The organism is Pantoea sp. AS-PWVM4 (assembly GCF_000468095.1).
In the GTDB taxonomy this organism is placed as follows: Bacteria; Pseudomonadota; Gammaproteobacteria; order Enterobacterales; family Enterobacteriaceae; genus Pantoea; species Pantoea phytobeneficialis.
Window position 1 is genome coordinate 172,143 of sequence record NZ_ASZC01000004.1, and the last position, 57,671, is coordinate 229,813.

Annotated in this window: 54 protein-coding genes (2 of these 54 cut by a window edge); 23 read left to right on the plus strand and 31 right to left on the minus strand. The window is 56.4% G+C overall.

Annotation, left to right across the window (positions count from 1 at the left end):
* The 7 genes from kbaZ to L579_RS05465 form a co-directional block, all read left to right on the plus strand.
* Positions 1 to 129, plus strand: partial view of a tagatose-bisphosphate aldolase subunit KbaZ gene (gene kbaZ, locus L579_RS05435; protein WP_036625354.1) — the final stretch only. 1,152 nt of this gene lie to the left of the window's left edge; only the last 129 of its 1,281 coding nucleotides appear in the window; its start codon lies beyond the left edge, outside the window; it ends in the stop codon at positions 127 to 129.
* Positions 130 to 141: 12 nt separating this feature from the next.
* A complete protein-coding gene (nagA, locus tag L579_RS05440) occupies positions 142 to 1,269 on the plus strand; it encodes an N-acetylglucosamine-6-phosphate deacetylase (RefSeq protein WP_021183274.1) in 1,128 nt (375 codons plus the stop codon).
* Between the two features lie 181 nt (positions 1,270 to 1,450).
* Positions 1,451 to 1,687, plus strand: a complete 237-nt coding sequence (locus tag L579_RS05445) for a hypothetical protein (RefSeq protein WP_021183275.1) — start codon at positions 1,451 to 1,453, stop codon at positions 1,685 to 1,687.
* Between the two features lie 103 nt (positions 1,688 to 1,790).
* Complete coding sequence (locus L579_RS05450) at positions 1,791 to 2,477, plus strand: hypothetical protein (protein ID WP_021183276.1); 687 nt, start codon at positions 1,791 to 1,793, stop codon at positions 2,475 to 2,477.
* A 77-nt stretch (positions 2,478 to 2,554) separates the two neighbouring features.
* Positions 2,555 to 3,715, plus strand: coding sequence for an SIS domain-containing protein (locus tag L579_RS05455; protein WP_021183277.1), 1,161 nt, complete (start codon positions 2,555 to 2,557; stop codon positions 3,713 to 3,715).
* Positions 3,715 to 4,572 carry a tagatose-bisphosphate aldolase subunit KbaY gene (gene kbaY / locus L579_RS05460; protein WP_021183278.1) on the plus strand — a complete coding sequence of 286 codons (858 nt, stop codon included), beginning with the start codon at positions 3,715 to 3,717 and terminating at the stop codon, positions 4,570 to 4,572. The genes L579_RS05455 and kbaY overlap by 1 nt, the downstream gene beginning before the upstream one ends.
* A 204-nt stretch (positions 4,573 to 4,776) precedes the next feature.
* Positions 4,777 to 5,241: an NUDIX hydrolase gene (locus L579_RS05465; RefSeq protein ID WP_036625244.1), complete on the plus strand. Its 465-nt coding sequence runs from the start codon at positions 4,777 to 4,779 to the stop codon at positions 5,239 to 5,241.
* A gap of 90 nt (positions 5,242 to 5,331) precedes the next feature.
* On the opposite strand, the gene L579_RS05470 is transcribed toward L579_RS05465, so the two are convergent.
* The 12 genes from L579_RS05470 to L579_RS05525 form a co-directional block, all read right to left on the minus strand.
* Positions 5,332 to 7,593, minus strand: a complete 2,262-nt coding sequence (locus L579_RS05470) for a TonB-dependent receptor (protein WP_051337940.1) — start codon at positions 7,591 to 7,593, stop codon at positions 5,332 to 5,334.
* A gap of 169 nt (positions 7,594 to 7,762) precedes the next feature.
* Positions 7,763 to 8,461, minus strand: a complete 699-nt coding sequence (gene araD / locus L579_RS05475) for an L-ribulose-5-phosphate 4-epimerase (protein ID WP_021183280.1) — start codon at positions 8,459 to 8,461, stop codon at positions 7,763 to 7,765.
* Positions 8,458 to 9,318, minus strand: a complete 861-nt coding sequence (locus L579_RS05480) for an L-ribulose-5-phosphate 3-epimerase (RefSeq protein WP_021183281.1) — start codon at positions 9,316 to 9,318, stop codon at positions 8,458 to 8,460. Before L579_RS05480 ends, araD begins: the two co-directional genes overlap by 4 nt.
* Positions 9,315 to 9,971 carry a 3-keto-L-gulonate-6-phosphate decarboxylase UlaD gene (ulaD, locus tag L579_RS05485; RefSeq protein ID WP_021183282.1) on the minus strand — a complete coding sequence of 219 codons (657 nt, stop codon included), beginning with the start codon at positions 9,969 to 9,971 and terminating at the stop codon, positions 9,315 to 9,317. The genes L579_RS05480 and ulaD overlap by 4 nt, the downstream gene beginning before the upstream one ends.
* Entirely contained in the window at positions 9,968 to 11,449 is a 1,482-nt protein-coding gene (locus L579_RS05490) for an FGGY-family carbohydrate kinase (protein ID WP_021183283.1), read from the minus strand. Before L579_RS05490 ends, ulaD begins: the two co-directional genes overlap by 4 nt.
* Positions 11,446 to 12,741: an MFS transporter gene (locus L579_RS05495; RefSeq protein WP_021183284.1), complete on the minus strand. Its 1,296-nt coding sequence runs from the start codon at positions 12,739 to 12,741 to the stop codon at positions 11,446 to 11,448. The genes L579_RS05490 and L579_RS05495 overlap by 4 nt, the downstream gene beginning before the upstream one ends.
* Positions 12,738 to 13,214 carry a YhcH/YjgK/YiaL family protein gene (locus tag L579_RS05500; RefSeq protein WP_021183285.1) on the minus strand — a complete coding sequence of 159 codons (477 nt, stop codon included), beginning with the start codon at positions 13,212 to 13,214 and terminating at the stop codon, positions 12,738 to 12,740. Before L579_RS05500 ends, L579_RS05495 begins: the two co-directional genes overlap by 4 nt.
* A gap of 14 nt (positions 13,215 to 13,228) precedes the next feature.
* Positions 13,229 to 14,227, minus strand: a complete 999-nt coding sequence (yiaK, locus tag L579_RS05505; RefSeq protein ID WP_021183286.1) for a 3-dehydro-L-gulonate 2-dehydrogenase — start codon at positions 14,225 to 14,227, stop codon at positions 13,229 to 13,231.
* A 299-nt stretch (positions 14,228 to 14,526) separates the two neighbouring features.
* Positions 14,527 to 15,354 carry an SMP-30/gluconolactonase/LRE family protein gene (locus tag L579_RS05510; RefSeq protein WP_021183287.1) on the minus strand — a complete coding sequence of 276 codons (828 nt, stop codon included), beginning with the start codon at positions 15,352 to 15,354 and terminating at the stop codon, positions 14,527 to 14,529.
* Positions 15,354 to 16,454 (minus strand): ABC transporter substrate-binding protein, encoded by a 1,101-nt coding sequence (locus L579_RS05515; RefSeq protein WP_021183288.1) that lies wholly within the window; start codon positions 16,452 to 16,454, stop codon positions 15,354 to 15,356. The genes L579_RS05510 and L579_RS05515 overlap by 1 nt, the downstream gene beginning before the upstream one ends.
* Positions 16,451 to 17,551, minus strand: a complete 1,101-nt coding sequence (locus L579_RS05520; protein WP_021183289.1) for an ABC transporter permease — start codon at positions 17,549 to 17,551, stop codon at positions 16,451 to 16,453. The genes L579_RS05515 and L579_RS05520 overlap by 4 nt, the downstream gene beginning before the upstream one ends.
* A 22-nt stretch (positions 17,552 to 17,573) precedes the next feature.
* Positions 17,574 to 19,100 (minus strand): sugar ABC transporter ATP-binding protein, encoded by a 1,527-nt coding sequence (locus tag L579_RS05525; RefSeq protein WP_036625362.1) that lies wholly within the window; start codon positions 19,098 to 19,100, stop codon positions 17,574 to 17,576.
* A gap of 325 nt (positions 19,101 to 19,425) precedes the next feature.
* On the opposite strand from L579_RS05525, the gene L579_RS05530 reads away from it, so the two are divergent.
* The 4 genes from L579_RS05530 to L579_RS05545 all read left to right on the plus strand — a co-directional run bounded on the left by L579_RS05530 (position 19,426) and on the right by L579_RS05545 (position 26,699).
* Complete coding sequence (locus L579_RS05530; RefSeq protein ID WP_021183292.1) at positions 19,426 to 20,262, plus strand: IclR family transcriptional regulator; 837 nt, start codon at positions 19,426 to 19,428, stop codon at positions 20,260 to 20,262.
* Between the two features lie 148 nt (positions 20,263 to 20,410).
* Positions 20,411 to 24,979, plus strand: coding sequence for an ATP-dependent helicase (locus L579_RS05535; protein ID WP_021183293.1), 4,569 nt, complete (start codon positions 20,411 to 20,413; stop codon positions 24,977 to 24,979).
* Positions 24,980 to 25,045: 66 nt separating this feature from the next.
* Entirely contained in the window at positions 25,046 to 25,657 is a 612-nt protein-coding gene (locus tag L579_RS05540) for a DUF6088 family protein (RefSeq protein WP_021183294.1), read from the plus strand.
* The gene (locus L579_RS05545) at positions 25,629 to 26,699 is read left to right on the plus strand and encodes a nucleotidyl transferase AbiEii/AbiGii toxin family protein (RefSeq protein ID WP_021183295.1); all 1,071 of its coding nucleotides are present in this window, start codon (positions 25,629 to 25,631) and stop codon (positions 26,697 to 26,699) included. Before L579_RS05540 ends, L579_RS05545 begins: the two co-directional genes overlap by 29 nt.
* A gap of 23 nt (positions 26,700 to 26,722) precedes the next feature.
* Here L579_RS05545 and L579_RS05550 read toward each other — a convergent pair whose 3' ends face one another.
* Positions 26,723 to 27,835, minus strand: coding sequence for a lactonase family protein (locus tag L579_RS05550; protein ID WP_021183296.1), 1,113 nt, complete (start codon positions 27,833 to 27,835; stop codon positions 26,723 to 26,725).
* A gap of 244 nt (positions 27,836 to 28,079) precedes the next feature.
* On the opposite strand from L579_RS05550, the gene L579_RS05555 reads away from it, so the two are divergent.
* The 3 genes from L579_RS05555 to L579_RS05565 are packed head-to-tail and all read left to right on the plus strand — an operon-like array spanning position 28,080 to position 30,055.
* On the plus strand, positions 28,080 to 29,096 hold the full coding sequence (locus L579_RS05555) for a lipoate--protein ligase A (RefSeq protein ID WP_036625368.1): 1,017 nt from the start codon (positions 28,080 to 28,082) through the stop codon (positions 29,094 to 29,096).
* 57 nt (positions 29,097 to 29,153) lie between these two features.
* Entirely contained in the window at positions 29,154 to 29,597 is a 444-nt protein-coding gene (locus tag L579_RS05560; protein WP_021183298.1) for a type II RES/Xre toxin-antitoxin system antitoxin, read from the plus strand.
* A complete protein-coding gene (locus L579_RS05565; RefSeq protein WP_036625260.1) occupies positions 29,594 to 30,055 on the plus strand; it encodes an RES family NAD+ phosphorylase in 462 nt (153 codons plus the stop codon). Before L579_RS05560 ends, L579_RS05565 begins: the two co-directional genes overlap by 4 nt.
* A gap of 9 nt (positions 30,056 to 30,064) precedes the next feature.
* Here the strand turns inward: L579_RS05565 and L579_RS05570 are convergent, their stop codons facing one another.
* Positions 30,065 to 30,958, minus strand: a complete 894-nt coding sequence (locus tag L579_RS05570; protein WP_021183300.1) for a LysR family transcriptional regulator — start codon at positions 30,956 to 30,958, stop codon at positions 30,065 to 30,067.
* A gap of 108 nt (positions 30,959 to 31,066) precedes the next feature.
* On the opposite strand from L579_RS05570, the gene L579_RS05575 reads away from it, so the two are divergent.
* Positions 31,067 to 32,485: an aldehyde dehydrogenase family protein gene (locus tag L579_RS05575; protein ID WP_021183301.1), complete on the plus strand. Its 1,419-nt coding sequence runs from the start codon at positions 31,067 to 31,069 to the stop codon at positions 32,483 to 32,485.
* A gap of 69 nt (positions 32,486 to 32,554) precedes the next feature.
* On the opposite strand, the gene L579_RS05580 is transcribed toward L579_RS05575, so the two are convergent.
* The 6 genes from L579_RS05580 to L579_RS05605 form a co-directional block, all read right to left on the minus strand.
* The gene (locus L579_RS05580; RefSeq protein WP_021183302.1) at positions 32,555 to 33,742 is read right to left on the minus strand and encodes a cytochrome c biogenesis protein DipZ; all 1,188 of its coding nucleotides are present in this window, start codon (positions 33,740 to 33,742) and stop codon (positions 32,555 to 32,557) included.
* 19 nt (positions 33,743 to 33,761) lie between these two features.
* On the minus strand, positions 33,762 to 34,520 hold the full coding sequence (locus L579_RS05585; protein WP_021183303.1) for an alpha/beta fold hydrolase: 759 nt from the start codon (positions 34,518 to 34,520) through the stop codon (positions 33,762 to 33,764).
* A gap of 166 nt (positions 34,521 to 34,686) precedes the next feature.
* Positions 34,687 to 36,129, minus strand: coding sequence for a hypothetical protein (locus tag L579_RS05590; protein WP_021183304.1), 1,443 nt, complete (start codon positions 36,127 to 36,129; stop codon positions 34,687 to 34,689).
* Positions 36,130 to 36,342: 213 nt separating this feature from the next.
* Complete coding sequence (locus tag L579_RS05595; RefSeq protein WP_021183305.1) at positions 36,343 to 37,644, minus strand: ATP-binding protein; 1,302 nt, start codon at positions 37,642 to 37,644, stop codon at positions 36,343 to 36,345.
* On the minus strand, positions 37,641 to 38,381 hold the full coding sequence (locus tag L579_RS05600; RefSeq protein WP_021183306.1) for a response regulator: 741 nt from the start codon (positions 38,379 to 38,381) through the stop codon (positions 37,641 to 37,643). Before L579_RS05600 ends, L579_RS05595 begins: the two co-directional genes overlap by 4 nt.
* Before the next feature lie 78 nt (positions 38,382 to 38,459).
* Positions 38,460 to 39,425 (minus strand): alpha/beta fold hydrolase, encoded by a 966-nt coding sequence (locus L579_RS05605; protein WP_051337943.1) that lies wholly within the window; start codon positions 39,423 to 39,425, stop codon positions 38,460 to 38,462.
* Positions 39,426 to 39,788: 363 nt separating this feature from the next.
* Here L579_RS05605 and hpaD point away from each other — a divergent pair, with 363 nt between their 5' ends.
* The 7 genes from hpaD to hpaI all read left to right on the plus strand — a co-directional run bounded on the left by hpaD (position 39,789) and on the right by hpaI (position 47,058).
* A complete protein-coding gene (gene hpaD / locus L579_RS05610) occupies positions 39,789 to 40,802 on the plus strand; it encodes a 3,4-dihydroxyphenylacetate 2,3-dioxygenase (RefSeq protein WP_021183308.1) in 1,014 nt (337 codons plus the stop codon).
* A 61-nt stretch (positions 40,803 to 40,863) separates the two neighbouring features.
* Positions 40,864 to 42,090, plus strand: a complete 1,227-nt coding sequence (locus L579_RS05615) for an MFS transporter (RefSeq protein ID WP_021183309.1) — start codon at positions 40,864 to 40,866, stop codon at positions 42,088 to 42,090.
* Between the two features lie 25 nt (positions 42,091 to 42,115).
* Complete coding sequence (locus tag L579_RS05620) at positions 42,116 to 43,402, plus strand: FAD-dependent monooxygenase (RefSeq protein WP_021183310.1); 1,287 nt, start codon at positions 42,116 to 42,118, stop codon at positions 43,400 to 43,402.
* Positions 43,403 to 43,437: 35 nt separating this feature from the next.
* Positions 43,438 to 44,484, plus strand: coding sequence for an amidohydrolase family protein (locus L579_RS05625; protein WP_013509026.1), 1,047 nt, complete (start codon positions 43,438 to 43,440; stop codon positions 44,482 to 44,484).
* Positions 44,485 to 44,604: 120 nt separating this feature from the next.
* Positions 44,605 to 45,480 (plus strand): fumarylacetoacetate hydrolase family protein, encoded by an 876-nt coding sequence (locus tag L579_RS05630; RefSeq protein WP_021183311.1) that lies wholly within the window; start codon positions 44,605 to 44,607, stop codon positions 45,478 to 45,480.
* Positions 45,481 to 45,482: 2 nt separating this feature from the next.
* A complete protein-coding gene (gene hpaH / locus L579_RS05635) occupies positions 45,483 to 46,286 on the plus strand; it encodes a 2-oxo-hept-4-ene-1,7-dioate hydratase (protein WP_021183312.1) in 804 nt (267 codons plus the stop codon).
* Between the two features lie 7 nt (positions 46,287 to 46,293).
* Positions 46,294 to 47,058, plus strand: coding sequence for a 4-hydroxy-2-oxoheptanedioate aldolase (gene hpaI, locus L579_RS05640; protein ID WP_021183313.1), 765 nt, complete (start codon positions 46,294 to 46,296; stop codon positions 47,056 to 47,058).
* Between the two features lie 383 nt (positions 47,059 to 47,441).
* On the opposite strand, the gene L579_RS05645 is transcribed toward hpaI, so the two are convergent.
* The 8 genes from L579_RS05645 to L579_RS05680 form a co-directional block, all read right to left on the minus strand.
* Positions 47,442 to 48,263, minus strand: a complete 822-nt coding sequence (locus tag L579_RS05645; protein ID WP_021183314.1) for a DUF2218 domain-containing protein — start codon at positions 48,261 to 48,263, stop codon at positions 47,442 to 47,444.
* 162 nt (positions 48,264 to 48,425) lie between these two features.
* Entirely contained in the window at positions 48,426 to 48,812 is a 387-nt protein-coding gene (locus L579_RS05650) for a RidA family protein (RefSeq protein WP_021183315.1), read from the minus strand.
* Between the two features lie 12 nt (positions 48,813 to 48,824).
* Positions 48,825 to 50,159: a hypothetical protein gene (locus tag L579_RS05655; RefSeq protein ID WP_021183316.1), complete on the minus strand. Its 1,335-nt coding sequence runs from the start codon at positions 50,157 to 50,159 to the stop codon at positions 48,825 to 48,827.
* A gap of 185 nt (positions 50,160 to 50,344) precedes the next feature.
* Positions 50,345 to 51,568 (minus strand): DUF3500 domain-containing protein, encoded by a 1,224-nt coding sequence (locus tag L579_RS05660; RefSeq protein ID WP_021183317.1) that lies wholly within the window; start codon positions 51,566 to 51,568, stop codon positions 50,345 to 50,347.
* Positions 51,565 to 52,416, minus strand: a complete 852-nt coding sequence (locus L579_RS05665) for a fumarylacetoacetate hydrolase family protein (RefSeq protein ID WP_021183318.1) — start codon at positions 52,414 to 52,416, stop codon at positions 51,565 to 51,567. The genes L579_RS05660 and L579_RS05665 overlap by 4 nt, the downstream gene beginning before the upstream one ends.
* Positions 52,413 to 52,799 (minus strand): nuclear transport factor 2 family protein, encoded by a 387-nt coding sequence (locus L579_RS05670; RefSeq protein ID WP_021183319.1) that lies wholly within the window; start codon positions 52,797 to 52,799, stop codon positions 52,413 to 52,415. The genes L579_RS05665 and L579_RS05670 overlap by 4 nt, the downstream gene beginning before the upstream one ends.
* On the minus strand, positions 52,799 to 53,581 hold the full coding sequence (locus L579_RS05675; protein WP_021183320.1) for an SDR family oxidoreductase: 783 nt from the start codon (positions 53,579 to 53,581) through the stop codon (positions 52,799 to 52,801). The genes L579_RS05670 and L579_RS05675 overlap by 1 nt, the downstream gene beginning before the upstream one ends.
* 205 nt (positions 53,582 to 53,786) lie before the next feature.
* Complete coding sequence (locus L579_RS05680) at positions 53,787 to 54,491, minus strand: pirin family protein (RefSeq protein WP_021183321.1); 705 nt, start codon at positions 54,489 to 54,491, stop codon at positions 53,787 to 53,789.
* A 166-nt stretch (positions 54,492 to 54,657) separates the two neighbouring features.
* Between L579_RS05680 and L579_RS05685 the strand changes: the two genes are divergently transcribed.
* Complete coding sequence (locus tag L579_RS05685) at positions 54,658 to 55,233, plus strand: TetR/AcrR family transcriptional regulator (RefSeq protein ID WP_021183322.1); 576 nt, start codon at positions 54,658 to 54,660, stop codon at positions 55,231 to 55,233.
* 1 nt (position 55,234) lies between these two features.
* On the opposite strand, the gene L579_RS05690 is transcribed toward L579_RS05685, so the two are convergent.
* The 3 genes from L579_RS05690 to L579_RS05700 form a co-directional block, all read right to left on the minus strand.
* Complete coding sequence (locus L579_RS05690) at positions 55,235 to 55,816, minus strand: TetR/AcrR family transcriptional regulator (RefSeq protein WP_021183323.1); 582 nt, start codon at positions 55,814 to 55,816, stop codon at positions 55,235 to 55,237.
* 161 nt (positions 55,817 to 55,977) lie between these two features.
* Positions 55,978 to 57,405, minus strand: a complete 1,428-nt coding sequence (locus L579_RS05695) for an efflux transporter outer membrane subunit (protein ID WP_021183324.1) — start codon at positions 57,403 to 57,405, stop codon at positions 55,978 to 55,980.
* Position 57,406: 1 nt separating this feature from the next.
* A protein-coding gene (locus tag L579_RS05700; RefSeq protein ID WP_021183325.1) for an efflux RND transporter permease subunit crosses the window boundary here: on the minus strand, positions 57,407 to 57,671 show its final stretch. Its footprint extends 2,897 nt past the window's final position; the window shows 265 of its 3,162 coding nt (coding positions 2,898–3,162); its start codon lies off the right edge, out of view; its stop codon occupies positions 57,407 to 57,409.

Below are 57,671 nucleotides of genomic sequence, written 5' to 3' on the forward strand. Positions count from 1 at the left end.
AGCCAATATCTGCCGTTACAGTATGGCAAGGTGCGCCAGGGCCAGTTGGCGGCAACGCCCCATGCCCTGCTGATCGACCATATCCAGGACGTGTTGCAGCAGTATCACCAGGCCTGTCAGCCGGCATAAGGAGATCCACTGATGGAACAGATCATTCGCGCGCGGCGGTTGCTGTGTGAAGGTGGCTGGCGCGACGATCAGCAACTCCATATCGTTGATGGCATCATCACCGCCATTCAGCCGATCGCCGTGGGCGATAGCCGACGCGATGTCGAGCTGTTAAGTCCGGCGTATATCGATACCCACGTTCACGGCGGCGCGGGCGTCGATGTGATGGATGACGATCCGGCGGCGCTCACCACCCTGGCACGACACAAAGCGTGTGAAGGTGTGGGGGCATGGCTGGCGACGACGGTCACCGCCCCGCTGGCGGAAATTGACGCGGCGTTACGACGGATTGCCGGTTACCGGCATGATCCCCGGGGTGCACAGTTACTTGGCAGCTACCTCGAGGGGCCGTGGTTCACGCCCGAAAACCGTGGCGCGCATCTGCCTGAGTGGTTTCGCGAGCTGGCGGTGGCAGAAATTGATCAGTTAATCGAGGCTGCGCAAGGCACGCTGCGTATGGTGGCGCTGGCCCCGGAAAAACCGGATGCACTGACGGCGATTCGCCACCTGAAAGCGCGGGGTATTCGCGTGATGCTGGGCCACAGTGCCGCCAGTTACGCTCAGACGCAGTCGGCGCTGGATGCCGGTGCCGATGGGCTGGTGCACTGCTTCAACGGTATGAGTGGTTTACACCATCGCGAACCTGGTATGGTCGGAGCCGGGTTGAGTGATTCCCGCGCCTGGCTGGAGTTGATCGCTGATGGTCATCATGTCCATCCGGCGGTAATGCGTGTCACCTGCCAGTGCGCCGCGCCCCGCATCATCCTGATAACCGATGCCATGCGCGCCGCGGGTATGCCCGATGGGTTATACGCCATCTGCGGCCACAACGTGGAGATGCGTGCAGGCGTGGTGCGCAGCGCAGCGGGCGGTCTGGCGGGGAGTACACTGGCGCTGGATGCGGCGGTGCGCAATATGGTGAGCTATGGCGGCGTCAGTAGCGAACAGGCGATTCACATGGCAAGCCTGCATCCGGCACGTCTGCTGGGCCTGTCTCACCAGTTGGGCACCCTCGCGCCTGGAAAACAGGCCAATATTCTGGCGCTGGATAATCAATTGATTCCACAGCAGCTCTGGGTAAAAGGCGTTGCGGTTGCCTGACTGAATACGGCAAGGCGGGATAAATCACGCCGCGACATAACACTTTGTAGCGGCGCGATTTATCGCGAAAATATTTATTGAAGTTTGGGGCGATGATATTGATAGTTAATTTTTACCTGCAATCTGCGGGCACTTGAAATAAAATAGCCTTCCGCTTTGACTGACAGAATTAATGATATCCATGACCATGCATAACATGCTAACCCTCGCCGTTGCTGCTTTTTGTTCACTGTTGCTGACCAATGGTATTGCCGCGTTCCGTACCATCGTCAACGCCACGCACGAAGAGAAGCGTGAAAAAATTCAGGTGGGTCATATGCATATGACCATGCGCCGATATATGACGGGTGAAGGCATCGGCTATATTCTGACGTCGGCAGTCACTATTATGAGTTGGTTATTGTTCATTACCCGTTAATCAATACGAAATTATTATGGTGATATTGTTATCGCCAGGTTAAATATAATAATTTATTATTTTTCCTTTTCCTGCCTGTTAATTATTTTCTCTCCATTGGGCGTTGCGCGATAAATCGCGCCGCTACGGTTGCTGGCTGCATCTCACGGTATTGCGCGATAAATCGCGCCGCTACGGTTGTTGGCTGCATCTCACGGCGTTGCGCGATAAATCGCGCCGCTACGATTGTTGGCTGCATCTCACGGTATTGCGCGATAAATCGCGCTGCTGCGGTTGTTGGCTGCATCTCACGGTATTGCGCGATAAATCGCGCCGCTACGATTGTTGGCTGCATCTCACGGTATTGCGCGATAAATCGCGCCGCTACGGTTGTTGGCTGCATCTCACGGTATTGCGCGATAAATCGCGCTGCTACGGTTGTTGGCTGCATCTCACGGCTTTGCGCGATAAATCGCGCCGCTACGATTGTTGGCTGCATCTCACGGTATTGCGCGATAAATCGCGCTGCTACGGTTGTTGGCTGCATCTCACGGCGTTGCGCGATAAATCGCGCCGCTACGACTGTTGGCTGCATCTCACGGCTTTGCGCGATAAATCGCGCCGCTACGATTGTTGGCTGCATCTCACGGCGTTGCGCGATAAATCGCGCCGCTACTTCCGCATGATCCGTAGCGGCGTGATTTATCACGCGGTTTCTTCACGTCTTCATCCCTGGCACCTTTCGTTTTCTTCCTTTTTCATGTTGTGCTTTCACTTTCTTTCTTGTAGATTGCATTATCAATTGAAATAACAAAAACACCGCAAAAAGAAAGGTAGTGAAACCATCTGGTTGACTTTCTGTCACGGCTTAATCTTAAGGATAGTGTTATGAATGAAACCCTTGCGGCCAACACGTCGGGCACTCAAACCTGGACCGAAGAAGAGATTCGCCAGCAACCGACCAGTTGGATGACCGCCCTGCACCATCTCGACACCCAGCGTGCAGAACTGGATGACTGGCTGAACACCTTCTATGCGCAACCTGGCGGGAAAATTATTCTGACCGGCGCGGGTTCCTCCGCTTTTATCGGCGACATTATCGCGCCTTGCCTGGCACGTCAGCTACAAGCCAACGTGGTGGCCATCCCCACCACCGACCTCGTCACCAACCCGATGGATTACTTTCACGCTGAGCAACCCTTGCTGCTGGTTTCATTTGCCCGTTCCGGCAACAGCCCGGAAAGCGTGGCTGCGGTGCAACTGGCAAATCAGTTTGTGGCGAATTGCCGTCACCTGATTATCACCTGCAACGCGACCGGCGATCTGTATCATTACGCCTGCGAGCATGACAACGCGCGGGTGCGCCTGATGCCCGCAGAGACTCACGATCGTGGTTTTGCCATGACCAGCAGCATCAGCACCATGATGCTGAGTTGTCTGGCGATTTTTGCCCCTCAACTGTTCAACAGCCACAGCTTTGCCAGCGTAGCGGCATGCTGTGAGGCGATCATTGCCAGCCACGGCGATTTCAGCCAGTCGGCGTTTGGCGATCTCAACTGGCGGCGCGTGGTGTATCTCGGTAGCGGCGGCTTGCAGGGAGCAGCGCGCGAGTCTGCCCTCAAAGTGCTGGAGCTCACTGCCGGGCAACTGGCGGCCTTCTACGAATCGCCGGTGGGCTTCCGTCATGGTCCTAAATCATTGGTTGATGATGAAACCCTGGTGGTGGTGTTTGTCTCCAGCCATCCCTATACCCGCCAATACGATCTTGATCTGCTGGCTGAGCTGCATCGGGAAAACATTGCGCTGCGCGTGGTTGCGATTAGCGATACGCCCGCAACGGTCATGGAAGCCGGTCCACATCTCTACCTGCCTGCCTCGCGCACCTTTAACGATATCGAGCTGGCCTTCTGCTTCCTGGTTTACGCACAAATCTTTGCCCTGACCGCATCGCTGAAAGCGGGTATCACCCCGGACACCCCTTCTGCCAGTGGGACGGTGAATCGCGTGGTGCAAGGCGTGGTGATCCATAGCTGGCCGGAGGTACGCTGATGGGCATTATCTCCACCAAATATCTGCTGCTGGATGCTCAGGCCAATGGCTATGCCGTGCCCGCGTTCAATATCCATAACGCGGAAACCATTCAGGCGATCCTTGATGTCTGCAAAGAGATGCAATCGCCGGTGATTCTGGCGGGCACGCCGGGAACCTTTAAACACATCGCCTTCCAGGAGATTTTTGCCCTGTGCCAGGCTTACTCGCGCAGTTATGGCCTGCCACTGGCGTTGCATCTTGACCACCATGAAACGCTGGCGGATATCAGCAACAAAGTCCACGCGGGCGTGCGTAGCGCGATGATTGACGGCAGTCATGTCCCCTTTGCCGATAACGTTAAACTGACGCGCGAAGTGGTCAACTTCTGCCATCGTCATGATTGCAGCGTTGAGGCCGAGTTGGGCCGTCTGGGTGGCGTGGAAGATGATATGGCGGTGAGTGACGAAAGCGCGTTTTTGACCGATCCCGACGAAGCGCTGGAATTTGTCAATCAAACCGGCGTTGATAGCCTGGCGGTAGCGATTGGTACCGCGCATGGCCTCTATACTCATACGCCGAAGATTGACTTTGAACGGCTGGAAAAGATCCATCAGCGCGTCACTATCCCACTGGTGTTACACGGTGCCAGCGATGTGCCGGATGATTATGTGCGCCGCGCCATCGGCCTGGGGGTGTGCAAAGTCAATGTGGCAACCGAGCTGAAAATTGCCTTTGCCGGAGCGGTAAAAAACTGGTTCGGCGAGAATCCGCAAGGTAACGATCCCCGTTATTACCTGCGGGTCGGTATGGACGCGATGAAGGCTGTGGTGCGCGATAAGATCCTGGTATGCGGTTCTGCGGATCGATTGAAATAATAGAAAAGGCTGTTGACCGACACAATCTTACCGCAGGGTTCGTCTTTTGTAGCGACCGGAGTCGCGATCACGATATTTTTCGTCCCTCCGGTCGTGTCACTATTTCACTAACTTCTTTGCTCACCTATCTTTATATCCGAGCCTTGCAACTTAGAACCTCGAAAAATATTCTTTGGATTCACTTTCACTCGCAAGGGGCGAGTAATGAGCTATGTTCAGCTGATGCGCAGTCTGATTGGTCACCGTTTACTTCTACTGGCTGGTTCTAATGTCATTCTTACCGACCCCCGCCAAAGGATTCTCCTACAACTTCGCCTGGATGGTTCATGGGGACTCCCCGGAGGGCTACTTGAGCCAGGGGAGTCTCTTGAAGAAACTGCCGTGCGCGAAGTTAAGGAAGAGACTAATCTTGACGTCCTACAACTGACTTTGCTGGGTGTTTTCTCCGGACCAGAATACACATTCACACTTCGTAACAAGGATGAAATCAATGTAATAACAGCCCTTTTCTGGTCCAGAAATTGGTCAGGGGAAATGATCAATGATCCTGAGGAAGGCCAAGAACTCGCTTTTTTTTCTCCGAAAGAGTTACCAGACAACATGAGTGAAGAATACCGGGGATACATACGTTACTATCTGGAACAATTACAATGCCCTCATCAGAAATGAAACATACTGATGGGCTTGAGCAGGTTATGGTCCAATCTTTATCACGAAGATGAATCGGTTTGGGCCGCCAGTACTGGCGGCCTGCTTTTATCAGAAATCCACGGTCATCGACAGTTTCAGGGTGCGCGGGTCGCCCTGCGTCAGGTAGCCATCGCTGGCAGATGCCCAGTAGTTTTCGTTGGTGACGTTCTCCACCGTAGCGCGCCAGACGATGTTGTTTTTCGGCAGTTGCATATCGTAACGCACGCCAAGATCCAGACGTGTCCAGCCATCCACTTTCAGGGTGTTCGCTTCGTCAGCATATTGCGAACCGGTGCGGATCACGCGCCCGGTCGCGGTCACGCCCTGCAAGCCCGGAATATCCCATTCTCCGCCCAGCACCAACTGATAACGCGGTACACCAATCGCGTCTTTGCCATCATAGGTACCGTCCTGAGTTTTGGTCAGCTCCGGGTCCATCCAGGTGGCGCTACCGTTCAGGCGCACGCCGTACACCGGCTCTCCGAACAGGCTCAGTTCCAGACCACGGTTACGTTCTTCGCCGTAGTTACCGTATTCATATTGATCGGTGCCGCTGCTGTTGCCGAGATAGCGATAGGTCGCTACCGGTTTGCGGATCTCGAACACGGCGATTGAACCGGCGATACGGCCATAATCGGCTTTCACCCCTATTTCGTTTTGTTTGGAGGTTTCGATACCGGTGACCTGACCACCGTTCACCACCGTACCGCTGCCGTAGCTGCTGCTGGCGGTTTCACCGGCCTGCAACGCTTCAATATGGTTGGCGTAGAAGGAGATGTTTTTCCACGGTTTCAACACCAGACCAAATGCTGGAGTGACTTTCATCTGGCTAAAATTGGCCGACTGCACGCCATCGTAATCGTAATTGGTAACGTTGACCGACTGACGGCGCAGCGCGGTGATCAGCTGCACGCGATCATCCAGTATCGACATGGTATCGGCCAGTGACACACCGCTGTTGAAGGTGCGGCTGGTGACACGCGGGTCGTCCATATGGCCGCCGGTATAAGCCACATCGGTTGGCTCATCAACATAGGTTGGATCGTAGATATTGGTGCTGATGCTGGCGGAAGACATCGCATACGAGCTGCGGATGCGGCTCCAGGTGCTGGAGTAACCAAGGTTGATGCTGTGGTTTACAAACCCGGTGTCAAACTTGCCGCGAATTCCGGCCTGGCTTGACAGGCCGTCGGAGAAATACGGCACGCGCATCTGCCCCATAGTGGCATCACCGTTGCTGTCATTCACGGTCGGTGAGGAGTAAGAACCGTATTCATGGGTATGGTTGCCGCCAATGCCGCCGTATAGCGTCCAGTTGTCGCTGAGATCATATTCGCTTTTCAGCATGGCAAACTGGCTGCTGGTGTCGGTAAAGGCCCATTTCTGGCCGTAGTTGGTGGTGGCCGACGGCGCTTTGGGAATGCTGGTCATACCGCTGGTGTACACCACCGAACGCGCACCGTGCACCGTCTGCTTTTCCGCACCGGCATCCAGTGAGGCACGGAAGCGATCACCATGATAATCGAGGCCGATGGTGCCCAGCGTCAGGCGGCGTTTCTGATTATCCACCGCCGTTTCCCCTTCACGATGCACCGCGTTGACGCGAATGCCCCATTGATCGTTGTCGCCAAAGCGACGGGCAATATCCAGCGCCCCGCCCACCTGGGATTTCGAGGTGTAGTCAAGGGAGACGCGGGTCAGTGGCTCGCTCCCGGCCCGTTTCGGTTCCAGGTTGATGGTGCCACCCACGCCGGTGCCGCCCGGCGGCACACCGTTAAGGAACGCGCTCGCGCCTTTCAGAATATCCACGCGATCGGCCAGTTCCACCGGCATAAACTGACGCGGCAATACGCCATACAGGCCACCAAATGAGATATCTTCACTGGCCAGCTCAAAGCCGCGAATTTTATAGATTTCCTGGGTGTTGCCGTAACCGTAACCGGTCGCGACCGAGGCATCGTTGCGCACCACATCGCTCACCGAGCGCGCCTGCTGATCCTGAATGGCTTTATTGGTGTAACCCACGATGCTGAACGGCACGTTCATGGCACTTTGTTCGCCAAGGATGCCAAGGCGTCCACCGTTGGCAACCTGCCCGTCAAGATACGCCGGCACCAGCGCGTCGCCGCCCGGATTGAAGCGGTTAACCGGGGTGGCGGTGACGGTAAGGGTGTTTTCCTGTGGAACTTTTTTCGCCGGAGTCACCTGCGTGGTGGTGTCAGCCGCTGATGCATTGTGCACCGCAAAGTTACAGCAGACACTGATCATCATCGCCAGGCTGCTGGGCGCAGGGAACTTTTTCCCGCGCATAAGAACAGGTTTATTATTCATGAATAAAGTAATCACTGGTGTCAAAAAAGATGAATGATAATGAGAGTGATTAGCTTTATTTTCTGTTTTGGTCTGGTAATTTCTGCGTAATTTTTTTGCCAGCAAATATAACCGAATCGTTCAGTATGCCCCGTCGCGGCGCGATTTATCGCGCCGCGACGTAAACAAGTTACTGCCCATAATAGGCATTCGCGCCGTGCTTTCTGAGAAAATGTTTATCCAGCAGATCCTGCTGCATACTTTTGATCCCCGGCGTTAGCTGGCGCGAAAAAATTCCCATATAGGCAATCTCTTCCAGCACCACGGCGTTATGCACCGCGTTGTCGGCATCTTTGCCCCAGGCAAAGGGACCGTGGGCATTGACCAATACCGCCGGAATCGCCGTCGGACTGATGCCGCGGGTGCGGAAGGTTTCAATAATCACCTGTCCGGTGTTGTATTCGTAGTCATTGACGATCTCCTGCTCGGTCATCAGCCGGGTACAGGGGATGGTGCCATAGAAGTAATCGGCATGGGTGGTGCCCCAGGCGGGTAAATCCTGCCCGGCCTGTGACCAGATGGTGGCATGACGCGAATGGGTATGCACAATGCCGCCAATGTCGGCAAATGCGCGATAGAGCGCCAAATGGGTGGCAGTATCCGATGAGGGTTTTTTGCTGCCCTCCACGATACGCCCGCTTTCCAGCTCCAGCACCACGATATCCTCCACCGTCATGCCGTCGTACTCCACGCCGGAGGGTTTGATCGCCACCAGACCACTGGCGCGATCGATGGCGCTGACATTGCCCCAGGTAAAGGTAACCAGATGATGGCGCGGCAACGCCAGGTTGGCTTCCAGTACCTGTTGTTTCAAGGTTAATACGCTCACAATAATCCCCCTTCCTGCATTTTTTGTTCAATCCAGCGCCGTGCCTGCACAATCTCCGCCACCGGCTCCTCGGCTTTTTCGGTCCACATCTCAATCAGAAACGCCCCGCGATAATTCAGCTGCTTCAGGGTGCGGAACACGCTGACAAAATCGACGCAGCCCTGACCAAAAGGCACATCGCGGAACTGTCCCGGCGAGCTGGCGGTGACCGGTTGGGTGTCTTTCAGATGGATAGCGGCAATGCGATCAATACCGAGCGTCAGTTCGGCGGCAACGTCATTGCCCCAGGCGCTGAGGTTGCCAACGTCGGGATAGACGGAGAACCACGGCGACGCCTGTTGCTGCTCCCACACCTTCCATTTGCTGATAGCGTTGATAAATTCGGTGTCCATAATCTCCACCGCCAGCATCACCTGTGCGGCAGCGGCACGCTCCACCGCGCGGGACAACCCCGCCGCAAAACGCGCCACCGTGCCTTCATCATGCGGTTCGTAGTAGACGTCATAACCCGCCAACTGGATGGTGCGGATGCCAACATCCTTCGCCAGTTGAATCGCCCGATCCATCAGGTCATCGGCGCGCTGACGTGTCTGCGCATCATGGCTACCGAACGGAAAGCGGCGATGGCCGGACAGGCACATCGACGGAATGCTGACGCCGGTTTCAATCATCGCGTTGACCAGTGACAGGCGCTGTTCTTTACTCCAGTCCAGCCTGGACAGACGCTCATCAGTCTCATCGACGGACATCTCGACAAAATCGAAACCACAGGCTTTCGCCAGGGCCAGTCGCTCTGGCCAGGTGAGATGGGCCGGCAGTGCTTTTTCATAAATTCCCAGTGGATGCTGGCGTTTCATGCGGTTCCCCAGATGTTGGCAATGGCCTGATGAAATTGGTTAGCGGTGGCAATGCCGGTGACACTGTCACTCAATGCGCGTCCGGCAATAAACGCCTTGACGTCGATATTGCGGAACTGCGGCAGTTCTTCCGGGGTGATACCGCCGGTGATCGACAGGGCAAACCCCATATCGGATAGCGCCTGCATCGCCGCCAGATCCTGCTGGCTCCACTGTTGACCGCTGGCCTGCGCATCACGCCCGCGATGGTAGATGGCCTGCGTCAGACCCAGGCTGCGCCACTGGCGGGCATCTTCCAGTGTCCAGTGACCAAACAGCTCGATCTGGATATCGCCCTGATAGCTGCGCGCCACGTCCAGTGCGGTGGCAAAGGTCGCCAGCGGCGCAGCGCAGATCACCGTCATCCAGTTGGCTCCGGCGTCAAACGCCATCCTGGCCAGGGTGGCACCGGCATCGGCGACTTTAAAATCGGCCACCAGGGTTTTCTCCGGGTGCTGCTGACGCAGGCGGCGTACCGCTTCAATCCCGGCGCTAAAACACAAAATGGTGCCTGCCTCGATGATGTCGACCTCCTGATGGAGTTGCTGCGCGGTACTCAGCGCGGCATCGAGGTCGGTGTGGTCCAGCGCCAGCTGGAGCAAAGGAAGGCTCATGGGTTAACTCCTTGTGCAGCCGCCAGTGCATTGACCAGTTGCTGATAACGTTGATATTTCTGCTGATAACGGGCGTGCCGGGTGTCATCGGGTTGCCAGGTGACGATGTCGGGATTTAGCGCCTGCTGCGCCTGTTGCAGCGAGGCATAGGCACCGGTGCCGGTGAGCGCGACCAGCGCCGCGCCCAGGCAGCCACTTTCGGCAATTTGCGGCACCTCAACCGGCAAGCCACTGGCATCGGCCAGCATCTGCATCCAGGGGGCAGAACGGGTCGGCCCGCCGCTCAGACGCAACGCGCTGGCCTGCGGAAAACGCTGACGCATCCGGTTCAGATGGGTCAGATGCGAGAACACCACGCCTTCATAGATCGCCTGCACCAGATGCGCGCGGGTATGCCCCGCCTGCATACCAAAGAAACTGCCGTGCAGGTCGGCCCCGGCGTTGCAGCCGTAGAGGAAAGGCAGGAACAACAGCGAACTGCTGGCCGCTGGCAGACCAGCCACCCAGTCGTTCAGTTGCTGATAATCTTCGATGCCCCACTGTTGGCAGAACCACTCAAGGTTGGCGGCGGAAGTCGGGCTGGCATCATGGATAATGAACTGATCGTTGATGGCATAACGACCATAGACAAACGGGTAATCGGCCTCAGCGATGATGCGGTCGGTAATGCCGCTGGTGACGGACCAGGTCCCCATTACCGCGTTCAGGCGGGTCGCGTCATGCAATCCGGCGCACAGGGCCGTCGACACTACATCAAACAACCCACCAACCACCGGCGTGCCTTCCCGCAGTCCACACAAAGCCGCAGCCTGCGCGGTGACATACCCGGCCACCTCGGTCGGGCCGATAATCGGTGGTAAGGCCGGGACGATTTCGCTGATCGCTAAGGTTTCAGCCAACGCCGCCGACCAGCCGCCGCTTTGCATGTCATACAAATTGGATTCGGAGATATTGGTTTCTTCACAGGCCAGCGCACCGGTCAGGCAGAAGCGCAGGTAATCATGAGCCATCAGTACGCTGCCAATTGCCGCGTAACGCTGTGGCTCATGTTGTTTGATCCAGCGCAGCAACGACACCGGATGGCCGGTCCACAACGTCTGCCGCGTTTGCGGATAGAGTTGTTGTGGCATACCGTCACGCTGCCACTGCTGCACCAGCGTCAGCGCGCGACGATCCGAGGAGAGGATGCCATTACCCAGCGGCTGGCCCTGCTTATCCAGCAGGAATAGCCCCTTGCCCTGAGCAGAGATCCCGACACCCGCCACCTGCGCCGCCTGTTGCCCGCTTTGGTGCAGCACTTCACGGATCACCGCCGCCGCCTGTTGCCACAACTGGGTCATGTCGCGTTCCGCCCAACCCGGCTGTGGCACCAGCACCGGCAGGTTTTGTCGTGCCACCGCCAGCTCGCGCCCCTGGGCGTCATATAACCCGGCTTTGATAAAGGTGCCGCCGCAGTCCAGCCCTAACCAACTCTTCATGCGGCCTCCCCTTTGGCGGAGTCGCAGCGCGCCGGTAACGTCAGTGCCAGCAGCGAGGCAATCGCCAGCGAGATCGCCAGGCTGTAAACCCCGGCATCCTTGCTGTACTCCGCAATCAGGACGCCCACCATATACGGACCGCAGAACCCACCGAGATTACCCAGCGCATTGATCAGACCGCGCGCACCACCGGCGACCTCAGCGTTAAACAGGCGTGGCGGAATGCTCCAGAACACGCCAGCCGCCGACTGGATAAACACGCCGCAACCCACCAGGGCGGCATACGACCACCAGATGTGTGCTTTCAGCAGCACCGACAGCGCCATGCACAGGGCAAACCCGGCCAGCGGCAGTGCCACGAAAATTTTGCGACGACCGCTGGCATCGGACAGCGCCGAGAACAGGAACATGCCAAAAATCGCCCCGACATACGGCAGAATCGCCAGCATCCCTACCTTCTCGGCATTACCGTTGGTCAGCCCTTTGAGGATGGTCGGCAGCCACAGGGTGTAGCCATAAATCCCGGTCTGGTAGAAGAAGTTCACCAGGATCAGACGCCACATCACCGGCTCACGCATCACCCGGCTCAGCGAGGCTTTGCGCGTGTTCTGACCTTTAATCATCAGTTGTTCATCGTGCAGGGTCTTGATCAGATACTGCTTCTCGGCGGGTGAAATCCAGCGCGCTTCCTGCGGGCGGTTGCTGATGGTGAACAGCCACAAGGCCATAACGAACACCGACAACACCCCTTCAACAAAGAACAGCATGCGCCAGTCCCAGTTGGTGATGATCCAGCCTGACAGCGGTGCGGTAATGATCCCGGCAATCGGGACGAACATAATGACGATGGCGTTGGCGCGACCACGTTCTTTATCCGGGAACCAGTTGCCGATCATCGTCAGCACCACCGGCAACATGCCACCTTCCGCGACGCCGAGGGCAAAGCGCAGCGCCAGCAACTGATACTGGCTGGTGGCTAACCCGGTGAGGATCGAGATCACCGCCCATGCCAGTAACGACCAGCCAATAAAACGTTTGCCGTTGCCGTACACCGCCAGCTTGCCGCCCGGTACTTGCAGGAACAGATAACCAATAAAGAAAATGCCACCGGCTAACCCAGCCATCGAAGCGCTGATGCCCAGCTCTGCATCCATCCCGCCCGGCATGGCAAACGCGATATTGACGCGATCCATGTAGGAGATGATGCAGGTGATCAAAATCGGCGGGATGATGCGCAGCCAGCGCAGTGCCGGAACGCCTTCACGCGTCAGTGCGGTTGATGTCAGACTCATGCGACCTCCTCCAGCGCGGTTGTCGGGATCTTCACCACCACTTTGCGGATCGCACCCGGCAAATCCGGTGCGCAGTTGGGTCGGTGAATATCCTGCGGGAAGAACACCGCAAAGGTGCCTGGCACCATGCGAATCAGAGTTTCATCCGCTGCGTGCTGGTAAAAAATAATGTCGCGTTCGGGGTTGTACGGCTGGTGCACCGCCAGGCTGGCGGGTTGATTCGCCACGCCAATCACCTCCGCCCCCGACACCAGATATTGCACATCGATATGGTGGCGGTGCGCTTCAGGATAGTTTTCCTCAGCCGGTGCGGTTTGCAGATCCAGTACCTGCACCTGCCAACCGGTGGCGCTGTCAACATGGCGTCCGGCGGCCATCGTTGCCAGATCGTGACCGGCCAGATACGCAATGGCGCGGGCGATAGCGGGCGGATAGTGGCGTGCATCAGTGTTGGCGATATGTCCGGTAATCATGGGGTTATCCTCCGTTACAACGCCTGGATACGCGTCCAGACACGCTCATCCACCGGGATGCCGAGACGCAGGTTTTCCGCCCGCAGCACCGGGAAGCGCTCACCCGGCAGGCGTACCGCCTGTTGACTGTCGGCACGTTTGGCACCGGTAATCGAGGCGCGAATGCGTTGCAGTTTGTGGTCGCGGGTGGCGCCGTCAATCAGGCGATCGACATCAATAGCGATAAATACTTGCGAGATTCCAAATTCGTCACCGTTATCTTCGGTCACCTCGGTCACCGACGCGCCGTTGGAGAGCAGCGTGGCGAGCATATCCAGCACCACCGACAACGCGGAGCCTTTCCAGTAACCCATAGGTAAGATGCGACGGTTGTTTTCGATGGTGGCGGGATCGCGAGTGTAGTTGCCGTCGTTATCAAAACCGCCATCCACCGGCAGGGTTTTGCCCGCCAGGCGATTCACTTCCAACATGCCGTAGGAAAACATCGACATCGACATATCCACCATAGTGATAGGTTCACCCGGTACCGCAACAATCAGCGGGTTGGTGCCGATGGCACAGTTTTTCGCCCCCCACGGCGGCATCACCGCAATCGAGTTGGTCCAGCAGATGCCAACATAGCCCTTCTCTGCCGCTTGCCAGCCGTAGCTGCCGCCGCGCATCCAGTGGTTAGCATTACGCAAGGCAACCAGGCCGATACCGTGATCGGTCGCCAGTTCGATGGCGCGATCCATCATGCTGCGCGCGGTAATGTTGCCGATGGCGCGGTGCGCATCCCACTGCTCGATAGCACCCAGTGACAACACTTTATTGGCCGTGGCCTCCGGCACGATATGTCCGGCATCCAGTTGCTGAATAAAACGGGGAAAACGGTTCACGCCGTGGGAATAGACACCATTCAGGCTGGTTTCGGCAAACATGGCGGCACACGCGGTGGCCTTCTCCTCTGGCACCTTGCGACTCAGCAAGACGCGCAGGAATTCTTCATATAATTGCTGATAGCTGATTCTCATAACGGCTACTGTCTCCCCAGCGCTACGCTTTATATTTCATATGTTGGAATGTCGTTCCAAATAAATCGTATGGCGAAAGCAAAGAGGAGTCAAAGAAATGGATGGAAAATTTATCGTTTAAAATCAATCAAATAAAACTTTGATCGACTTTTGTGATCGGCCGCAAATCGGCCAGATTTCAGACGTGGGGAAGCCGGGACAGACGATCCTGCCCCGACATTTTCACCCATTCGTAGCTGCGCGATTTATCGCGCGATAAATCGCGCAGCTACGGGGATGTCTGGTATTACGCGAGGGTGTTACAAACGCACCCGATACAACGACGTGGTGGCGGTGATATACAGCTCGTCACCCTGCGGGCCGCCCAGCGTACAGTTCGATACCCGCTCCGGTAACGCAATTTTGCCGCGCGTCCGACCGCTGCTGTCGAAGATGATCACGCCGTCGGCACAGCTACAGTAGATATCGCCGTTCGCCGCGACACAGAAGCCGTCTGGAAAACCCGGTGCCACCTCGGCAAAGAATTGCCCCGCCACCAACTCGCGACCATCCACCTTGTAGACGCGCAATTGGCGACGCCCCAGCGTGGGGAAATCCACCACCGACATATCGGCCACGTACAGCAGGCTTTCATCGGGCGAAAACGCCAGGCCGTTGGGACGTTGCAGATCGCTGGCGGCGATACTGAGCTGCCCGCTGGCCGGATCGAAGCAGTAGAGATAACAACCGATCACCTGGCTGTGGGCGTGATACCCCTCCTCATCGTTGACGATCCCGTACGGCGGATCGGTGAACCACAGGGTGCCATCGGAACGTACCACCACATCATTCGGTGAGTTAAAGCGTTTGCCCTCGACCTTATCAATCAACAGCGTCACGCTACCGTCATGCTCGGTACGGCTGATGGCGCGGCGACCATGTTCACAACTCACCACTCGCCCCTCAAGGTCACGCGCGTTACCGTTGGCATAGTTGGCGTTGGCGCGCCACAGGCTCAACTCTCCGTTGCGCTGCCAGCGGAACATCCGGTTGCCTTTGACATCGCTAAACACCACCGCATCCTGCTGCGGCAGCCATACCGGGCCTTCGGCCCAGATGGCGGGTGAACAGAGTTTTTCCGGCTGCATCACTGTACGCCCCAGATGGTTTTGTAGTGTCCCTGATAGTTGTTCGCCGGGTCGTAGTTGTTTTCCGGGCCGCCGTCGTTGGCGATATTGTCTTTGGTGATCAGATGCGCCGGCGTTACATAGCCAGAGGAAGGTTGACCGGCAAAGGCGCGGTTGAACTCATCCAGCAATTGCCAGCCGTGCAGCTTGAGCGGCTCAGCTACCGTGGCGATCTGGCTGTCGCTGTTACGGATACGCTGGAAAGCCGAGATGGAACCGTCACCGGCAGAAATATTGAAAGGCGCATTGCTGCCTCCTTTACCTGCGGTTTTCAGCGACGGAGCCATAAAGTCAAAATAGAGATCGTTGATCGACAGCGCGTACTGAAAATGATCGCCGTATTTCTGCAACAGGCTGAAGGTCATGGAAGGCATACGGTTGGCGGTATCCGCCAGCGGCGTATCGATAAATTCCACCACCTTGCAGCCGCTGCACTTCTCAATCTCCTGCTTCATGGTATTGGCCTTGTCCAGCGCGATTTGGTACAGCGAGTCGGTGAAGATCAACACCTGCGCCTTACCACCGGATTTCACCACGGCATATTGCGCCGCCAGCCGCGCCACATCATTGGAATCGGAGGTGATATTGTCCGTCACGCCATATTTTGCAATCGGTCCCGGCTGCGGTTCAGCATGCCAGGCCATCAGCACGATCTTTTGTTCTTTGGCTTTCTTCAGCGGGATTTTTGCCACGTTCGGGTTCCAGCCACCAATCACGATGCCATCCGGGCGCTGGGCAATTGCCTGATTCAGCGCCGCGAGCTGGTCTTTCACCGAACCGCCACCATCCAGGGTTTCCAGTTTCCATCCCGCGACCTTCGCCGCTTCACTCAGCCCTTGCTGCACCCCCTGCACCCCACCGTTTTTCATATCAGAGGCGATAAAGATGATTTTCTTGTTCGGTTGCAGTTTGGGGCCGGTGGTCGGCCCATCCCAGGTGCTCGAGCTGGCGGTGGCCTTCGCCACGGCAGCGGTCGCCTGATCCAGGTAGCTGTCAGCCTGCGCGGAGGCGGAGGCCACCAGCAAAGCGGCCAAGGTAAGACTCAATGCCTGATTTTTCATAATGAATTCCCTGGTGTGATGGTTTTTTGTTTATGGTCAGGTGCAGAGGTCGGTGCGCTCTGACTGCGCACCACGGCTTTTTGGTTCAGCAGGCGGCGACGCTGGGCGTAACCGGCAAGCGTAATCGACAGCAACAAGGTCGCGCCGTTAAATAACGGTTCGACCCAGAAGTCGCCGCCAAATTGTTGGATCCCGGCAATACCGATGGCGAGGATGGCGATACCCACCACGGTGCCCCAGATGTTCACCCGTCCCGGACGAATGGTGGTGCTACCGAGGAAAGCCCCCACCAGCGCTGGCAACAGATAATCCATCCCGACGCTGGCCTGGCCTACGCCCTGTTCAGCCGCAATCAGCACGCCACTGAAACCGGTTAACACGCTGGAGGCGATAAAGGTCCCGATGATGTATTTATTCACCGCAATGCCGTTGAGGCGCGCGGCAGTGGGGTTACCACCTACCGCATACATGCAACGGCCCAACGGGGTATGTTCGGTGACGAGCCACAGCACCAGCGCAACGATCAACACATAAAACGCGCCGATGGGAATGCCGAACAACTCGGTATGATGCAGCGCGCTAAAGGCATCCGGCAGATCGCCAACAATTTGCCGACCACCGGAGTGCCACAGCGCCACGGCGTACAGCACGGTGCCGGAGCCGAGGGTGGCGACAAAGCTGTCAATATCCGCTAACGCTACCAGGATGCCGTTCAATAACCCGTAGAGCGCCGAGATCACCAGCACCGTCAGCACCGCCATCTGCCATGAGAAGCCGTACTCCACCTGAAGGGTAATGGCGAGGATATGCCACAGCACAATGCCGAAACCGACGTTCAGGTCGATCTTGCCGACAATCATTGGCAAGGTCGCCGCCAGCGCCAGCAGCGCAATCTTGGCTTTACTGGCGAGGATCGCCTGTAAGGTCAGCATGGTGGCAAACGACGGTGACAACGCCGAGAACAACAGGGTTAACACCACACATAACAGCAACAGGCCGTAGCGGGTCATTATCTGCATCGACCAGGGGGCAAAGCCATGTTGCGCAAGGCTGACCCGCTGCTCCAGCGCGGTGGATTTGACGGATGTTTTTGACATAATTTTTCTCCTGCCTTCCTTTTCAGACGGTGGTTAATGGGGCAGCGCTGCTGGCAGAGGCCAGCTCCAGCAAACCGGCAAAGGTAACCTGTTCATTTTTTAATTCGCCGACCACCTGACCACGGTTAAACACCAGCGCGCGGTTGCAGATATGGGCGATCTCTTCGAGGTCATTGGATATCACCAGTACCGCCACGCCCTCGGTCAGCGCTTTATTCAGCAGGTGATAGATTTCTTCGCGCGCGCCCACATCGACGCCTGCGGTGGGGTCTTCCAGAATCAGCAGCGGCGCATTGAGATGCATCCAGCGCGCCATCACCACCTTCTGCTGGTTGCCGCCCGATAAGGCGCTGATGTCGAGATTGACGTCTTTCGGACGCACATCGAATAACTGAACTTTCCACCAGCTGGCACCGATTTCGGCACGCCGTCCGTAGCGTGACAAAAGCCGATGACCACTGGCGCAGGGATTAAGAAACAGGTTTTCACGCACGCTCATCGACATCACCAGGCTCTCGCTGGTGCGGTCCCCCGCCACCAGCGACACGCCAGCCGCCATCGCCTGTTGGGGCGTCTGTGGCTGATAGGCTTGGTCACGGAAGCGCAGCGTCCCGGCGGTGGCCTGACGCAAACCAAACAGCAGGCGGCCAATTTCCTCTTGCCCGGCACCGCGTAAGCCAGCCAGCGCCAGCATTTCGCCCGGTTGCAGGCTGAAGCTGACCGGCCCGACTTCATCAATGCAGAGTTGATCCAACACCAGCACCGGTTTGCTCGCAGCCGGTAGCGGTTGCCGTTGATTCCCTTCCAACGCCTCCCCGACAATCATCTCCACCAGATCGTGCAGTTGATAATCGGCAGTGTTGCCTTCTGCAACGCGTTTGCCATCACGCATCACACAGATGCGGTCGGCAATCTCAATCACTTCATCAAGGCGGTGGGTGACGTAAATCATGCCAACTTTGCGACTTTTCAGTCGGTTGATGACTTCGAACAGGTGACGCACATCGTTGGCGGGTAACGAGGCGGTAGGTTCATCCAGCACCAGCACTTCGGCGTTGACCGCCACTGCGCGCGCAATCGCCAGCAGGGATTTCTCGGTGCGCGACAGTTCAAACACGCGGGCATCAGGGTCCAGCATGATGCCGACATCGTTCAGGGCGGCACGCGAACGCTCGCGCACCGCCCGCCAGTCGATCAAGCCGAGACGACGGGTAAAACCCATCACCAGCGCCATATTTTCCGCCACCGTCATCCATTCAATCAGCCCGAGATCCTGATGAATAAAGGCGATTGGCTGCCGGGTGGCGGTTTTCAGACTGGCGGCCGACGCGATGCTGGCGTCGTGAAAGCGGATATCGCCCTCATCCCGGCTATACACTCCGGCCAGCACTTTGATCAGCGTGGATTTTCCGGCACCGTTTTCTCCCAGCAGGGCAACCACCTCGCCGGGAAAAACCTCAAGACTGACATCATTAACGGCGGGATTACCGCCAAAGCGTTTGGTGATATGGCTCAGAGTAAGAACCGGTGTACCCGGGCTATGCTGCATTACCGCCTCCTGCAAACTCCTGGTGAGCATCAACAGCGGCGACAGCATCAAAACACCGCTAAATTTCAACATACGAAATACGATTCCAAAAAATACTATTCCTGGCGCGCAGGAAAAGCAAAGAAGTAGCGAGGATAAATTTCATTAATAAACAAATAGATATAATTCGTGTTGCGGATTTGTGATGCATCGCTCACTTCGGTAAGGGGTGGATTTTCGCCAAAAGTCACACTAAACCTGGCGAAGGATTCCCAGGCTGAAGTGCATGGGTTAACATCTGGCGACTGCTCTTTTATCGGAGTGGGAAAACTAAGAGGAAGCGTGGATGGTGGTTAAAGTAGCGAAAGCGAAGGAAGAGAAGAGTGACAAGCCACTGGGGACGCAGAGCTTGTTTCGTGGGCTGCAACTGATTGAATTACTGAGCAACTACCCGAACGGTTGCCCATTGGCCCATCTTTCTGAGTTGTCCGGGATGAACAAAAGTACCGTGCATCGCCTGTTGCAGGGTTTGCACAGCAGCGGTTATGTCACGCAGGCACCCTCGCCTGGCAGTTACCGTCTGACCACTAAGTTTATTTCTGTCGGACAGAAGGCCCTCTCCTCCCTCAACATCATCCATGTCGCTGCCCCGCATCTGGAGAAACTGAATCTGGAAGTGGGCGAAACGGTCAACTTCTCCAGCCGCGAAGATGATCATGTGATCCTGATTTATAAACTGGAACCCACCACCGGGATGATGCGCACCCGTGCCTATATCGGCCAGCATATGCCGCTGTATTGTTCGGCGATGGGGAAGATTTTTATGGCCTGGGGCAGCGAAGAATATCCGGCTCATTACTGGCAAAGCCATCAGGACAGCATTCAACAGTTGACCAAAAACACCATCACCACGCTCCCGGAGATGCTGGAAGAACTGAAGTCCATTCGTCAGCAGCAGACGGCAATGGATCGCGAAGAGAATGAACTGGGTGTTTCCTGCATCGCCGCGCCGGTGTTTGATATTCAGCAACGAGTGCCTTATGCGGTGTCGATTTCACTGCCCACCGCCAAGATGCAACAGATTGGGGTGAAAAAACTGATGGGTCCGGTGGTCGCCACCGCCCGTGCGATTTCGGAAGAGCTGGGATACGTGGTGCCGCAAAAGGCGTGTACCTTACCGTAAAAAAATCCGTACCGTAACGGCGCGATTTATCACGCAGGTTTTACCCCACAAAGGTCAAAAGCGCGCGATAAATCGCGCCGCTACGTCAGCATGCGAGCTCGCTTTCGCTACACTGCAAAACGCACCTTAGTGAAATCAGGGAAATCGGATGTCAGACGCAGCTCTCCAACATTTCTTACCCGCTACGCAGGCATGGTTCCGAGCCACTTTTGCTTCCCCCACCCCCGTTCAGGCGGAAGCCTGGCAGGCCATCGCCAGTGGTAAAAATTGCCTGGTGATTGCACCAACCGGGTCGGGTAAAACGCTGGCGGCCTTTCTGCATGCCATCGATGCGCTATTTCGCGAGCGCAGTCAGACAGATGCAGTTGCCCGCAGTCATAAAACCCGCATTCTGTATATCTCGCCGGTGAAGGCGCTGGCCGCCGATGTGCAGCGCAACCTGCAATTGCCGCTGGCGGGGGTGGAGGCACAACGCCGCCAGCAGGATGAAATGGAAATCACCTTGCAGGTGGGGATGCGTTCTGGCGATACACGCAGCGCTGAGCGGGCGCAGTTGCAACGCCGCCCGCCGGATATCCTGATCACCACGCCTGAGTCCCTGTTTCTGATGCTGACCTCCAAAGCGCGCGAAACGCTGCGGGGAATATCCACGGTGATCGTCGATGAAGTCCATGCGGTAGCGGGCAATAAACGCGGCTCGCATCTGGCGCTCAGTCTGGAACGACTCGATGCATTGCTGGCGCAACCGGCGCAGCGGATTGGGTTATCCGCGACCGTACGTCCCCCCGAGGCCGTGGCGCGTTTTCTCGGAGGGGTGGGCGAAACCCTGGTGGTCAATCCGGCGGCGAAGCGTCCACTGCAACTGACCATCACCGTTCCGGTGGCTGATATGACTGACATCCAGCAACGTCCGGACAGCCAGGCTGCGCAGGATGCCACGCTCGCCGCCGGGTCGATCTGGCCGCATATTGAAGCGGGCATTCTTGACGAAGTGCTGCGCCACCGCGCCACGCTGGTGTTCACCAACTCGCGCGGGCTGGCTGAGAAACTCACCGCGCGCCTGAATGAACGCTACGCCCGCCAGTTGGGTGAGCAGCCGACCGCACCGGAAGCCTCCTTTGATTACGGCTCCTTTACCGGCGGCACGGAAAAACGCACGCAGACGCCGGACAACCTGATCGCCCGCTCGCACCACGGTTCGGTGTCAAAGGAGCAGCGCCTGGAGATTGAAACCGCCCTGAAAGCCGGTGAACTTCGTTGCGTAGTGGCGACCTCCAGCCTCGAACTGGGTATCGATATGGGCGATATCGATCTGGTGATTCAGGTGGGTGCGCCACTGTCGGTCGCCAGCGCTCTGCAACGTGTCGGACGCGCCGGACATCAGGTGGGCGGCACGCCCAAAGGAATATTCTGGCCCCGTACCCGGCGTGATTTGCTGGATACTGCCGTCACGGTTGAAGCGATGCTGGCAGGCGACCTGGATGCTATCGCCCCGCCTCACAATCCGCTCGACATCCTGGCCCAGCAGACTGTCGCCGCCGCCGCGATGGAGACGTTGCAGCTTGATGACTGGTTTGCTCTGGTACGGCGCGCCGATCCGTTCCGCTCGTTGCCACGCGCCGCGTTCGAAGCGGTACTGGATATGCTGGCCGGACGTTACCCCTCAGACGAATTCGCCAATCTGCGCCCGCGCATTATCTGGGATCGACATAATCACACCCTGAGTGGCCGCCCCGGTGCGCAGCATCTGGCTGTCACCAGCGGCGGCACCATCCCGGACCGTGGCATGTTTAGCGTGATGCTGCCGGAAGGAGAAGAACAAACTGGCGCGCGGCGAGTCGGGGAACTGGATGAAGAGATGGTGTATGAATCGCGGGTGAACGACATTATTACCCTCGGCGCTACCTCCTGGCGTATCCAGCAAATCACCCACGATCAGGTGTTGGTGGTACCAGCACCGGGGCGTTCGGCGCGTCTGCCATTCTGGCATGGCGAAGGTGTGGGGCGTTCTGCCGCATTAGGTGAAGCCATTGGGCGCTATCTGCGCGAGGTTGATCAGGGTGCCCCCATAGCCGACACCCTGGATGACCATGCCCGTCATAATATTCAGACGCTGATCGCCGAGCAGCGCCAGGCGACCGGCGTGCTCCCCACCGACCGTACGCTGCTGATTGAGCGTTGTCGGGATGAAACCGGCGACTGGCGCGTCATCCTGCATTCACCCTATGGTCAACGCGTCCATGCCCCCTGGGCGCTGGCGGTGGCTGAGCGGATCACCCGGATCATGGGCATCGATCCCGCCGTAGTGGCCAGTGATGACGGTATCGTCGCCCGCTTTCCCGATAGCGACGGTCGCGTACCTGGCGCTGAATTGTTCCTGTTTGAGCCGGATGAACTGCAACGGGTGGTGAGCCAGTCGGTCGGTCAGTCGGCGTTGTTCGCCGCCCGCTTCCGCGAGTGTGCCGCCCGCGCCCTGCTGCTGCCACGCCGCAATCCGGGCAAACGCTCGCCGTTATGGCAGCAGCGACTGCGTGCCGGGCAGTTACTGGAAGTTGCCCGCCAGTTCGATGATTTTCCCATCCTGATCGAAACCGCCCGTGAATGTTTGCAGGATGTTTATGATCTTCCTGCCCTGCACCATCTGATGGCACGTCTGCAACAGGGAGAGATTCAGCTGGCAGACGTCACCACCGAATCCCCTTCGCCTTTTGCGGCACCGCTGTTGTTCGGTTATGTGGCGGAATTTATGTATGCCAGCGATGCTCCCCAGGCGGAGAAACGCGCATCGATGCTGGCACTGGACAGCAAACTGCTGAAGCGACTGCTCGGTGAAGTGGATATGCGTGAGCTGCTCGATGCTGACATGGTGGCGCGGGTGGAACAAGAGTTACAGCGTCTGCCTGCCAGCTATCACGCCACCAGTATCGAAGCGTTGTCAGACCTGCTGCGCGAGGTCGGTCCGTTAACCCACGCAGAACTGGCGCTGCGCTACAGCGGCGATGAGGCGTTAAGTGACGGTTTAGAGGCTTTGCAACAGGCACAGCGCATCTTTTGCGTCAGCATTGCCGGTGAGACACGCTGGGCGCTGGCAGAAGATGCCTCGCGTCTGCGTGATGCGCTGGGATGCCGCGTGCCGGATACACTACCGCCAGCCTTGCTCCAGCCCGTGACACGTCCGTTATATGATTTGCTCCAGCGCTATGCCCGTACCCACGCGTTATTCACCGGCAAAGACCTCGCCCGTCACTTCGGCCTTGGTGTCGCCGTGGTGACCGATGCGCTGGAAGAATTACGTCAGCAGGGCAAACTGATGAAAGGTGACTTCACCACTGCTGACGATGATGAACCGCAGTGGGTGGCGGAAAATGTGTTCCGTCGCCTGCGCCTGCGCTCGCTCCAGGCGGCGCGTGAGGCCACGAAACCGGTTGATCCGGCGGTCTATGTCACCCTGCTGCTGGAGCGTCAGGGAGTCATCAGCGATGCCAGCGCGCGTGAGGCTCAGGGGGCGTTGAGTGGCGTCAACGGCGTGGTGCGGGTGATTGAACAGTTAGCGGGAATTGCCCTGCCTGCCGCGCTGTGGGAAACGCAGATCCTCCCGGCGCGGGTGCGCGATTATCAGCCTGCGATGCTGGACGAACTGCTCTCCAGTGGCGAAGTGGTCTGGCATGGACAGCGTACCGCAGCAGCCGCAGAAGGGATGGTGTCACTGCATCTGAGCGAGTATGCCGCCGAAACCTTGCCACCCGCGGATCAAGGACAAAACGTCGCCCTGACGCCGTTGCAACAACAGATCCTGACGCTGTTACAGGATGGGAGCGGTTGGTTTGTGCGCCAACTGGTCCCGCGCCTCACGTCTGAGGAAGGCGATCCCACCCTGATTTACCAGGCCATGTGGGATCTGGCCTGGCGCGGTTATCTCACCACCGACACCTGGTCAGCCTTACGCAGCGTTACCGGTCATGCCAGCACACCGCGACCACGTACCCACCGCCATCGTCATGGACATCGGGGGTATGCTGCCCCAACCCGCCTCGTTGCCAGCGGTCCCGGCCTCAATAGCATGGCGGGCCGCTGGTCGTTACTGGCGCGCCCGACGCTGGCCGACACCGAGCGCGCCCTGGCACTGACGGAAAATATGCTCGATCGCTTTGCTGTCGTCAGTCGCGGCGCGGCTATCGCCGAGCAGGTGCCCGGCGGTTTTCCGGCATTGCAACCGGTGTTGCGTGGCCTGGAAGATAGCGGCCGTTTGCTGCGTGGCCGCTTTGTCGCAGGCATGGGAGCCGCCCAGTTCGCTGACCACAGGGTGATTGATCGCCTGCGCCAACTCGCCAATAGCCCACGCCAGGTGGGGACCCCGGTAGCGCTGGCGGTGCTCGATCCCGCTAACCCCTTCGGTGTGCAATTGCCGTGGCCGCTCAGCCTGGCCGGAAATCGCCCCACCCGCCGTCAAGGCGCACTGGTGGTGATCGCCGCTGGTCGCGTGTTGTTGTATCTGCCGCAAGGCGGTAAGGAACTGATGACGTTTGCCACCAACGCCACCTTCGATGAACAACATGCCGCAGTGCTGGCACTGGGCGTAGCCCTTCGACGGGAAAAACACCTCAGCTTTACCCTGGAACGTGTTGACGATCAACCCGCCGGACAATCCCCGCTGCTTGGCGCGCTGAAAGAAGCCGGCTTTTCTCGCGTGCCAAGGGGGTACAGTTGGTATGGGTGAAATCGACAACCTGAACTTGTTGAATGTCAGATTTTTTCATAAAATATCTGACAAACGGAGGTCACCATGTCCACAACTCAGGCAATCAGAGAGCTGATTGCGGCACAACCAACCGGGGAACCTTTCACTCCCTCACTGTTTGCCGAAGTGGGTTCCCGTGCATCTATCGATCAAGCGCTTACTCGTTTCTGCAAATCCGGCCATATTGAGCGAATTGGTCATGGGCTTTACCTCGTTCCCCGAATCAACCGTTTTGGATTAAAAGTTATGCCTTCCGCAGAAGTGGTCGCCAGAACGGTAGCCAAAGTAGAGGGTGCCCAAATTGAGATCCATGGCGCAGAAGCCGCAAGACGCTTTGGCTTCACCACCCAAATGCCGGTACAACCGGTGTTTTATACCAGCGGTACAACGCGCAATATTCAATTGGGTAAAATGACCCTGCGTTTACAACATGTTGCCGCGCGAAAATTGGTGCTGGCAGGACGTCTGGCTGGACAGGCGCTCTCGGCATTGTGGTATCTGGGACGACACCAGGTTTCACAGGAAACCATTGCCTGCATCAAAGAGAAACTCCCCGTGGAAGAGTTTCAGGCGCTTTGCAATGCAAAATCAGCGATGCCATTTTGGATGATCGAGGCACTAAATCAGTATGAAAAACAAGGAAGTTATAAATCATAGAGTCGCTTCAGCAACGCAATTTCACTTTTTACATCTGGAACTGGCCGATCAGGCAGACATTCTCAATGCCCTCTCTGCACAGACAGGCCGTCGGGCTGAGATTCTCGAAAAAGACATATGGTTGTGTGAAGTATTAAACCTGCTCTTTGATTTGCCGTGTCGTAAGCCTATGGCTTTCAAGGGCGGAACCTCTCTTTCGAAGGTCTACCAGGCCATTGAGCGTTTTTCCGAAGATATTGATGTCACCATTGATTACCGCAGCTTGTTGGATGAAGAGATAGCGCTTCAAACGCTTTCCCGCAGTAAACGTGAAAAGTTATCTGATACTTTAAAACACAGGCTTGCCGAACATATTGCAACTGCGTTAGCTCCCGCCCTGCAAACCTCCTTGAAGCGATCTCATCCAGGTAAAAGTATCAACCTTGAGGTGAGTACAAATGGCGAAGAATTGCGCATCTTTTATCCCAGCGCAGTTAATCACAGTAGTACCTACCTGCGCCCTCATATTCTGATTGAATTTGGTGGACGTAATGCGGTGCTCCCTCAGGATAAACTAACGATTACCGCTGATATCGCAACTTATTTACCCGACATGATTTTTCCTGTCGCCCGTATCTCCGTCTTGTCCCCAATGAGAACGTTCTGGGAAAAAGTCACGCTCATTCATGCCGAATGCCATCGTCCAAACATCAGGGAAAATGCCCACCGTCTTTCACGACATTGGTATGACCTGGCACAACTGGCCTCGCATAAAATTGGTCATTGTGCTTTGAACGATTTGTCACTGTTGCTGGATGTTGTGCAGATTAAGAAAACGTTCTTTTACAGTGGGTTCAGCAATTACGATGCCTGCTTATCTGGAGGGATAAGATTATTACCTGAAAAGGAAATGCTGAGTGCACTGGCGCGCGATTATAAAGCTATGCAGGCTGCCGGAATGTTTTATGGCACAGACCTGGCCTTTGACATCATTATCGATCGCTTACAAAACCTGGAAACCGTTGCCAATCAAAGCATATCATCAGCAAGGCACACATTTTAGCGCCTTGCTGATGATTAACGTTTTCAGTAACTCACCACCGTCACCCAGTTCGCATCGCCACCAGCGGGTGCGCTGCCAACGCGTTTGAGCACCCCACTGCGTCGATTAATGGCGTAGCTGCCGGTGACGTTGCTTTTCTCTCCGCTGGCAATCAACCAGCGTCCATCGGGCGAAATCGCAATGCCACGCGGCTGTTTTTCCACCGGCCAACTGCCGATTAAGGTTAATTTGCCATCCTGCTTATTAACGCGATAACCCGTTACCGTGCTACTGGTGCGTTCGGTCACATACAAGAAACGACCATTCGGGGTGATACGGATATCCGCCGACCAGATACGCGGTGTGGGATCGTTGTAATCGGCCAGGCGCTCACGACCATGTTGCAGATGATATTGTGCTGCCACAGCGTTGGGCCACTCGGCGATTTTTTTCAACGCGCCATTGGGCTGGCGCTGAAATTGCGTAATGATGCCGCCCATCTCACCAATGTTGTACAGATAACGGTTATCCGGCGACATGACGGAATGACGCGCACCATTCTCGGCTTCCGTTGCAACAAAACCGCTGCCAATCGGCGTCAGGCTGCCGTCCGGGGTAAGATTGAGTTGTAACACCCGATCGGTCCCGAGGTTGCCAACATAAACTGAACGGCCGGTTGCATCGCTAATCACCGAGTGCGCGGCATGGCCGGTTTTATACGCAGCCACCGGCGGTGCAATAACCTTGCCGTCAGCGGCCAGACGATAAACGTGCACCACATCGCCATCATAGGAAGAACCCAACAGAAAACGCCCCTGACTGTCGGTACTGATATAGGGATAACTGGCTGCGGCCGGGGTTTCGTTGGCCTGCAACAAATCGCCGTTTTGCGCATCAATCGTCCAACTCATCAACCTTAAGGGCTGGCTGCGGATCGCGGCGTACAAGCGATGATGATCGGCGCTCAGCGCCATCGGCATCACTTTCCCCCCTGCGGAGGTTTGCCCGAGTAAGGTCAGCGCGCCGGTTTTCTCATTCAGACTGTAACGGGCAATGTTGCCGTCACTGGCTTCGGATACATAAACAAAGGTTTGCGCCAGCAATGGCGCACTAAAAGTCAGCGCCGTAAGCAACGCCAGACGTAGAGCAATTTTCATTATTATCTCCGCGATTCAGGAGCAACCCCAGGCAGGCTGCTTCACCGCCTACAGATATAGGCGGCATTATGTCGCCGGGTAATGTGTGATTGCCCGACGCGCTTTGGGCATCCTGACAAAGGGCACAACATTTCAATGGGTTAGTGTTTTTTAGCGCAAAAAGTTTAATCCAGGATTGTGCACTGGCTCACTGGTGGCGGATGGCTTAACATCAGGCGCATTGATGATGGAAACGGAGTCCGGTATGACGAGTTTGCGCTTGTTAGTGTCCCAATCAAACGACCCCTGGTTTAACCTTGCGGTAGAAGATTGTATTTTCCGCCAGATGCCCACCACCCAGCGCGTGTTGTTTCTCTGGCAAAACGCGGAAACCATTGTGATTGGGCGCGCGCAGAATCCGTGGAAAGAGTGCAACACCCGGCGCATGGCGGAAGATCACATCAAGCTGGCGCGCCGCAGCAGTGGCGGTGGCGCGGTGTTTCACGATTTGGGTAACTGCTGCTTTACCTTTATGGCTGGCAAACCGGAATATGATAAAAGCGTCTCAACCGCGATTATCCTGCACGCGCTGGCGAGTCTTGGCATCAGCGCAGAGGCTTCGGGTCGTAATGATATCGTGGTCAATGTGGCGGGCGATGTGCGCAAGATTTCCGGCTCAGCCTACCGCGAAACACCCGATCGCGGTTTCCATCACGGTACTTTCCTGATGAACGCAGATCTGTCACGGCTGGCGGATTATCTCAATCCTGACATCAAAAAATTGCAGGCCAAAGGGATTAGCTCCGTGCGCTCACGCGTGGCAAATTTGATCGAACTGATGCCGGATATCAGTTATGCGAAAATTTGTGACGCGGTCACGCAGTCGTGGTTCGCGTACTATCAGGATCAGTGCCAGCCTGAATTTATCTCCCCTGAAGCCTTGCCTGATTTGCCCGGTTTTGCCGAACAATTTGCCAAACAAAGCAGTTGGGAGTGGAATTTCGGCCAGGCACCGGATTTCTCCCATCTGCTCGACCAACGTTTTAGCTGGGGCGGTGTGGAGATCCATTTTGACATTGAGCGCGGCAGCATCAGCCGTTGCCAGATCTTTACCGATAGCCTGAATCCGGCACCGCTGGAAACGCTGGCAGCACGTTTAAGCGGCGTAATATACCGCCCGGAAGCCGTTGCCGCGCAACTAACGCGTCTGGAGAGTGAATATCCACAACAGCAGGCCGAACTGGCGCAGTTGGGGCAATGGTTGCTCGCCAGCCTGCGTTGAGTACATTGCACTCCATCACCATATGGTTATAATTAACTCACCAAATGGAGGTGCACAATGAAACAATTCACTCTCCCGGCCACCCCTGTAACGCCAGAGCGTTTGTGGCAGTTCGCCGGGTTAACCAGTGCCGATGGCGTGCTATTGATGGGCCAGATTGATGCCGGTCTCGAGGGTTCCGTCGCCAGCCGTATCGTGTCATGGGCGCGTATTACGCAGGCTGATCTGCGCCATATGACCGGCATCCCCGGCACCACCTTTACCCGTGGGCTAAAAAACCGTTTTACTGCGGAACAGAGCGAACGTCTGGTGCGTTTTATTCGCGTCATGGATCGCGCCGTGGAACTGTTTGAAGGCGACAGAGAAAAGGCGCTGCAATGGTTGAACGAGCCTGCGCGCGCCCTCGGTAATCAAAAACCCGGCGATTTAGTCTCCTCCGAAACCGGCGCTTATGAAGTGCTGAAACTGATCACCCGCCTTGAGCACGGTGTCTATTCGTGAAGTTATATCGGATGACGAAAACGCGTTTTCTCAGCTCGGCGTGGAGCGGCTACGGTGCCAGGGAAGGTGGCGGTCGCTGGAACAGCATCGGCGTATCGATGGTGTACGCTTCCGAAACCGCCTCCCTCACCATGCTGGAAACCCTTATCCACCTGCAAAGCGCCAGCATTCTCGATTTCTTCACCCTGTTAAGCATTGAGGTGCCAGACGATTTAATTCAATGGGTTGATGCGGCGCAATTACCGCAGGACTGGGCGGCCGCGCAGGCCCCCGCTGCGTTGCGTGAGTTTGGTGATTTTTGGATCGACAGCCAGGCATCTGTTGCGTTACGTGTCCCCAGCGCCTTATCGCCGGTTGAGTTTAATTACCTGCTCAACCCCGAGCATCCGCAATTTGCGCCCCTGATTAAAAATGCGGTGGAGATCCCCTTCCGTTTCGATCAACGTTTTGCGCGATAAATCGCGCCGCTACGTAAACCTCTCCCGGACAAAGCCGGTGAGCGCCTTCAACGCCGGTGGCACCAGCCGGTGGCCCGGATAATAAAGACATAGCTCGCCAAGATTAACCTGCCACTCCGGCATTAAGCGCACCAACCTGCCAGCCTGTATATCCGCTACGACATGTCGCTGCGACAGACAGGCAATGCCCAATCCCCCGGTGACCGCTTTCTGCGCCGAAGCCAAGTCATTCACCACCAACTGCGGCTCGACCTGAACCTTATAGCGACGCTGCTGCTGGCTCAGTTCCCAGCGATAAATGCTGCCATCCGCCATACGCATGCAGATGCAAGGATGATCGCTCAACGCCTGCGGTTGCTCCGGTGCGCCACAGCGGGAAATATAGTCGGGGGACGCGACCAGAATCATCTGCAACGGTGGCGTCAGCTTCACCGCGATCATATCCGCCGGGATATCATCCGCCAGCCGGATACCCGCGTCATAACCCGCCGCCACAATATCCACTTTCTCCTTCTGACTGTGGATCTCCGCGCGAATACGTGGATAGCGCGCGAGAAACGGCAGCAGAATGTCGTCATACCACAGCGCACAACTTTCCGGCGGCACATTGATACGCAACGTCCCGGCGGGATCGGCGGGCTGGCTGGCAACTTCTTCAGATGCGCTGCGGATCATCTCCACCGCCGGAGCGATTTTCTGCGTAAAACGCCGCCCGGCCTCGGTTAACCCGACGCTGCGCGTGGTGCGATTAAACAGCCGCACCCCAAGACGCTTTTCCAGCGCCGCGACAGCATTGGTCACCGCCGAAGGCGAGATCTCCAGCTCACTGGCTGCGCCGCTAAAACTGCCACGCCGCGCCACTGCCAGCACAATTTCAAGTTCACTGATACCGGTTCGATTCATCGATTATTCCGTCAGACGCAATACCCTTTGCAGGGTTAGGCGGATTATAGCGCCAGTGCCCGCGTGCTACCTTGCTCTGCACACCCGCCTAACAAGGAGAAACCCCTGATGCGCTCATTCGAACACATCTATATCAATGGCCGCTTTGTCACTCCGACGGGCACCGAGTGGCTGGATATTATCAAACCTGCTGACGGTAGCGTTATCGGCAAAGCCCGGCTGGCAGATGAAAACGATGCATTACAAGCGATTGCGGCGGCCAAAGCTGCCTTTGCCGATTTTTCTCGCCTTAGCGTCGCAGATCGCCTGGCGTTGCTGGCCAATATGGTCGAGGTCCTGCAACAAAGCGAAGAGGCGTTGCACGAGGCGATTCGCGAAGAATATGGTGCCCCCGCTTCACGTTCGCAGTGGATGGCGCGCTATCCAGCGGATGTCGTGCAACAGGTGATGACCGAGTTGCGCACCTACCCCTTTGTGCAGCAGGCGGGTCGCGCCACGGTACAAATGCTGCCATTGGGGGTGGCAGGGTTGATCACGCCGTGGAACAGCAACGCCGGATTTATCTGCCATAAACTGGCGACCGCCATTGCCGCCGGTTGTACCACGGTGATTAAACCGAGCGAGTTCAGCATCTGGCAAACCGACGTGGTGACCAGGGCGTTAGATCGCGCCGGATTGCCGTCTGGCGTATTCAATATCGTCACCGGACGCGGTGCCAGCGTGGGCCACGCCATCAGCACCAGTGCTGATGTGGCGAAAATTTCCTTTACCGGTTCGACCGAGACAGGTAAAGCCATTTTGCGCAGCGCAGCCGACAGCTTTAAACGGGTCACGCTGGAACTGGGTGGAAAATCCCCCACCCTGATTTTACCTGATGCTGATGCCCGCCATGCCGCCGAGCTGGCGGTGCAGGCCGGCTTTATCAACAGCGGGCAAGCCTGTATTGCCGGTACGCGAATTCTGGTGCCGGAACATCGGAAAGCGGAGTTTGAACATGAACTGACCGCTGCCGTGCAGCGCCAGCGTTCGGGGCCTCCGGCAGATGCCGCGACCACCATCGGCCCGATGATTAACCAGCGCCAATGGGAGCGGGTCCAGCGCTACATTGATATCGGCGTGCAACAGGGTGCCCGTTTGCTGACCGGGGGCGTCGGACGACCAGATGCTCTGCGTGACGGCTGGTATGTCAAACCTACCTTATTCAGCGATGTCAGCAATGAGATGACGATTGCACGCGACGAGATCTTCGGTCCGGTGCTGTGCATGCTGACTTACCGTGATGAGCAGGAAGCAATCGCCATTGCCAACGATACCCAATATGGCCTGTCGGCGTTGGTAATTGGCGCAGATGAAAACCATGCCCGCCAGATTGGTGAGCAGATTCTGGCGGGACGCGTGATGATAAATACCCTGACACATGAACCCCGTGCGCCCTTTGGTGGATTTCGTTGTTCGGGTATCGGACGCGAGATGGGACAAGCGGGGATCACCGCGTTTCTGGAATCGCGCGCGCTCACTGTCGCGTAGCGGCGCGATTTATCGCGCGGGTTTTTACCGCCCCGCGCACGTAGCAGCGCGATAAATCGCGCCGCTACGTCAGGCTTTTGCCTCCTGCAACAGTTGCTGAATCACCTTTTCCTGCCCGGCGTAATCCCCTTCGCCAAACGCGGTGTAACGCAACTGACCATGAGCATCGAAAATGTAATGTGCAGGCCAGTACATATTGCCGAAACGATTCCAGATGGCGTAGTTATTATCGGCCACCACCGGATACGGTAATCCCCACTGCTTGATGGCGCGTGCCACCGCCGCCGGGTCGCGTTCCCACGGATACTCTGGCGTGTGAACGCCAATGACCGTCAACCCCTCCGCCTGGTATTTCTTCGCCCAGTCACGCACATGCGGCAGCGTATGCTGACAATTGATGCAGTCATAGGTCCAGAAATCAATCAACACCACCTTACCTTTCAGATCGGCACGATTGAGCGGCACGCTGTTGAACCAGGAGGTTCCCCCCTCCAGCCCAGGGAAGCCGCTGTGTGTCTGCTCGACCACCGGCACCGGGGTGATTTTGGGGGCGCTGGCCGGCAGGAAGTGGCTTAAGCGCTGTTCAAGATTTTGCGCCAGCTGCGGCCCTGCCTGTAAAACGCCCTGCCTGCCGCTGGCCAGTAACGCCACCGAAGCCAACATCAACACGCCCGCCCCCTGACGTATACGTGTCATTACCGCCAACCCTGGACGCAGGCGGGCCAGCAATCCCCGCCCGGCAAACCACAGCAGCGCCAGCATCAGTGCGCAACCGCTGCCATAGGCAATCAGCAGCGAGCCAACGGAGAGGGGATCTTTGGCGGTGATCGCCAGGCTGAGAATCGCCCCCAGCACCGGCCCGGCGCAGGGCGACCACAACATGCCAATCGCCAACCCCGCCAGCAGCGCTGCGGCGAGGCCGCTACGTCGATTGCTGGCGTCATTGATACGGTTACCCAACTGCGTCAAGGGTGCGGTGATTACCTGGGCCGCCCGCGTCGAAAGCAGCGTGACGGCCGTCAGTGCCAGGAATAACAACGCCAGCCAGCGCCCCGCTTGCGTCACCTGCACCACCCAGCTACTGGCGACCGAAATCAGCAGAGACACGACGGTGAAGACCAACACCATCCCCACCAGCAGAGCGACCATCTGACCTTTTTTACCGCGCACGCTGGCAAACACCAACGGGATCACCGGCAACGTACAGGGACTCAGCAACGTCAACATCCCGGCGAGAAACGCAATAATGAATGACATAGGTTTTTTCCCCTGTGGGTTATTGGGCGTTACTGCCATCGACCGCTTGGGTGATGATCTGCGCGACGCTGGTGGGATGGCTCAACATTGAGGTATGACTGGCGGCCACGCTGCGGGTGTGGGCGTGAATGTGCTGTGCCATCGCCCGTTCCAGATCCGGGTTGATCATGCGATCCTGGGTACTGACCAGATACCAGCTCGGTTTTTGCGTCCAGGCAGCCTGGCTGACTTTGTCACCAAAAGCCGCTGCGCGGATCGGTCCTTGTGTCACCGTCAGGGTTTTCTGCCGGGCAGCCGGGCTATCTTCGGCAAAGTCCTTCGCCACCGTGGCGGCAGGCAAATAGAGGAAACCGTCCGGCGTTTTGGTGATATCCGCGCTACCCGCCGGAGGTGGATAACTCCCTGCCAGCTCACCGGTGGATTGCCCGGCGTTTGGCGCGAAGGCTGCGATATATACCAAACCTTTGACGCGTGCATCGTTCCCGGCTTCGGTGATCACCGTACCGCCCCATGAATGCCCCACCAGCACCACATTACCCGGCGCACGCGCTATCGCACGCCGGGTTGCGGCCACATCATCTTGTAATGAGGTCAGCGGCAGCTGAACGGAGATCACCTTGAGATGATGGGATTGCAGTTGCGGGATCACCTGATTCCAACTGCTGCCATCGGCGAACGCACCGTGTACCAACACCACGGTGTCAACCGGCGCAGCCAGCGCCGACCAGGACGAAGAGAGGATAACGGCGGCGAGTGTACTAAACAGGAACTTTTTCATCAGAAACCTCGTGAACATGATTGAGTGAAATTAACCACTGCGTCATCTGGCAGTGACGTTATTTAACCCGTTGGTTGTGTTCACAACGTTTCCGCTCCCCCCGGTTTTTGTCGTCTTGCATGTCCGGGGGTGGCGTTGATACATAAAGCTACAAAGTGGTTACGCTTCAGGGGGTGACCGTCACCGCGACAGATTCACCTATCAGGCTAAAGAGATAGTAATCATGACGACCTGCACTTTCCGGCGGAGCCTGATACTGGATGGTAAGGCCCTGATCGGCATCATGACGGGTAAAGGTATCCGGTCCGTTATTTTTTACTCCCTTATAATCCAGTTCATTTTCTTCCTGATTGAGGTTATAGACATAGAGGGTATCTTTTATCGCGACTAACAGGTGATTATTCACCAGGCCAAAACCGCGTGGTACATATATACCGTCGCTAACCGTGAACAATTTTTCGGAGGTTTTCCCATCAGGTGAAAAGCGCCAGATATCGTGTACATTATCCCGTGAATCCTTACGGAGTTTAAAAGAGGAATAGCTGTATCCCATTCCGGTCTGATTATCGAAAACCGCAGAGGCAATAAATTCAGGACGGGTATCAATGTCCATTGAAGGTGGGAAAATAAACGAAATGCGCTCACCGGTATTAGGATCGAGTTGCCAGATGCCCGCGCCGTTCACCGTGGTTGCGCTGCTAATAAAGAGTGAATTATCAGGCGCAACGACCGCGCGGCTGAAGACATCGTGGGTAAGATCTTCTGAGTAAGGAATCAGCCATTGCAAAGGCGCAGGTGAGGATGAAAATGGCTGGAGTTTTGCCATAAATACGCGCCCCTGCTTACCGTTAAGGTTGCCAGCATAAACGTTACCTTTATCATCGCTAGTGGCCAGATTAGCGCCAATTAACGACTCACTTTCATAGATGATCGTATTATTGACCAGGTCAATTAGCTGTGCTTTATCCTCACCCAGCAGATAAAGTTTAGACCGATCATGGCTGGCAATGCTCCCTTTGGATGCATACAGATAACGCTCATGCCACTGCGTGGCACCGGTAGTTATGTCATGCGCCATCACCGTGGTGTGATGCCGATCGGGCGACCAGATTGGTGCCATTGTGGCATATAAACGCTTGCTGTTTTTATTCAGGAACAGACTGTTGATACTGGTATCCTTGTGGCTAAATACCGTCTCACTCTGCTGTTGTTTAAATTTCACATGATGGATGGAGCCATAATTACGGCTTTCCAGGAAATCAGGATCATAACTCCATTCGGCACGAAAATAAAAATCATCACGGTCGCCAGGTACAATGTTTTCCCGTGAGTCGCATAATATATTGCTATTATAGCGGCTTTTCACTTCACCGGAATAGAGGGTCTTGAAATCATTTTTGACCACGGTGTAGCGTATTACTTTGCGATTGTCATTCATCAGACCCAATAGATAAACATCCCCGACTGGCGTCACATCGAAGGCACATATGGAATCAAAACCGAGGTTGATTTCTCTGAGTGCCGATATTTCCGATAACAATGCAGCAGATGCCAATGGCGTAATAGCCAGTCCGAGACTGGCGGCTATCACATAATTCGATATTTTCATATTCAACCCGTTCCCTTAGGTTTAGGCATAATAGTGGCGATTGAGCACCGGTACCCTGTCACGGCCATGAGGTCAGGAAAATAGAAAAAGAATAATTTGATTATGAATTAATGATGATCACAACAGAGGGGTGAGATAAAATGCACACTTATCCCACCAACAGATATGAATTAATACTGAGAATCAGGGACAACCACCTGAGAATACCGCCGCTCATCCCCTTAATATAATCTGAACCTCCAGCCCTCCCTGCGCGCGATTACTCAATATCAGGCTCCCTGACATCTGATTGATCAATTGCGAAGCGATCGCCAATCCCAGCCCGGTACCGCCGGTGTGACGATTACGGGAACTTTCCACCCGGTAAAATGGTTTCAGCACCGCTTCCAGTTCGTCTTCCGGAATGCCGGGGCCGTTATCACGCACATGAATGTTCATGCCGCCTTCCGCCGTTCCGGATAACGCCACCTCAGCCTGAGAACCAAACTTAAGCGCATTATCAATCAGGTTGGTCATAATGCGGCGTAACGCCTGCTGACGAATGCTGAAATTATCCGGCCCCGTGCAGGGCAAAAAGCTGACCGCTTTACCCACATCCTGGTAATCACAGGCAATGCTATCCAAAAACGCATTGAGGCTGACACGCTGCGGCGTCTCATCCGGTATTTGTGCGGAGCGTGCATAGTCAATGCCCTCGCGTACCAGGCGGCTCATATTGTCTAAATCGCCCAGCAACTTGTCGCGCAGTTCGGGCTGTTCCGACATCTCAACCCGCAACTTCATACGGGTGATAGGGGTTTGCAGGTCATGGGATATCGCCGCCAGAATCTGTGCTCGTTCCTGCAAATGATCCTGAATCCGCAACTGCATTGCATTAAATGCCCGCGCGGCCTGTTGCACCTCTGCCGGACCATTTTCCGGCATGATGCTGGCACTGGCGCTGGCCGGTTTTAATCCTTCCACTGCCTGGGTGAAACGCATAAACGGCCTGACCACCTGACGTACCGCTATCCAGGCACAGACCGCCAGCAAGATCAGTTGGGCAAACAACACCACCGGCAACCAGCGCGCAATCGCCGGCATGCGCGGCCAGAGATCCAGTGTCAGCGGCGCACCATCGTGTAAGGTGATATGGGCCTGAATATGCAGACGCGGGCCGGGTACATTGGTAAAGGTCAACGGGTACTGGCCGCCCAGCGTCTCCTGCAACGAGCGGATGGCATCCCGCGCCCGCCAGCTATCCGGCCAGGGGCCTGGCTGCCCCGCCGACAATTCATAGCGATAATTGCCACGCGCCAGCTTCGCCAGCCAACCGGGACGCTCTGACGGGGAGAGGTGATCCAGGATTGCCACGCTGGTCGCCACATCGTATTCAAGATTGCCGAGCATCACGGTTTTGGCGCTGCTCATCCGTTCAATCATCAGGCTGACCACCGTCATACCGTTTGCCAGCACCAGCCCGAGCAGCACAATCAACACCAGACGCGATAACAGCGAACGCGGCCAGAGCCTCATACATTGACCTCTTTAATGGTGACCGGCGCAGCCAGCACATAACCTTCACTGCGTACCGTTTTGATGTACGCGGGTTCGCGCGCGTCCTCGCGCAGCCGCTGGCGCAAACGGCTGACCAACAGGTCAATCGAGCGTTCAAACAGTTCGGCATCGCGCCCCTGAGTCAGGTTCAGCAGCTGGTCACGGGTTAATACCCGTTGCGGATGATCGAGAAACACCCGCAGCAGACGGTATTCCGCCCCGCTCAACGCGACGATGACCCCGTCGGTATCCAGCAGATGGCGCGCCGAGGTATCCAGTTGCCAGTCACCAAAAGCAATCAGGCGACCAGTTTCGGTGATTTGCAGGTTGGGCGGCAGCGCGCGGGTACGGCGCAGAATCGCTTTGATCCTTGCCAGCAATTCACGCGCGACAAAGGGTTTGATCAGATAATCATCCGCGCCCATCTCCAGCCCGAGGATACGGTCGCTGTCTTCGCTGCGCGCCGTCAGCATCAAAATCGGCAGATTACGTTGTGGATCGCTGCGTAGCTGGCGGCACAAGGTCAGACCATCATCACCCGGCATCATAATGTCCAACACCACCAGGTCTATCGCATTCGCTGCCAGCACCGCACGCATCTCACGGCCATTGGCGGCACCGGTGGCGCGATAACCCGATTTCACCAGATAGTCGGTGATCAGTTCGCGGATGTCCCGGTCATCATCAACAACCAGGATGTGATCAATGTGCTCCAAAACAACCTCCTGTCAGCGGGCCAGACAAAAAAGACCGGTCATAAAATACCGGTCCGACAATAACTTATTACCACAGAATTACATTTTTGCCGCATCAACGACAGCTTTCACAAAATCCTGCGGGTCTTCGGCGGGCGGGTTATGACCAATATTGCCGCTGAAGGTACGATGCTCATATTTGCCGCTGAATTTTGCCCGATATGCCGCCGGAGCCGGATGCGGCGCTCCGTTGTTATCCCCTTCGATGGTAATGGTCGGCACGCTAATCACCGGCAGCGTCGCCAGTTTTTTCTCATAGGCGGCATATTTCGCTTCTCCCGGTTCCATCCCGATACGCCAGCGATAGTTGCTGACCGTCACCGCAACCTGGTCCGGGTTATCCAGCGCCTGCGCGCTTTGGTTAAAGGTCGCATCGCTGAATTTCCAGCCCGGTGACGCCTGCTGCCAGATTAATTTGGCAAAATCATGGGTGTTCTTCGCATAGCCTTCACGGCCACGTTCGGTGGCGAAATAGAACTGATACCACCATTGCAGCTCCGCCTGCGGCGGCAGCGGTTTTTTACCGATCTCCTGGCTGCTGATCAGATAACCGCTGACGGAAACCAGCGATTTCACGCGCTCCGGCCACAGCGCCGCCACGATATCGGCGGTACGTGCACCCCAGTCAAACCCGGCGAAGACCGCCTGTTTGATCCCCAGCGCGTCCATCAATGCCACGGTGTCAGCCGCCAGCGCTGAGGGCTGACCGTTACGTGGCGTACTGGCAGAGAGGAAGCGGGTTGAACCATAACCGCGCAGGTAAGGTACGATAACGCGATAGCCCTGTGCCGCCAGCTGTGGCGCAACCTGAGCATAGCTTTGAATATCGTACGGCCAGCCGTGTAACAGAATCACCGCCTGGCCATCACGCGGGCCAATATCGACATAGCCGACATTCAGCACCCCGGCTTTCACTTGGTGGATGGTGTGGAAGGCCTGGGCGTAATCGGCTTCAGTCGGGGCAGCCACCGCAGCAGTGGTAGCAAACAGGGCGGTGGCGGTCATCAGGGTCGCTAACAGTGATTTACGTAACATGGCGTTCTCTCCAGAAAATTTGATGTGTAAGTGACAACGCCTGAATTACACCACCCCGATGTATAGCGCTTGTTTCTGCTCACCCGGATTTTTGCCTCGCGATGTATTGGGGAGCGAGGCAGATACAGTGCGATACAAACCTGCGCGATAAATCGCGCCGCTACGGTACTGGCATTATTCGATTTATCACACCGCAAAAATTTTCCTTTCAATCTGTGCGCTCGATCTCCTATCCCGGCAACATTATGAGATATATCTATTAACACGATATATCTAAATTTATTACAACAACACTGAGCGGTACCCCTTTTATCTGAAAGAGAGAACATACCCATGCCACAGATCGATGAGTTGGTTTTGGAGCCACCTTTCAACGTGACGCGTGCCAGTCATGTTGTCCTGAACGTTCGCGACCTTGAGGCCAGCAAACGCTTCTACACCGATTTAATCGGATTGGTGGTCAGTGATGAGGATGCGTCCAGCGTGTATCTGCGCGGATTAGAGGAACGTGGGCATCACAGCCTGGTGTTAAAAAAAGCCAGCGATACCCACTGCGCCCGTATCGGGATGCGCGTGTGCCGCGATGACGATATCTATAAAGCGGAAGACTATTTCGCCGCACAGGGTAAGGAAACGCGCATTGTTGAGGTGCCCTTTCAGGGCTTAACCCTGCATGTCACCGACCATGTTGGCGTCCCGTTGGAATTCTGCGCGTCGATGGATGCCTGTGAGCGCATGCTGAAAAATTACCAGCATTATCGCGGTGCCAGCGCCCAGCGCCTTGACCACTATCAGTTACAAACCAGCGATGTACGTCAGGCCTGGTCGTTCTATCAGCCACTGGGTTTTCGCGTCAGCGAATACACCTGGTCGCAGGTCGAAGACAATCAACATCTGTGGGGCGTCTGGCTACAGCGCAAAGGGAATCCGCACGATATCGTCTTCACCCAGGGGCCGGGGCCGCGCCTGCACCATTTTGCCTACACCCTGCCTGATACCAACGACATGATCCGCGCCTGTGACGTGGCCGGTGCGCTCGGTTACGCACCGCAACTGGAACGAGGTCCGGGTCGTCACGGCATCAGCGGTGCCCTGTTCGTCTACTTCCGCGATCCCGACGGCCATCGTATCGAGTTGTTTAATACCCACTATCAACATATCGACATCGAACCGGCGCTTGGCTGGAATCTGGCCGATCCCAAACGTGCCGACCAGTGGGGACTCCCGGCGCAAAACAAGTGGTTTACCGAAGCGACGCCCTTCGCCAACGTTCCGGTCATCCAGCCGGAAACCCCGATCGATCCGCCCACGCTGGAGCGCTTTCTCGCCCTTGCCAATGATGGCTAAGCGCCTGCGTCAGTCCATAACGCTAAATCCTGTGTGAAATCAGCTATTGGGAGAACGGATCGTGAGTACATTTATTCAAAACCCGCTGGTGCGGATTCTGGTCGCCTACGCGCTCGGCGTGATGGCAGCCATGACGGTCAGCGAAGCGGTGACTGAGTTAGGTTCGATTGCCAAAGAGTTTCATGTGTTTGAACACAGCCAGATCGGCCTGATTATGTCGCTGCCATCGTTGATGGTGGCTCTCGGCGCGCTGCTGGCGGGTTATATTGTCGACCGCGCCGGGGATCGGGTGGTGTTACTAATCGGTGCCGTGGTGATTGTGCTGGGGGATATCTGCGTGGTTGCGGCACCGTCGTTTAATCTGCTGCTGGGCGGGCGCATCGTTACCGGCATCGGTTATGTGTTAACCGCCGTGGCCGCCGTGACCTTGCTGATCCGCATCACCACCGGTAAGCAACGTAATATGGCGATGGCGCTGTGGTCCACCTTTGTTCCTGCCAGTTTTCTGCTGCCGTTCCTCTCAGCCGGTCTGGCCGACCATTTTGGCAACTGGCGTGCTGCCTTCCTGGCGCACTCGGTCCTGACGCTGGCCCTGGCGTTTGTCGCCACCGTCAGCCTGCCGCGTCGCACGCCAGAAGAGAAGGCACAATTCTCACGCACCCGAGGCTTACGCTCCGTGCTGCGTAGCCCGTTGATCTATCTGTTGGGTATTTCCTTCGGTGCTGATGCCTTTTTGCAAACCGGCATTATCTCCACCCTCGCCCCGTATCTCGCCAAACGCTACAGCGTGCCTCTGCTGGAAGTCGCCCACTGGAACGTGGTGGCGATGGTATGTAACGGCATTGGCTGCCTGATGGTTGGCGCATTGCTGAACCGGGGTGTCAGAGCTGCCGCGATTGGCGTGGTGGGCCTGGTACTGACCGGCGCACCCGCGCTGGCGATTTTCACCCTGCCGCTCGGCTTTATGTTCTCCATAGGTGCCTCCTGGTTGTTTATGTTCGGCAGCGGTTTGCTGGTGGGCATGTGGGCGCTGGCTCCGGTGGTCGCGCCATCACGCGAAAGCATCGGAGCCACCAGCGGTCTGATCACCCAACTGACGCTGGTCGGTGTGTTCTTAGGTCCACCGCTGTTTATCGCCGCGCAGAACAGCGAAGACCCGCAGTCGCTGGCACTGCTGGTTATCGGTGGTCTGGTGGTCTGCCTCGCCGGATTACCGATCTGGCTGCGCGATGTACAGCGCCAGCCCGGTCACGGGCTCAAAGCTAATACCCTGAAAAGCCACAGTTAACTCTGAATAACAAGAGGAAGTCATTATGTTGGATATCGTCATCATTGGTGCCGGCCCGGCCGGTTTGGCTGCCGCCCTGCGCCTGCATCAACAGGGTTTTCGCCCGCGCCTGTTTGAAGCCGTCGTTGAAATCAAACCGCTGGGAGTCGGCGTAGATATCAAGCCATATGCGGTGAAAGAAATTACTGAAATGGGTTTGTACGACGCCTTTGTCGACATCTCCGTAGAAGCTAAAGAGTCCATTTTCTATACCGGCTACGGCCAGCAAATTTTTGGCGAGCAATGCGGCAAGCATATGGGCTACGAATACGACCAACGCTTCGTCCATCGCGGCCATCTGCAAATGATGCTGTACAAAGCGGTACAGGAACGCCTCGGTGCGGATGCCATCACCCTTGGTTGCCGTTGCAGCCATTTCGAACAGGATGACAGCGGCGTAACCGTGCATTTTGATACCCGTCTCAATCCCAATGCTCCGCAAAGCGTGCGCGCCGATGTGGTGATTGGCGTCGATGGTATCCGTTCGGTGGTGCGCAGCAAACTGCTGCCGGAATCAGCCCGCAGCCACTTCTCCGGTCTGACCTTATATCGCGGCGTCACCGTGATGCCGCCGTTCAAAACCGGCGGCAGCATTCTGCATATCGGCGATCCGATTCGTCAGGGCACGCTGATCGTCTATCCGATCCAGAACAACGTCGATGACCAGGGCAATCAACTGGTGAACTGGGTGATTGAGCAGAACGAGAAACCACAAAGCGAAGAAGACTGGAACCAGGAAACCGGCGTCAAAGAGATTGAGCATGTGTTTGACGACTGCCAGCTCGATTTTATCGATGTCAGCGCCATGATCCGCAACGCCCGCGAATGCTATCTGTTCCCGTTGATCGACCATGACCCGTTACCGCAATGGTCATTTGGCCGCATCACCCTGCTCGGCGACGCAGCCCATGCCATGTATCCGCGCGGTGGCAATAGCGTCTGCCAGGCGTTTGTCGATGCCCGCGTCATCGCCGAGAAACTCGCCACCATCGCTGACCCGGTCGCCGCGTTGCAAGCCTATGAGCTGGAGCGCCGCGAGAAGGTGAACTGGCTGGTGCTGGCATCACGCGGCGAAGGCCCGGAAGTGGTGCGCCGTATCGTCGAAGAACGTAGCGGTGGTAAGCCGTTCGACGACATTGAAAACATCTTCCCGCACGAAGAAGCCCTGTCGATTTTCAGCGAGTACCACGCCAAAGCCGGTATGCGCATCCCGACAGAAAAAGAGACCGACCAACCGACGAAATACAAATCGGTTTTTGCCACCCAAAAATAATTTATCCCCTTAATTGAGACAGAAAGGAACTGACTATGAGCAAAATTATCGATGCCAACATGCACTGGCTGCCGGGCGAGCTGTTTTCTGACAAGAAACTGCTGAATTCATTTCTCGACTGCGTGCCAAAACAATATGGCGTGCACACCCGCGTGGAGAAAATTGAAGGCAAGGAACTGAGCCAGCTGATCATTGAGCAGCCGAAAGGCTTTGTTAACCTCAACTACGCCGAAGGGCAATACACGCTGGAAAGCCAACTGGCGGATATGGAGAAAGCCGGGGTTGATCACGCCATTTTCCGTCTGCCGGTGTGGCAGGAGTGGCTGGATCTGGAAACCTGTAAAGAGGTCAACACCCGCATGGCGGAATACGTGAAACGCAGCGAAGGCCGCATGTCAGCGCTGGCGGTGGTTCCGCCGTGGGGGACTGACGATTGTCTGCGTGAAGTGGACCGTTGCCTGAATCAACTCGGTTTCCGTGGCGCGCAAATCGTGGCGCACTACGGCCAAATCTACCTCGATGACCCGGCGTTCCGTCCATACCTGACGTTCCTCAACGACCTCAAGGTGCCGGTGGTGGTTCACCACACCCCGCTGCCGGTGGATTTCAACTCCGTGCTGCCTTACACCAACCAGCGTCGCCAGTTTGGTCGCTGCGTGGATCAGGCGACTGCGGTGGGTCGTGAGCTGTTCAGCGGCATGTTTGATGAGTTGCCAAACCTGCGCTTTATCCACTCGATGCTGGGCGGTGCGTTCTACGCCTTCGCCGATATGCTGGTACCGCCACAACATCAGTTCAACGATGCGGTGGATCGTTTCCAGACCGGCACCGGCAACCTGCGTGCGCAACTGAGCAACAACATTTTCTTTGATACCTCCGGCGCGCCGCAATGGGGTAAAGCGCAACTGGAAGCCGCAGTGAAAGTGATTGGCGGCAAAAACATCCTGTACGGCAGCTCCTACCCGATCCGTAAAGACTGGTTCTTTAAAGGCATTGAAACCATCGAGAGTCTTGATATCAGCGCCGAAGACAAAGCCAACATTCTGGGTGGTAACGCCGCGCGCATGTTCAACCTGGCATAACGCGCCACGGCGCTGCGTCAACGCCGCAAACCCTCCTGTGTCTTGAAAACTGCTCAGCCTTCATGCTGGGAGCGGCGGGCTTCTGCTCGCCGCATTTTTGCCAAAATGGGGAGAAAACCCGTGGAACGACCGCAATTTATCCGTTTTTCCGCCGAAAAGGGTCAGGTACAAAGCTATGGTTTGATCAGTGGCGCTGGGGTGATTGACCTTAAACCGCGCTTTGCCGATCGCTGGCCGACGCTGGATGCGGTGATCGCTGATAACGCCCTCACCGCGCTGGCCGCCGAGGCGCAAAACCTGCCGGTGGATTATGCCCTGACCGATATCCAGTTCGAGATGCCGCTTGAGCAACCGGGCAAAATTCTGTGCATCGGTGTGAACTACCCCAACCGCAACGCCGAATATAAAGACGGACAGAGCGCGCCGGATTATCCGTCGATGTTTGTCCGTTTTCCTGAATCACTCACCGGCCATCAGCAGCCGCTGCTGCGCCCCGCCGAGAGTGAGCAGCTTGATTACGAAGGTGAAGTGGTGATGGTGATCGGCAAATCTGGTCGCCGGATTCCTGAAAGCGAGGCGTTAAACCATATCGCCGCCATTACGCTTGGCAATGAAGGCACGGTGCGCGACTGGGTGCGACACAGTAAATTCAATGTCACTCAGGGTAAGAACTTCTATCGTTCCGGCGCGATTGGCCCGTGGCTGGTGCCCTTCACCGAAGCCGCGCAGATCGCGGATATTCGTCTGACCACCCATGTTAACGGTGAACTGCGTCAGGACGACCGCACCTGCAATATGACGTTCTCATTCCGTTGGATCATCGCCTATATCTCAACCTTTATCCCGCTCAATCCCGGCGACATCATCTTTACCGGCACCCCCACCGGTGCGGGCGCGCGCTTTGAACCACCGGTCTGGTTGAAGCCCGGTGATGTGATTGAAGTCCACGCCGAAGGGATTGGCACCCTGCGCAATCACGTTAAGGATGAGGTGTGACCATGTTAAGCCAGAGCGAGTTATTCGCCGCCGTCGAAGCGCTGGACCAGGCCGAGCGTAGCCGCAGCCAGACCGGGTTGTTGTCGCTGCGCTACCCGCAGATGACGCTGGATGATGCCTATGCGGTGCAACAGGCGTGGGTGCGGCAAAAAATCGACGGCGGGCGGAAGGTCATCGGCTGGAAAATTGGCCTGACATCGAAAGCGATGCAGTACGCCTTGAATATCGACACCCCCGATTCCGGCGTGCTGTTCGACAACATGGTGTTTGATGACGGGGCCACCATCCCGGCTGACCGCTTTATTCAGCCACGTATCGAGGCGGAACTGGCATTCGTACTTAACGCGCCACTGCGCGGGCCAGGCGTGGACGTTGAAGCGGTATTGGCCGCCACCGCTTATGTGCTACCGGCGCTGGAGATTCTCGACACCCGCATCGTGCGTAGCGATGCTGCCAGCGGCAAAGCGCGCACTATCGTCGATACCGTCTCTGATAATGCCGCCAACGCAGGCATCGTGTTAGGTAGCCAGTTGTTCGCGCCAGAAAATGTCGATATGCGCTGGATGGGCGCGATTGTGTCGCGCAACGCCACCGTCGAGGAAACCGGTTTAGGGGCCGGGGTTCTGAACCATCCGGCACGCGGCATCGCCTGGCTGGCGAACCGACTGGCGCAGTATGGCGACCATCTTGCCGCCGGCCAAATCGTGCTTGCCGGTTCGTTTATCCGTCCGATCGAGGCCCGTCACGGCGACACCATCCATGCTGACTATGGCCGTCACGGTTCCGTCAGCTGCTACTTTGCGTGAGGTAATGATGTCTGCACCGATTAATCGTTTTAAACAGGCGCTGCACAACCAACAGCCGCAAATTGGCCTGTGGCTGGCGCTCGCCAATCCTTACAGTGCTGAGATCTGTGGCGGTGCCGGGTTTGACTGGCTGCTGCTGGATGGCGAGCACGCCCCCAATGACGTACCGCTGTTGATGCAGCAGTTACAGGCGCTGGCAGCCTCGTCCGCGCATACGGTGGTGCGTGCGCCAATGGATGCTCCCTGGCTGATTAAGCAGTTGCTGGATATTGGCGCACAAACGTTGCTGATCCCGATGGTGGAGAGTGCCACACAGGCGCAGGCGCTGGTGAAGGCGGTGCGTTATCCACCGCAGGGTATCCGTGGCGTCGGCGCGGCGCTGGCACGGGCCTCAGCCTTTAACCGCACACCAGATTATCTCACCAGCGCCAATGCACAGATTTGCCTGCTGGTGCAGGTGGAAAGCCGTGCTGGTCTGGCGCAACTGGATGCCATTGCCGCTATTGACGGGGTCGATGGGGTGTTTATTGGACCTGCCGATCTGGCGGCGGATATGGGTTTTCCCGGCAAGCCCGGTGCGCCGGAAGTCCAGGAGGTGGTTGAGGCGGCGCTGGTACGCATTCAGTCTCACGGTAAAGCGGCGGGAATTTTGAGTGCTGATCCCAGGCTCTGCGCCCGTTATCTGGAGCTGGGTGCCACCTTTGTTGCGGTGGGTAGCGATGTGGGATTGTTGGTGAAAGCCACCTCGGCGCTGGCGGCGGATTTTCGCTAGTCGCTCTGATTTGCGCGATAAATCGCGCCGCTACAGACCGGGCAATGGTTGACGATACGGATGCGCGGATTTGCGCGTTAAATCGCGCCGCTACAGACCGGGCAATAGTTGACGATACGGATGCGCGGATTTGCGCGATAAATCGCGCCGCTACAAACCGGACAATGATTGACGATACGGATACGCGGATTTGCGCGATAAATCGCGCCGCTACAAACCGGACAATGGTTGACGATACGGATGCGCGGATTTGCGCGATAAATCGCGCCGCTACAGACCGGGCAATAATTGACGACACGGATGCACGGATTTGCGCGATAAATCGCGCCGCTACAAAACGGGAAAAATTCGGTAGCGGCGCGATTTATCGCGCGGTTTTTACCTTAAACCTGCTGCCATATCACTTCCAGCGTTTCACGGACCGCCGCCTCTTCCAGATGGCGCACCAGAATATGCTGCATCTCGGTCAGCTTCTCTTCATTCAACGCGGTGAGGGTGACGCGGAAAATACCGTCCAGCACTTCCATACGAACCTCCCCCATACTCATGCGGAAATGGCCGCTGTTCTCATCCATCACCACCGGGGTGCGGTGCTGAAAATGGCTGCCGAGACGGCGCAGAAAACGCTCGCCGTTTGGCGTCATGATATCGGCCACGCACTTCGCCGCACCTTCGCTCAGGGTCGGCGCATTGAGCAACGCTTCAATCTGGTTAGCGGCAACATGGATAATCTCCCCGATACGCGTGACCACCTGATCCGCCACCGGCTCCATTTTGGCACGCAGACTTAACGCACGTTTCAAATGGTCCATCGCCTCAACAATCGCCTGCGGCGACTTGCCTTGTCCCTGATGTTTTGGCACCACACGCGCCACCAGCATATCAATCACGGTTTTATTGGCGCTGAGGAACGCATTCCCTTCGTCGGTGATGCGGTAGCGTTTGCGCCCGCCCTTTTCTAAGTCAATCTCGGCATAGCCGCGATCGTACAGCCAGGTGAGCGCCGGATAGAGCACGCCGGGGCTGGGTTTGTAGGTGCCGCCCAGACGTTCATTCACTTCATGGATCAGCTCATAGCCGTGGCTGGGTTGTTTGGCGATGATCGCCAGCAACAGCAGGCGTAACTCGCCATAATCGAAGGCACGCGCCCGGCGACCCGTTTTGCCAGCCGCAGGCTGCGTATCCATTTCGCTTTGTCCAACCATGACTGCCCCCACGCAGTTACGCAAATAACCACACAATGATCACTGAATTTTAAATATATCGAAATTTCCGACATAGTCCAAGTCGTTACGGCCATCGTTTCCGTTGCACAGGGAATATAGAGAAAGGTGCGGGCAGATACAATCACTGCCCGCAATGAGAGATTAACGATCCAGTACCGCGATAAAGTCACACTGAATTAAGGTATTACCGCTGAAGTTACCGTCCAACGCATGGCGTGCCGGACGGGCGTTGGCATCCGGGAATGCCGCCAGCCAGTAGCGGTTCACCACCTCACGCTGCGATTTATCCTGCATCCATAACGTCACCTTAATGACGTCCTCCAGCGTGCCACCCGCCGCCTTAACGATGCTTTCGATATGGCTAAACATCAGCGCGCACTGCTCGCCGAGATCGGCAGGCACCTGCTGGGTCTGTGGGTCGCGTCCGTAGATCACCCCGGAATACAACATCGCGCCTATCCGACACGCCGCCGGGATCGGATTGGTATGGGGAAAGGCATCAATATAGATACTTTCGCGTCGGCTCATATCATCTCCTGATTAATAATCATCATCTGCCATTTTCGCGCCAAAGCGATATACCAGACGCAGACGTTCCGCATGGTAATTACCCGTCACCTCATTCGGTGAATGGACGTAGTCAAACTCGAATTCCAGATGCAGACGCGGCGTGACGTTATAGCCGAGGATCATAAAGGCGGCATTGATGTTCTCCGCCGGTAGCGGATAGTAGATCCCGCTGGAATCCTCCAGTTCCAGACGCGTCACGCCAAACACCCCGAGATACTTTTCATCATGGTACGCGTAGCGTAAGGCAAAGGCCTTGCCCGGCTGGTTGGTGGTGACCATCGACACCAACGGCTGACCACTTTCGAGTGGGGTATGGTCGTAAATACCGTAGCTATAAGGCGCGAAGAAGCCACCGTTAAGGAAGGCATCATCTTTGCGTGGCACATACGTCGCGGCGAAATACAGATCATGATTGCGGGTTTTCATGCCGATACGCCCGGAATAAAGATCGGTATCGATATTGTGATAAGGATACGCCTGGTCGCTGGCATCCCATTCATGCAAATACTGCGCGCCCCAGTACGGTGTCCAGTTGCCGAATTTTAACGCCGATACCGGTAGCTGGACCCCACCGTAGCCCAGCTGAGCGCGTTTATCGAAGTTGTAGTACCAGGCTTCCGCCACCGTATTCCACTGCTGACCGTAGCGCAGCCCCACCGTGGTGAAACCATCGCTGTCCACCGACGGCATGCTGGTGTCCTCGATTTCCGGGTTACCGGCATCCCCTTTGCCGAACTGGTCGGAACTTTCCGGTTTGAAGCGATAGATGCGATACGCATTGAGTTTCAGGTCGCCCTTGTCATCCAACGCATAGCTGCCGCCGAACCCCTGATACAACGCCGGGATCATGGTCCAGCCTTCGCCTTCATTGGCAAACGGTGTATCCAGGCCAAAACGTCCTCCCTGCAAATCAAAGCCATAGCCCTGATAACGCAGGAAGGCTTTACCCAGCACCGTGGTGTTTTCCGACGGCAGATAGATTTCGGTACGTTCCGGGTCGGAAGGATTCAGCCCGAGGTTATACGCCCCGTACACGCCTACCCCGGCGCTAAAACCGCCGATTTGTGGGCTGCGATATTGAATATCACCGCCCACCGAGCTGGTGCGTTTGTTAACCTGGGTGCCGCTGAACTCTTTAAAAAAGGTCATGGTTTTTAGCTCGCCAGAGATATTGCCTTGTGTGAGCCAGTCGTTAACGCTATCGGAGTCCGTTGCAGGTGAAGCCTCCGCAAAGCAAGTACCGCAGAACAACGCCAGAGGCACTACGGTTAATGCAGCAATTTTGGCTTTTTTATGAACATCCATTGCCTGATAACCTCATTGTAGCGGCGCGGTTTATCGCGCGATTTCAATTACGGCGCGATTTCTCGCGCGTGGGGCACAGCGAAGCCGCCCGAAATCCCTGACGGGAACGGTCAACTGGCACTGTGGGTTACCCGGGCAGAACGACGTCACCCGGTACGACAGGAATTCAGGCGTTGCGCCTGGGTTTACTGCTGCAACTGCGACAACAACGCTTTGCCGTAGTCGTTCCCGTTGGGAATGCGGGTAATGGTATGGATATGGAAACGCGCCGGTTCTTCATTGGTCAGCCACATGCCGCTGTGATGATCAAACTCCAGCATCACCACCGGGCTTTGCAGCCGGTAATAGAACACATCGTCATCACCACAACCGCCAATCCAGCTCCACCAGGTGTTATCGAGCTGGGCCTCAATCTGTTGCAGGCGCGCAGCGCGCGGTCCGTCGGGCAGGAAAGCCAGGAACACCGCTACCAGCGCCATCACCTGTTGACGCTGCGCGGGCGTGAATTCCGCCACGCAGACACCCTCCAGCGGGATCACCCGATTGTCCTGAAATGCACCGCCAAGGTGACGCTGATCGGCAAAGTTAAAGCGATCGGCCGGCATCGCGGGATCTTCCATTAACTGATAGATCGTGGCGCGATGTTGCTGCCGGGCGCTGAGCGACTGCATCAGGGCCAGACCGAGCTGCTCCTCGTCACGGAACAACACGCAATCGCTGGCATCACCCCGTTCGATAACATTGGGTTCAACGCCGAAAAAGGTCGGGGCAATCACCAGTTGCCGCCCGACGATAAAACAGCAAAACGCCACATGATGACCGTAAATCGACCAACCCCACGGCTGGGTAGCGGAAGGCGAACCGAACAGCAAAAAATGGAAGCTCCAGCGGTTCATAATGTGGGTGAGATCGTACAGTTCACCGAGAAAATGGTTGGCATCCATCACCTGTTGCACCCGGCTAAAACCCGCCGCACTGGTACAACTCCGCAGCAGCGACCAGAAGGCTTCATGAGTTGCCGCCGAGGTTTCATCCAGCCTGACACCGTAATCATTGAACGGGATTTCCGGGTTGTACCAGGCGCGCCATTGTGGCGCATCGATGGCGTAACTCACCTGCTGCTGCCGGGCGCTATCGAGGCTGGCAAACAGCGCCTGCGCCGCCCTCACCGCCTCTTCCACGGCAAACCCCTCATCCTGCAAGCTGAACAGACCGGACTGTACCTCGCCATTGGCGGTAATGCCGCGGAAGGTTTCATCCAGCATCGCCTGCCAGTGAGCTTTGAGTTTCTGCGCTTTCTCGGTTGCCAACATGCGCGCGCCGTAGGTATGCAGATCCACCCCGCGCGCCAGGCCGATGCGTTCCGCATCATTGGGCATTAAATAATCGCGAAAATTTTGGCTGGTCATACGCGTTCCTCAACCACCGGATTCTCGATATGACCCAGACCTTCAATCTCCAGCCGCATCACATCACCGGGTTGTAAGAAGCGTCCGGTTGGCGCACCGATGCCGGAAGGCGTTCCGGTCGCCAGGATGTCGCCCGGTTCCAGCGTCATCACCGTCGACAGGTAAGCAATCTGCGCGTAGATGTCGTAAATCATGTCGCCGCTGTCGGCATGCTGGCGGAGTTCACCGTTGACGAACAACTTCATCTCCAGCCGCAGCGGATCGGGGATCTCATCGGCGGTGGTGATCCACGGGCCAATCGGACCGTGGGTGTCGAAGGATTTACCCAACGTAAAGGTCGGTGATTTATGCAGCCAGTCGCGTGCCGAGACATCATTGACGATCAGATAACCGGCAATCACGCTGGCGGCGTCGCTGATGCTGACATGGCGACAGCGTTTGCCAATTACCACGCCTAACTCGATCTCGTAATCCATTTTCTCGCTGGCTGCGGGCTTCACGACCGGGGAGAAAGGACCGTTGATGCAGGAGACTTGCTTGTTAAACCACAACTGGCTTTCCGGGATGGGGATCCCCGCCTGACGCGCCTCTTCAGCGTGTTTACGGTAGTTCATGCCAATGCCGAGGAACTTCTGCGCGTCCTGGATCGGCGCTTCGAGTTGTACTGTCGCTAACGCATACGCCGGGCTATGCACCGCTTCCAGTCGCGGGCGCAGCGTTGCCAGGCTGGTCAACAATTGGCGCATCGAGCCGGTGACGCCAGGTACTCCGGAGAGGTCAATTACCTGATCATCCACCACCTTGCCAATACGCGTGCGGCCCTGTTCGGTAAAACGTACCAGTTTCATGCTTTTTCCTTTGCTGTAGGAGTTAACTGCGAGAGCAAAATTTGCCAGCCGGAAGGTGTGCGCCGTAGCACCAGCGTCGAGAAACCGTAGCGCTCCGCCTCTTCTCCCGTTTCCAGCAGCCGCACCCGGTTGCGCGTGTGACCGGTGAGGATGGCGATATCACCCTCCACGCGGATGGCGGGCGTGTCCCGCTGAATCGCGATGAACCCGCCCATACGTTGCACATGTGCCAGAAATTGCGCTTTGTTGTGCACCATGCCCGTGCTGTGGATATGCACCAGGTCTTCCGCCAACATGCTGGCCAGACGCGGCAAATCGGCGTGAATTAACGCCTGCTGGCGCTGTTGTTCAAACTCAAGTAATTGCGCGTGGGGGTTGTTCATCAGATCAACCCCGGATAGGAACCGCCATCCAGTTGCAAGTTCTGCCCCGAAATAAACCCGGCCTGCTGGCTGCACAGAAACGCGCAGGCCGCGCCGAACTCTTCCGGCGTGCCATACCGCCGGGCGGCGATGGATTGCACATTGCGCTCCCGCGCCTGTTCGCGACTGATGCCTTCTTTGGCGATTAAACGTTGCAGCATAAATTCCTGGCGCGGGGTATCGATTCGCTCCGGCAACAGGTTATTAATGGTGACGTTGTCACGCACCACTTCCTGGCTGATGGCTTTACACATTGCCGTCAGCGCTGCGCGGGCCGAGGTGGAGAGCCCCATCATGTAATGCGGGGTTTTAACCATAGCGGAGGTGATGTTGATGATGCGACCAAAACGCCGGGCCTGCATGGCCGGTAACCAGGCGCGGATGAGCTGAATGGCAGGAATAAAATTGGCTTCCATCGCCTCACGCAGCGCTGCGGCTTGCCAGTCTGCCAGCGCACCGGGCTGTGGCCCGGCATTGTTGGTCACCAGAATGTCGATCTGCGGTAAGGCCGAAAGGATAGTATCGCGCCCGGCGGCACTGGTTAAATCCGCGCAGATATAGCTAACCTGCGCCGTCGGGTTTTGCTCGCGCAGGCGCTGCGCGGCCTGCTGCAATTTGGCTTCGTTGCGTCCGTTCAGGGTGACATGTACCCCTTCCGCTGCCAGCGCCTGCGCGCACGCCAGCCCCAGCCCCTGCGACGACGCACAGATAAAAGCGAGTTTGTTACCAATGCCCAGATCCATGATTGCTCCCGGAAAACTTTGCGTTGATGAGTGTGCGATATCGAATAATTAGATATATCTAGTATTACGATATGTCAGAATATTGCACGGCTCTACGCGGCAAAACTCAGAGGCGGGTCACGGATCGTTAATGAAATGTGAAAATGAGAAGGATTCTCGCTGCGCGGCTTTGTCGGGCGCGATTTATCGCGCCCTTACGGTTTTCTTATTGCCCGCTGACGGTGCCGCTGGTCACGGCTGGGGCATCGGCCTTTACCAGAAAAGCAATCACCGTGGCATCACGCTCCCCCCGAATCTCGGGCAGGGAAACGGCATCACTGATGGCATCACCTTTATGCAAGCGCTGATCGCCGACCCGCACGACACCGTCAAGCAGCGTCACCCAGACGGCGAAACCTGCGCGCTGTGGAATCGCCAGTTGCTGGTCGCGTTCCAGTTTGAGGTCATACACATAGATCGCCTGGCGCAAGGCCAGCGGTGCATCACTGCCTTCAGGCCCCGCCAGCAACGTCCAGGCATTTACCGCTGCGCCCTCGGCACGGGTGAAGTGCTGTACCCGTCCCTCACCACCTTCCTGCGCCGGGCGAATATAAGCCTGCAACATTTCGGTTTCGATCAGCGGCGCGGATTCTTCGTGACGCAGTCCCTCACCGGCACTGACCACCATCACGCGTTTGGCGTTGAGCGGCGTGCGCTCGCCATTTTCATGCTGGTGCTGAGAAGAACCGCGCCAGACGTAAGTGAAAATCTCATCGTTTTGATGGCGGTGCATCGGCACCTGCGCCCCGGTTTTCAGCGTCATCTGGTCGATGATCGCCAGTGGACCAAATGCCTCGCCCGGACGCTGACGGCGGATGGTGAAAGGGCCATACTCAAACAGCTGATCGCGCTGTGCACGTAACAGATTCATGGTCGTTCTCCCTTAATTCAGTTTGATACCGCCATCATAGAGAAGGAAGAAACAGACACCAGTGGGGTGATTTGCTGGCTTAAGTCAAAATTTTTGACAATAGATGATTAGCCAGCGCGGAATAAGTTGCGTAAAATAGACTTTTATTTCCCTCAGGCCCGTCATCATGAACCGTAAAGAACAGATCCTTGACGCTGCTGAACAGTGCATGAGATTAAAAGGCTTTTATCAGACATCAATCCAGAATATTGCCAGCCAGGCAAATATTAGCGTTGGCCTGATTTATAAATATTTCACCAATAAAGAGTCGATTATTGAGGCGCTGGTATTCACTATCACCCAACGGCTGAAAGATTTGCTTAATGATGATCTGGAGCAGATTGCCAAATCGGGTGGTGAGGCACGTTTACCACTGTTCTCTGCGGGTCTGGTGCCCCACGAAGTCGAAAACGATATTGTGTTATTGATGGAGATATCGTCTGAAGCCATGCGTAACCCACGCATTATGCAAATCATGACCGATGCCTGGAAAAGCCTCAGAGAGAATTTTATTAATAAAGAACAGGCGTTGTATCCGGGTAAAGACGCCAGCGTTATTCATACGCGTTTATATGTGCTCTCATTAATCATTGATGGCATTATTATTCGCCGCTGTATGAAACAACGTGAAATTGCACCCGCCTTTGTGCCATTTTTTGATGGTATCATCAGCGATGTCAATAATAACGTTGCCCAACAATGAATTACGGTAACAAATGCTGATTGAGGATAGTGCTGAGTCGCAACAACTCGGGCTGATTCAAATCATTATCGACAAAAGTGCGACAGGCTACGCCATCAATCAGTAACAACAAAAAATGGATCTGGTTAAAACGCTGCTCCGCACTGATTTGCGGATTTTGCTGTTGAAAAACCGGCTCAAGAGCAGAAATAAGTTGTTGCTCCTGCTGCGCAAGAATATCTCGCACGGCAGCATTACGTGAGGCTTCTGAATAGACCTCCAGTAATAAACACTGGTCTTTTATCGACCACTCACGCCAGAATGCAGAATCTCTGGCGATAATATCTGCCACCTCGGGCTGCTGGCTGAGTTTCTTTTCCAGAAAAAGCCGCCACTCTTCAGCGATCACTTTTACCGTTTCGCTCACCAATAATTCTTTGCTGCTAAAATAACGATAGATTTGCCCGGCACCCAAACCACTTTCGGCACTCATATCCGCCATACTGGCACCATGAAAACCAGAACGACTGAAACAGACTTTCGCCGCAGCAATAATCAGCTGTTTACGCTGGTGCAAAAAGTCTTGCTGCTCTGGCCTGGTCAAATTTAATTCCTTAATTCAAAAAAATAACCTGCGCGATAAATCGCGCCGCTACGTATTTAAGAGCGCGACATAGTACAGTACGCGGATTTTTGCCGATAGCCGTGACAAAAATCCGCTTACATTTTACCGTGGGCCGATACCAAATCGGCCAACGGCATGTTTTACAACTTCAGTTCAGATTCTTTCAACGCTGTACCGCCACCCATCACCTTGTAGAAGGTGATCAGGTTCAGGTAATACGCCTGCTGCGTGCTGACCAGGCTGGTACGCGCGCTATACAGCGTGCGCTGCGCGGTCAGTGCATTCAGGTAAGTATCCACCCCGTTGCGATAACGCAGGTCGGCCAGATGGTAATAGGTCTGCGATGCCGCCACGTTATTACGCTGGCTGGTCAACTGATCATTGATGGTGCCGCGTCGGGCCAGCGCATCCGCCACTTCCTGAAAGGCAGTTTGCACCGCTTTTTCATACGCCGCCACGTAGTATTCCTTCTGCGCTTTGGTGTATTTCAGGTACGACACGTTGTAGCCGCCTTTAAAGATCGGCAGTGAAATGCTCGGCGCGAAGGACCAGATCCCGGCACCGTTTTTGAACAGTGACGAGAGATCCGAACTGCCGACACCGCCGCTGGCGGTCAGGGAGATGGTCGGGAAGAAATTCGCCCGCGCCGCGCCAATGCTGGCATTGGCTGACTTCAGGTTATGCTCCGCTTCCAGCACATCCGGGCGGTTCAGCAACGCATCGGAAGAGATCCCGGCGGGGACGTCGCGGAACGCCTGGCCCAGCGCATCGATATTCGCTGGTAACAGGTTATCCGGTACGCTGCGTCCTACCACCAAATCCAGCGCGTTTTTGTCCTGCGCCACGCTGGTGGTGTAGCTGGCAACATCCGCCATTGCTGACTGGTAAGTGGTTTCCGCCGAGGAGACATCCACCATTGAAGCGGTGCCGTGCTCCATCTGCTTACGCGTCACTTCCATCGACTGCCGCGCACTCTCGGCTGTCTCTTTGGCGATGGCCAGATTGCTGCGATCCGCCGCCAGCGTTAACCAGTAATCCACCGTATTGTACAGCACCGTCAGGCGCGTGCTGCGTGCGCCCTCCAGCGTGCTGAGATACGTTTCATACTGCTCACGCGTCAGACTCTGGTTTTTACCAAACAGATCCAGCTCGAACGAACTGACACTCCCTTCCGCGCTGTAAGAGTTGCTGATCGCGGTTTGATTACCTTCACCGGTCAGGGCGCGTGAACGCGTACCGCTCACCCCGGCACTCAGGCTCGGGAACAGATCGGCGCGTTCCTCGCCATATTGCGCATGGGCGGATTTCACGCTGGCGACCGCTTCCCGCAGATCGCGGCTACTATCCAGCGCCATCGTCACCACCTGACGCAGTTGGGGGTCAAGAATATATTCCTGCCAGCCAATATCGCGGTAGTTAGCCGCCTGCGCACCCTGTAACGATTTATAGGCATCCCCGTTTGGCGTGGTGTTGGCAACCGGTGACGCCGGACGTTGATAGTCCGGGTCCAGCGACATACAACCCGCGAGAAAACAGGGTAAAAACACCACCAAAAGTTTTGCTGACATGTTATTCCCCCGTCTTCTCAGCAGATTCAGTGTGGCTCGCATGACTATGCGGCAGGCCTGGGAACACACGACGGACCAGCACAAAGAACAGCGGGACTAAGAAAATCGCGAGCAGCGTGGCGGAAATCGTCCCGCCAATGATGCCCGTACCGATGGCGATACGGCTATTCGCCCCTGCGCCGGTGGATATTGCCAGCGGCAGGACCCCGGCGGTAAACGCCAGCGAGGTCATAATGATCGGACGCAAACGCATCGAGGCTGCATGG

Coding starts and splice junctions, on each gene's coding strand:
- L579_RS05670 (WP_021183319.1), bottom strand. CDS start 52,799: ATGAACAACCCCCACGCGCAATTACTTGAGTTTGAACAACAGCGCCAG.
- L579_RS05595 (WP_021183305.1), bottom strand. CDS start 37,644: ATGAGGCTCTGGCCGCGTTCGCTGTTATCGCGTCTGGTGTTGATTGTG.
- yiaK (WP_021183286.1), bottom strand. CDS start 14,227: ATGAGAATCAGCTATCAGCAATTATATGAAGAATTCCTGCGCGTCTTG.
- L579_RS05555 (WP_036625368.1), top strand. CDS start 28,080: ATGACGAGTTTGCGCTTGTTAGTGTCCCAATCAAACGACCCCTGGTTT.
- L579_RS05445 (WP_021183275.1), top strand. CDS start 1,451: ATGACCATGCATAACATGCTAACCCTCGCCGTTGCTGCTTTTTGTTCA.
- L579_RS05490 (WP_021183283.1), bottom strand. CDS start 11,449: ATGAAGAGTTGGTTAGGGCTGGACTGCGGCGGCACCTTTATCAAAGCC.
- L579_RS05620 (WP_021183310.1), top strand. CDS start 42,116: ATGTTGGATATCGTCATCATTGGTGCCGGCCCGGCCGGTTTGGCTGCC.
- L579_RS05650 (WP_021183315.1), bottom strand. CDS start 48,812: ATGAGCCGACGCGAAAGTATCTATATTGATGCCTTTCCCCATACCAAT.
- nagA (WP_021183274.1), top strand. CDS start 142: ATGGAACAGATCATTCGCGCGCGGCGGTTGCTGTGTGAAGGTGGCTGG.
- L579_RS05580 (WP_021183302.1), bottom strand. CDS start 33,742: ATGTCATTCATTATTGCGTTTCTCGCCGGGATGTTGACGTTGCTGAGT.
- L579_RS05680 (WP_021183321.1), bottom strand. CDS start 54,491: ATGAATCTGTTACGTGCACAGCGCGATCAGCTGTTTGAGTATGGCCCT.
- L579_RS05550 (WP_021183296.1), bottom strand. CDS start 27,835: ATGAAAATTGCTCTACGTCTGGCGTTGCTTACGGCGCTGACTTTTAGT.
- L579_RS05480 (WP_021183281.1), bottom strand. CDS start 9,318: ATGAAACGCCAGCATCCACTGGGAATTTATGAAAAAGCACTGCCGGCC.
- L579_RS05645 (WP_021183314.1), bottom strand. CDS start 48,263: ATGGTTGGACAAAGCGAAATGGATACGCAGCCTGCGGCTGGCAAAACG.
- L579_RS05695 (WP_021183324.1), bottom strand. CDS start 57,405: ATGTCAGCAAAACTTTTGGTGGTGTTTTTACCCTGTTTTCTCGCGGGT.
- L579_RS05465 (WP_036625244.1), top strand. CDS start 4,777: ATGAGCTATGTTCAGCTGATGCGCAGTCTGATTGGTCACCGTTTACTT.
- L579_RS05570 (WP_021183300.1), bottom strand. CDS start 30,958: ATGAATCGAACCGGTATCAGTGAACTTGAAATTGTGCTGGCAGTGGCG.
- L579_RS05455 (WP_021183277.1), top strand. CDS start 2,555: ATGAATGAAACCCTTGCGGCCAACACGTCGGGCACTCAAACCTGGACC.
- kbaY (WP_021183278.1), top strand. CDS start 3,715: ATGGGCATTATCTCCACCAAATATCTGCTGCTGGATGCTCAGGCCAAT.
- L579_RS05585 (WP_021183303.1), bottom strand. CDS start 34,520: ATGAAAAAGTTCCTGTTTAGTACACTCGCCGCCGTTATCCTCTCTTCG.
- L579_RS05470 (WP_051337940.1), bottom strand. CDS start 7,593: ATGAATAATAAACCTGTTCTTATGCGCGGGAAAAAGTTCCCTGCGCCC.
- L579_RS05575 (WP_021183301.1), top strand. CDS start 31,067: ATGCGCTCATTCGAACACATCTATATCAATGGCCGCTTTGTCACTCCG.
- L579_RS05515 (WP_021183288.1), bottom strand. CDS start 16,454: ATGAAAAATCAGGCATTGAGTCTTACCTTGGCCGCTTTGCTGGTGGCC.
- L579_RS05530 (WP_021183292.1), top strand. CDS start 19,426: ATGGTGGTTAAAGTAGCGAAAGCGAAGGAAGAGAAGAGTGACAAGCCA.
- hpaH (WP_021183312.1), top strand. CDS start 45,483: ATGTTAAGCCAGAGCGAGTTATTCGCCGCCGTCGAAGCGCTGGACCAG.
- L579_RS05665 (WP_021183318.1), bottom strand. CDS start 52,416: ATGAAACTGGTACGTTTTACCGAACAGGGCCGCACGCGTATTGGCAAG.
- hpaD (WP_021183308.1), top strand. CDS start 39,789: ATGCCACAGATCGATGAGTTGGTTTTGGAGCCACCTTTCAACGTGACG.
- L579_RS05655 (WP_021183316.1), bottom strand. CDS start 50,159: ATGGATGTTCATAAAAAAGCCAAAATTGCTGCATTAACCGTAGTGCCT.
- L579_RS05560 (WP_021183298.1), top strand. CDS start 29,154: ATGAAACAATTCACTCTCCCGGCCACCCCTGTAACGCCAGAGCGTTTG.
- L579_RS05590 (WP_021183304.1), bottom strand. CDS start 36,129: ATGAAAATATCGAATTATGTGATAGCCGCCAGTCTCGGACTGGCTATT.
- L579_RS05540 (WP_021183294.1), top strand. CDS start 25,046: ATGTCCACAACTCAGGCAATCAGAGAGCTGATTGCGGCACAACCAACC.
- L579_RS05660 (WP_021183317.1), bottom strand. CDS start 51,568: ATGACCAGCCAAAATTTTCGCGATTATTTAATGCCCAATGATGCGGAA.
- L579_RS05525 (WP_036625362.1), bottom strand. CDS start 19,100: ATGCAGCATAGCCCGGGTACACCGGTTCTTACTCTGAGCCATATCACC.
- L579_RS05675 (WP_021183320.1), bottom strand. CDS start 53,581: ATGGATCTGGGCATTGGTAACAAACTCGCTTTTATCTGTGCGTCGTCG.
- L579_RS05685 (WP_021183322.1), top strand. CDS start 54,658: ATGAACCGTAAAGAACAGATCCTTGACGCTGCTGAACAGTGCATGAGA.
- hpaI (WP_021183313.1), top strand. CDS start 46,294: ATGTCTGCACCGATTAATCGTTTTAAACAGGCGCTGCACAACCAACAG.
- L579_RS05500 (WP_021183285.1), bottom strand. CDS start 13,214: ATGATTACCGGACATATCGCCAACACTGATGCACGCCACTATCCGCCC.
- ulaD (WP_021183282.1), bottom strand. CDS start 9,971: ATGAGCCTTCCTTTGCTCCAGCTGGCGCTGGACCACACCGACCTCGAT.
- L579_RS05535 (WP_021183293.1), top strand. CDS start 20,411: ATGTCAGACGCAGCTCTCCAACATTTCTTACCCGCTACGCAGGCATGG.
- L579_RS05545 (WP_021183295.1), top strand. CDS start 25,629: ATGAAAAACAAGGAAGTTATAAATCATAGAGTCGCTTCAGCAACGCAA.
- L579_RS05495 (WP_021183284.1), bottom strand. CDS start 12,741: ATGAGTCTGACATCAACCGCACTGACGCGTGAAGGCGTTCCGGCACTG.
- L579_RS05520 (WP_021183289.1), bottom strand. CDS start 17,551: ATGTCAAAAACATCCGTCAAATCCACCGCGCTGGAGCAGCGGGTCAGC.
- L579_RS05510 (WP_021183287.1), bottom strand. CDS start 15,354: ATGCAGCCGGAAAAACTCTGTTCACCCGCCATCTGGGCCGAAGGCCCG.
- L579_RS05605 (WP_051337943.1), bottom strand. CDS start 39,425: ATGACCGCCACCGCCCTGTTTGCTACCACTGCTGCGGTGGCTGCCCCG.
- L579_RS05625 (WP_013509026.1), top strand. CDS start 43,438: ATGAGCAAAATTATCGATGCCAACATGCACTGGCTGCCGGGCGAGCTG.